Raw genomic sequence first — 53,730 nt, 5'->3', positions numbered from 1 at the left:
TGGGGCCAACACCGTCAACGTGCTCCTCGTGGACATCCGGGCCTGGGACACCTTCGGTGAGATCACCGTCCTGGCGCTCGCAGCGACGGGCATTGCCAGCCTGATCTTCATCCGCGGGCGCAGCGACACTCGGAACCGGGCCGTCGACGTCGAGGACGGCTCGGTCGACAGCGCACAGGAGTCCCTGGACGCGGGGGGCCGCGCCGAGGCCGCGCGCCGGCTCGCCGCCCGGTTCGCCGACGTCGCACGCGATCCGTGGCTCGTCGCCGGGCGGACCCTCGCCCCCGAGCGGCGATCGATCGTCTTCGAGGTCATCACGCGCCTGCTGTTCCACACCGTGATCCTGCTGTCCATCTATCTCCTCTTCGCCGGCCACAATCTGCCCGGTGGCGGCTTCGCGGGGGGACTCCTGGCGGGAATCGGCCTGGCCATCCGGTACCTGGCCGGCGGCCGGTTCGAACTCGCCGAAGCAACTCCGGTCAGCGCGGGTGCGCTGCTCGGTACGGGTCTGGCGGTAGCGGCACTGACCGCGATGGCACCCCTGGTCTTCGGAGGCGCCGTCCTCGAGAGCTACATCCTGGAATTCCGGCTGCCCCTGGCCGGCGACGTGAAGTTCGTGACGTCCACCTTCTTCGACATCGGTGTCTACCTCATCGTCGTCGGACTCGTCCTGGACGTGCTGCGGAGCCTGGGCTCCGAGATCGACGCCCGGACGGAAGCCGGGACGCCCGCCCACGACGAGTCCGTCCAGGACACCGCCGTGCCATCGACGACCGAGGAGGCGCGCCCGTGACCGTCAACATCACGCTGATCACCCTCATGGCCGCATTCTTCGCGGCAGGGCTCTACCTCCTGCTCGAACGCAGCCTCACGCGCGTGCTGTTCGGCCTGATCCTGATGGGTAACGGCGTGAACATCCTGATCCTGGCCATGAGCGGAGGAAGTGGCACGGCGCCGCTCCACATGGCAGGGACGCCCGCAGAGGAGTACGCGGACAGCCTGCCGCAGGCCCTCATCCTCACGGCGATCGTGATCACCTTCGCGGTGACGTCCTTCATGCTCGGCATGATCTACCGGTCCTGGGTGCTGCGACGGAAGGACGAGGTGCAGGACGACCCGGAGGCCCTGCGCGCCGACGATCAGGACGACTACGGCCATGGCGACACCGACAGCTCGGAGGACGCCTCCGAGTTCTCGGACGCCGGGGAGGCCCGCCCGCTCCGGCGCAGGAAGGCCGAGCCCGCGGCGGGTACCGGGCGGACGGCAGGGGAAGCGCCGTGATCGCCGCCGATCTCGCGCCGCTCGCCGTCGCCCTGCCCCTGCTCGGGGCCGCCATCACCTTCATCCTCCTCCGGTACCCGAGCGCCCAGCGCTTCGTCAGCATCTCGACGCTGGTCATCACCCTGGGCCTGGAGGTGGTGATGCTCCTCGCCGCACCCTCCACCGGCACGCACGCGGTACGTCTGGGCGGCTGGGAGCCCCCCTTCGGCATCGTGCTCGTGGTGGACCAGTTCTCGGCGCTCATGCTCGTGATCTCCTCGGTGGTCAGCCTCACGGTCCTGGTCTACGCAGCGGGCCAGGGGACCGCCGACGGTGACGAGGAAGGGCCGGTGTCGATCTTCCACCCCACTTACCTGATCCTCGTGGCCGGGGTCTCGAACGCTTTCCTGACCGGGGATCTCTTCAATCTGTACGTGGGCTTCGAGATCCTGCTGACCGCCAGTTACGTCCTGATGACCCTCGGCGGTACGGCGCCGCGCATCCGCGCGGGTGTAACCTACGTCGTCGTGAGCGTGGTGTCCTCGATGCTGTTCCTCATCGCGATCGGCATGATCTACGGGGCCACGGGCACGGTGAACATGGCCGATCTCGCGGTGAAGCTCGAGGACGTGGACCCGGCGACACAGCTGGTGCTGCACCTGATGCTGCTCGTGGCCTTCGGCATCAAGGCGGCCGTCTTCCCGCTCTCGTTCTGGTTGCCGGACTCGTATCCCACGGCGCCGGCTCCCGTGACCGCGGTGTTCGCCGGACTGCTGACCAAGGTGGGGGTGTACGCGATGGTGCGCGTGGAGACCCTCCTGTTCCCGGGGGACCGCATCAACTCGTTCCTGATGGTGATCGCCCTGCTGACCATGATCGTGGGCATCCTCGGTGCCCTGGCACAATCCGATCTCAAGCGGCTCCTGTCCTTCACGCTGGTGAGCCACATCGGCTACATGGTCTTCGGCCTGGCGCTCTCCTCCCGGCTCGGGCTGGCGGCCACCGTCTACTACGTGGTGCACCACATCACCATCCAGACGAGTCTCTTCCTCGTCACCGGCCTGGTGGAGCGCCGCGGCGGCACGGCGGACGTGGACCGCCTCGGCGGCCTCGCGAGGCTGTCACCGCTGCTGGGCATCCTCTTCTTCGTCCCGGCCATGAATCTCGCCGGCATACCGCCCTTCTCGGGGTTCCTCGGCAAGCTCGGCCTGCTCGAGGCCGGCGTCGAGCTCGGGACCCCGCTGGCCTTCGTCCTCGTGGCCGGAGCCGTGACCACGAGCCTGCTCACCCTGCTGGTCATGGCCCGCGTGTGGAACCGGGCCTTCTGGCGCAGCCCCGAGGACGTCGAGGACCCGGATCCCATCCTGCTCGCCGCGACCGCCGACGGTTCACGCGTGACGGCGTCGCTCCAGGTGACGGGCGAGGACACCGGGAGATTCGCCGGGAAGAACTCCGTGACACTGCTCCCCGCGACCATGACGGGTCCCACCATCGGACTCGTGGCCCTCGGACTCGGCCTGACCATCCTCGCCGGACCGCTGTTCACGCTCACCGACAATGCAGCGGCCGAGATGCTGGACCGCGCTCCCTACATCGAGGCCGTGCTCGGCGCGGGAGCAGGCCGATGAGCCGGCAGAAGTTCTCCCTCGTCACGGATGTGCCACTCATCCTCTGGCTCACCTTCGTGTGGGGTGCCCTCTGGCAGGATTTCGGAGCAGGGACGCTGATCTTCGGCCTGGTCATCGCCTTCGTGGTGGTCAACTTCTTCTATCTGCCGCCGGTGGGGTTGAGCGGGCGGTTCAATATTCTTGCGTTCCTCTCCTTCAGCGCCGGTTTCCTCGTGGACCTGGTCACCGCCAGCGTCGAGGTCTTCTGGCTGGCGGTGACCCGGGGACCGGCACTGCGCAACGCCGTCGTCGCGGTCCGGCTGCGCAGCCACTCGGACCTGATCGTCACGGCGACCGGCCACGCGACCTCGCTCATCCCCGGATCACTCGTGGTGGAGGTGGACCGGGCAACCTCGACGCTCTACCTCCACTGCCTGAATGTCAGCACCGAGGAGGACGCAGAGGCCATGCGAGCTACCGTGCGGAAGTCGGAGGCGGCTTTCATCCGCATCATGGGTACCAAGGAGGAACTCGCGGAGTTGCGGGCGGAGGGATCCGTATCATGACCGGCGTCATCTATGTCGTGCAGGGGATACTCGCCGTGGCCGTGCTCCTCGCCCTGTACCGGGCGGTGCTCGGCCCCTCGCTCCTCGACAGGGTCCTGGCGCTCGACGTCGTCCTCGCGATCATCGGGGCAGCCCTGGTCCTCACCATGATCGTCAATCACCACACGGACCACCTGATCCTGCTCGTCGTCATCTCGCTGATCGGCTTCATCGGCTCGGTCGCGGTGGCCCGCTTCATCACGGAGAGGGGATAGCACCGTGCTCAGCGACGTCGTCGTGTCGATCCTGCTGATCGGTGGGGCCCTCATGTCCCTCGCAGCCGGGATCGGGCTGGTCCGCTTCCCGGATCTGCTCTCCCGGATGCACGCCGCCACCAAACCGCAGGTCCTCGGGCTTCTGCTGTTCCTCCTGGCGCTCGCCCTCGAGACCGGGAGCTGGCCGCTGATCCCGCTGCTGGTGCTGTGCTGGTTATTCCAGTTGCTCACGACCCCGGTCTCCGCGCACATGGTGGGCCGCGCCGGGTATCGCACGAGGCACCTCCGGCGGGACCTGCTCACGATCGACGAGCTGGACGACGTCGTCGCCTGCGCCGTGGTCGAGGTGGACAGGCAGGCTCCGCCTCACGAGGCCGACCCAGTGGAGGGGCGGGAGGATCACGATCGTCGCGGCGGCGTGGACCACTGACGGAGCGCCGTTCCTCAGTCGTCCATCGTCCGGACGGCCCCCGGGCCGCATGTGGTCGCCATCGCCGTTCGGAAGGGGCCGACCATCGCGTCCGGCGAGGCGGCCGCCGCGACGAACCCGTCGGGCCTGACGAGGTAGGCCGTGCCGGGCCGGAGCGGGGTGGAGCCGAGTGTGCCGAATGTGTGGAAGGGGAGTCCCAGCTGTCTGCCGCCTGTGGCGGCCCGACGCCCGGTCTCCTCGTCCGCGGCGTACAGGTGTACCTGCCACCCGGCGGAGCGCAGCACGTCGAAGTTCCCTCCGGTCCAGGGCAACCGGCGGCCCAGGACGGGATCGCGCCGCTGCGGGTGCCGCCTCCCACCGGTCGGGCGTCGTGATCCTCCCGTCGGCGCGCCGGCTGCCTCCACGGGGTAGCGGATCCGGATCTGGCCCAGGTAGCCCGCGAGCCGGCGACCCAGCGGGACATGCGGCAGGATCGCGACGGCGACCGGCAGGACGACGCGCGGCACGTACCGGCGCACCAGGAGCGCACGCGTCGAGCCCGAGGTGATGCCGCGGAACAGTCGATCGGTGGTAGCCAGGAGCCGCAGCGCGACGGGACGGCGTTCCGCCTCGTACCGGTCGAGGACGGCGTGGTCCGCTCCCGGCCGGAGGGCGTCGGCGAGGGCGAAGGCCAGATTGTGGGCGTCCTGCAGCCCCGTGTTCATGCCCTGCGCGCCCACCGGGGAGTGGACGTGCGCGGCGTCGCCGGCCAGGAGAACCGGGCCGTCACGGAAGTGCCCGGCGATCCTGTGGTGGACCCGATACGTGGAGAACCACCGGTGGTCCGCGTAGGTGACGCCGAAAGCGTCCCGCAGCCGTTCGCGCGCACGCTCCTCCGTGATGGCGGATCCGTCATCGCCGGAGGCGATGCCGATCAGGCGCTGGCCGGTGCGTCCGGCGGCATCGGGGTGCATGGGGAAAGCCAGGAGGAACTCGTCCACGCCCTGGCGGATGTTCACGGAGGCGGGGGCGAGACCGTCCACTCCCACGGCGTCCACGAGGTAGAACGTCTGGCGGCTGGTCGTGCCCTCGAAGGCGATGCCGCGGAGGGCACGGACCGTCGAGGACGCGCCGTCGCACCCGACCACGAAGCGTGCGTGGATGGTGCCCGGACCGCCCGGCCCCTCGATTTTCGCCGTGACGCCCTCGGACGTCTCCAGCCGGACCAGGCGGTGCCGCCAGCGCACCGTGCCCCCGAGGCTCTGCAGATGATCGGCGAGAATCCGCTCGTTGGCACTCTGTTCGAGGATGTACAGGCCGGGGTAGGGGGTGATGCCCCGGCCGAGTGCGGTGAGCGGAACGGGAGCGAAGGCTTTGCGGCCGAAGCCCTGCCGCATCGACTCGGCCCTGACGGCCTCGTCCAGCACGCGGTCGATCACGCCGAGCTGGTCGTAGATCTCCATGGAGCGCGACTGCACCCCGAGTGCGCGGGATTCGACGGTGGGACCGTCCTTGCCGTCGATGAGCACCACGCGGACACCGAGTCGCACCAGCCAGTTGGCCAGCATCAGGCCGGTGGGTCCGGCGCCGACGACGAGGACGTCCACCCGCTCCTCTTCGCACCGCTCCATGGTGTGCCGACGCCGTCAGCGCTCGAGGATGGTGCAGACGCAGGCACGGTTGCCCTCCGCGTCCGCAAGGACGGTGAAGGAGGGGGCCTCGAAGTCCTCGACGATCCGGCCCCCGGCTGCGACGGCGGCGTCGATGCGCGCGTTCGCGACGTCGTGCGGCACCCACACGTCGAGGTGGAACCGCTGGCGCGGGGTCTCGTGCCGATCGGTGTGCTGGAACCACAGGAGCGGAACACGCCCGGTCGGGTCCACGACGTCGTCGCCGTCCACCGCGTGCGCGTCCCCGGTGAGCAGGGCTGCCCAGAACGGGCCGATGGACGCCGCGTCGGCGGTGTCGAGGGCCAGCTCCACGACGGTCGGGGCCGCAGGATCGGCGCCGATGCCCCGTTCGGCGGCCAGGAGGCTGATTTTCCGGGCCAGCTCCACATCGCGGGTCGTGACGCCGCCCGCATCATGGCTGAGGAGCTTGACGTCCACGTGTGGGTAGGTCAGTACGAGGTCGGGGTGGTGATCGGTGTCCTCCGCCAGATCGCCGATGGCTGCGACCAGGGCGAGACCGGTGGCGAAGTCCCGGGTCAGGAAACGGGCATGGAGCGCCTGCGCCAGCTTCCGCCAGTCCGCCAGACCGGCGTCGAGGACCTGGTGTGTGGCGAGGATGCTCATGCCGCCAGTATCGTCGCGCTCCTGCGGGAAGGAAAGAGCCGCTGTGGGTCCTACGGCAGCGAAGCCGCCTTCGCCCCACTGACAGGGGTGACCTGGTTACGCCGGGGTTGTCCGGTTGAGGGCTTCGACGAACTGCTCGGCTTCGGTCCTCTCGGGGCTGGAGGTTGTCGACGCGGGAACGGTGGTCATGTCGACGGACACACCGACGCCGTAGTCGCTGATCAACCATGTGTCGTTTCCGTCGGGGACCACGGTGTAGGACATGTTCCCGTAGGACATTTGCGGGAAGGGTAGGGCAGCACCGTCCAGGAGGACGTCGGCGGTGTAGACGACGGCGACGACGAAGGTGAGATTCTGTCCTGGTCCTGCCCACACCTGCTGGGTCTTGATGTTGCGGTCCTGTACTCGTGGTTCGTTCTCCCCGTACAGATACCGATAGGTCGGGGAGTCCTTCTGCCATGGCTCCATCTCCACAACGGGTGACTCTCCGGAGAGGTTCAGCTCGATCGTGTCACGTTGATCCGGGGCAAACAGGGCGCTGTGTTCGCTCCACCAGGTGTCGCGGAGCGCCGCGAGGTCCTGTGGGGGGAGCGCTGCGGAGTTGTTGAGGACCGAGTTCACGCCCTCGGAGGCGATGAAGTCACTCACGGTCCTCTGGGCGGAGGCGACTTGTTCAGGTGTGAAGACATCGGTCGGGAAGATCCGGCCGAGATCAGGCGTCGAAACGAAGCTGGGACCAGCGACGTCGTACGCCTTGTCGTCCTCGGGTAGCGGGACCTGCAGGAACGGCCCGTACGGGTGGTCGATTCGCACTCCCTCCACGGACGGAGCGGGCGGGACTGACGACGGCGCGGGCTCAGGAGTGGGCGCCGCCGTCGATGTGCTTGCCGATAGGGAAGGGGAAGGCGTCACCGTCGGAGTGGAGGTCGGAGAAACTGATGGTGTCGTCGATGCCGTGGGTCCCCCGGGGTCACTGCTGCTGGTCGTAGCGGGCTCCGTTGCTGGTTCCGCGCTACTCGTACACGCGGTGGCGGAAACTCCCAGAGTGAGGGCAAGCAGCCCGGTGGCCGTGTAGGTCTTCGTCTTCATCCGCATGGGTACCTTCTCACTGACGTGTGGTTGTTGCTGGACTGTCCGGCTTGCGGGTAGGCCGGCTGCCGTTGAGGCCTCACGGTGGTTCTGGCGGGACCCGAAGAGCGTGCCGCGGCTAGCCCGCTATGGGCTTCACCGGGTCTGTGACAGTGCTCGGGCTCAGTTGTCGCGGCTGTAGGTTCCGTCTGGATAAACCTGCCATACTTCGACGGTCCCTGACCCGCCGCCGGCGCTGAGGCTGATCGACTGGACTATCACCTCGAAGCCCGGATCGCCCAAGGGATCAGGGCCGGCGACGTACTGCAGATCGGGGTTGTACCCGTCCTCTGCCCGGATCAGCTCAATGACCTGTTCAGGGGTCCTGACGGTCGGCGTCATTGAGGGGGTCGCCGTGGTGGCCAGTGGATCGTTAGGTCGCACGAGTCCCCCTTCGCCTGACGCTCATCAGTTACCTTTTCAAACTATCTGATGGTGCACTGAGATGCACGATCGCTCTGAACGAAAAGAAGATCACCCGATTCCAACCGCTCGACAGCCATAGAAGCGTCGGGGAGCCGGCACCAGAGATATCGCCTGTGCAGGGCCGGATCAAGCGTCTCGTCGAGACGAAGGACTCAGTGCGCCAGTCTGCGGTCCGGTGCGATACTGCGAGGATGCCTCCCCTGAAGATGCCCCGCCCGGCCGCCCTTGCCGAACGCCTCGACGGCGGGCTCAAGGGTCGATTGCGAGCTGTGGTGACCAACCCCCAAATCCTCCTGGGCATCAAGGCCGCGCTCGCTGCGGCCATCGCGTGGCTCATCGCCATCTCCCTGCCGGGCACGCCATCCGAATACCCCTACTACGCGCCGCTCGGTGCGCTGCTGGCCATGTATCCGACGGTGGCGGGAACCCTGACGCAGGGCCTGCAGACGGTGGCGGGTCTGACCATCGGCATCGTCCTGGCCTATCTCGCCGTTTGGGCCGGTGACCCAAACTGGCTGACGATCGCATTCGTCGTCGGCGCGGGTGTGCTGCTCGGAGGGAAGCTCAAGCGCACTGCAGGAGGGGGAACAGGCATCGCCTCCGCGGGACTGTTCGTCCTCGTGATCGGCAATGAGAATCTGGGGTACTCGCTGGGTTATCTGGTGCAGACGGTCATCGGTGTGGGCGTGGGCCTCGCCGTCAGTGTGCTCATCTTCCCACCGCTGAACTTCAACGACGCCGTCGGCCAGATGAGTACGCTCCGCAGGATGGCGGCCCAGGATCTCAAGGAGCTGGGGCAGGCCCTGGAGGAGGACTGGGCCGAGGACGATCCTCGCTGGGCCAAGCGCAGGGACGATCTGATGCGGTCGGCCCGTAATGCGCGCGACGCCCTGCAGTACGCCGACGAGAGCCGCAAGGGCAACGTCCGCTGGCGGTTCCATCCACGGGATGTCGACCGGGACTTCTACCACGTGGAGGTCCTCGAGGTAGTGGCCTCGCACACGCTGAACATCACCAACATGCTCCAGGACGCGCTCCACGGCACGGTCCGTGAGAGCCCCATGCCGAACGAGGTGCGGCCCGTGCTGCAGGCTGCCTTCACCGCCGTGGGAGAGGTGCTCGATCTCTGGACGGTGGAGGAGTCGGACGGCGGCGTGTTTCAGGCTGCCGAGCAGAGCCTTCGCGCCCTTGAGCGGGCAGCCTACGAGACCGTGTCACTGGACATCCCGTTCGGTGCGGCGGCGGCCATCGGCATGAGCCTGCACCGCATCCTCCAGTCGGTCGTGCCGGATCTGCGGATCGAGTCGCCGGAGGACTGACGGTTCGATGTTTCGTCCGGTCCACCCGCTGGAGCCGGTGGACCGGACTGCGCACGGAGAGCCGGTCAGCGACGGACTACAGGCTGCTGCAGCTCGGTGACCCAATCCTGCTGATCCTCCGACTCGGCCCGGACGTACAGCTCACGGCTCGGACCGTCGTACTCATAGCCGTTGTCGATCAGCCAACGATGCAGTGCCTGCCAGGACTCCGAGATCGATCTCATCGGTCCAAGATGCACCCCGCAGACAGCCGTCGCGGGGGGAAGGTCGATGACCTCGAGGCCCGGCAGCGCGTGGCCGTCGTAGGCGTAGCCCACTGCCACCTCCATGCCGGCTTCCACCTCGGAGTACGTTGCCAGCGCGGTGGCAAGGCTGCCGTGCACCTTTCCGAGCTCCGACTGCACGAGGTCGAACATGGGTCCGACCCGCTGGCCGAGTGTCGCTGGATCCAGGGTGTCGGTCAGAGCAGCCAGCCGCACCGACGGAATTCGCTTCACCACATAGTCTGCGGACACGTCGTTCTCCTTCTCGATCATCCGGAGCCTCGATTCGACGGCCGCCAGCCGGATGCCGGCAGCCGTACCGATACCTGCCTGAGCCGGGCGAAGTCTCCGATCAACATGGCAACGAGTCTCCTGCCTGACACTGCATCGGGGTCAACAGCTCCGAATCTCTCGCTTCTCCGACACGTCAGCCACAGCAGAAAGGGGCGCCCTTCCGGACACCCCTTTTCCACGGGGCGCAGGCTCAGGTCAGGTCGCGGGACTTCGCGAAGCGCTGGATCGCACGCTGGGTGGTGCGGTTGGTCAGCACCTGGATCGTGGTGCTCACGGCACCGGAGACGATGGCGAACACGAGTGCGGAGCGCAGCGTGTTCTCCAGGCCGTCCTTGTTCTTCGGAGTCGATTCGCCGGTGACCTTCTGCCAGATGACATCGACGAGCTTGGTACCGATGTAACCGGCGACAACGCTCAGGCCTGCTCCGAGCAGCTTGAATACAACGTTCATGGTTTCTCCTTCAGATCCGACGGTTCTGCGTCAAGCCTAGTTGCACAACTCGACGCGGGCGCGCCCATGGGGCCTCGGTGTAGGCTCGGTGACGTTCGAACAACTTACGACAGGGGAGCGTAGATCCGCAGCGGTACCGCGGATCAGGCGCTGAGAGTGCGGCAGAGCCGCAGACCCTCGAACCTGCTCCGGTTAGTACCGGCGAAGGGAGTCGAGTTCTCGGAGTGCACGGCCTCCGCACGCGCGGTGTCCCGGCACTCCCCCCTCCTGTATCCCAGGAGGAAGATCACCATGGCATCATCACCAGCAGTGCAATCCACGGCCCGGGGCACGGGCCAGTGGCGCGTCGTCGACATCGTGGTGGCCTCGGTCATCGCGGTAGCGGTCGGCGTCGTCTTCGTCGGATGGAATGTCGGCTACTCGGGCATCAGCGTGATCACGGCGGGATTCCCGCCCCTGGCCGGCCTGTACACCGGGGGCTGGCTCATCGCCGGAGTGCTCGGCGGCCTGATCATCCGGAAACCCGGAGCCGCGATCTACTGCGAGGTCCTCGCTGCAGCCGTGTCCGCCCTCATCGGCTCGCAGTTCGGCGTGAGCGTGCTGCTCTCCGGCGCAATCCAGGGCGCCGGTGCGGAACTCGTCTTCCTGCTGTTCCTCTACCGCAGATGGAATCTGCCGGTCGCACTCCTCGCAGGACTCGGCGCGGGCCTGGCCCTGGCGATCAGCGAGAACATCCTCTACAACGCCCTGTGGACCTTCGAGTTCAAGCTCATGTACGCGGTGCTCGCGGCCGTCTCGGGCATCGTCATCGCCGGGCTGGTGTCCTGGCTTGCCATGCGGGGCCTGGCGAGGACGGGTGTGCTGTCCTCCTTCGCCGCAGGCCGGACGGCCGATCTATGACACCTGGTCTTGTTCCCCCGCAGGGCGCCGTGCACGTCAGCGCCCGGGGGTGGGGCTGGCGCCACGCGGGGCGGAAAGCCTTCGCGGCGCGTCACCTCGAGCTGGAGATCACACCGGGGGAGCGTGTGCTGCTCCTCGGTGCGTCGGGTGCGGGGAAGTCGACGGTGCTGCATGGCCTTGCCGGTGTACTCGGCACGCAGGACGAGGGCGAGCAGGAGGGGGAACTGCTGCTCGACGGCGCCCACCCGGCCTCGGTCCGGGGCAGGGCCGGGCTGGTGCTGCAGGATCCCGAGACGCAGGTGGTCCTCGCCCGTGTGGGCGACGAGGTCGCCTTCGCCGCGGAGAATCTCTCGGTACCGCGGGAGGAGATCTGGCAGCGGGTGGGCCGGGCGCTCGACGACGTCGGCCTGGCCCTGCCGCTCGACCACCCCACCACCGCGCTCTCCGGCGGGCAGAAGCAGCGCCTCGCGCTCGCCTCGGTCCTCGCGATGGAGCCGGGACTGCTCCTGCTCGACGAACCCACCGCGAATCTCGACCCGGACGGCGTGCTCGAGGTGCGCGACGCCGTGGTCCGGGTCCTCGAGCGCACCGGCGCGACCCTCGTGGTCGTCGAGCACCGCGTGGCCGTGTGGGCCGACGTCGTGGACCGCGTGATCGTGCTCGACGCCGGTGGCGGGATCCTGGCCGACGGTCCACCCGGCACGGTGCTCGTGCAGGAGGCCACGCGCGCCAGACTCGCCGACGCCGGCGTGTGGATCCCGGGGTGGCGGCCGCCCGTCGGCGGCACCCTGCCGTCCTCCGGTTCAGGGCCGGCTCTCCTGTCGGCCCGCGAGCTCGCGGTAGCGCGGACCAGGCGCGGGCCCGCCGCTGTCGAGGACCTCGCGATCGAGATACGGGCGGGGGAGGCCCTCGGCATCACGGGGCCGAACGGTGCAGGGAAGTCGACCGCGGCCCTGACTCTCGGTGGCCTGCTCCGCCCGCGCGCCGGGACGCTGGTGGCGCACCCGGGCCTCGCCGGGACGGCCGGCAGCACGCCCCACCGTTGGCGCTCGCCGCAGCTCGTGCAGCGTATCGGGACCGTGTTCCAGGAACCCGAGCACCAATTCCTGACGGCGAGCGTCGAGGAAGAGCTGACGTTCGGGCCGCGTAGGATCAGCGACACCGTCGACACCGCACGCATCGCGGAGCTGGCCGAACGGCTGCGGCTGACCCATCTGCTGCGGGCCAATCCCTTCACGCTCTCGGGCGGGGAGAAGCGGAGACTGTCCGTGGCGACCATGCTCGCCACCGCACCGCGCCTGCTGATCCTCGACGAACCGACCTTCGGGCAGGACGCCCTGACCTGGGCCGAGCTCGTGACGCTGCTGCGGGAACTGGTCGACGACGGCGTCGCCGTGCTGTCCGTGACGCACGACGCCGACTTCAGCGACGCCCTGGGCGGCGCCACTCTGCATATCTCCGGTGGGGCGGGACGGCTGGTGTCCCGATGAGCAGCTCGTACCTGACACCGGTCCTCACGGGCAGGACACTCCTGCGGGCCAACCCTGTCTCCAAGCTGTTCGCCGCCGTCGTGATCACCGTGGCGCTCATGTCGAGCATCGACTGGGTGAGTGCCACCGTGGTGCTCGGTTGCGAGCTCGCCCTCATGCCGCTGCTGGGCATCAGCGTGTGGGGACTCCTCCGGCGCATCTGGCCGCTGCTGATCGCCGCGGTTCTGGGTGCCTACGGGACGGCCCTGCTCGCCGAGAAGACCGGGGACGTACTGCTCGCCGTCGGGCCCGTCGTCTTCACCGAGGGGTCCGTGGCCGCGGGCATCGCCGTCGGCCTCCGGGCCCTGGCGCTCGCGCTGCCGGGCATCTTCATCCTCCTGACCACGGACCCGACGGATCTGGCCGACGCGCTCGCGCAGAAGCTGCACCTCCCGCACCGCTTCGTGCTCGGTGGGCTCGCCTCCCTGCGGCTCGTGGGACTGCTCGTGGAGCAGTGGGAGACGCTCGGGCTGGCCCGGCATGCGCGGGGGATCGGCTCCGACGGATCCGTCGTGGCGCGGACGCGGAATCTGCTGGGGCAGTCCTTCGGGCTGATCGTGCAGGCCATCCGCCGCGCCACCCGCCTGGCCACGGCGATGGAGGCGCGCGGCTTCGGCGGAGGAACACGTACCTGGGCTCGGGCTAGCACGTATTCGCCGCTCGACGCCGTGATCGCCGTCGTCGGGCTCGTCGTCGCCGTCGGTGCGGTGACGACGGCGGTCCTCGCCGGGACCTGGAACTTCATCCTGACCTGAGTCGCGTCGCCGGCGGCGGTGTTGGCCGGAGGTATTGATCTGGGGACCACGCCCGACGCCGGAAGGCCCCGCAACCAGGCCCGCGAACGGCTAGAGCACGTCCGAGAGGAACGAGCGCAGGCGCGGCGTCTGCGGATCGTCGAACAGTGCCGCGGGCGGACCGGTCTCCACGACGACGCCGCCGTCCATGAAGGTGACGGTGTCGGAGACGTTGCGGCAGAACCCCATCTCGTGGGTCACCACCACCATGGTCATGCCAGCCGTGGCGAGATCAGCCATGAGGGCCAGGACGCCCTTGACCAGTTCCGGGTCGAGGGCCGAGGTGGCCTCGTCGAAGAACATCACCTCCGGGCCCATCGCCAGGGCCCTGGCGATCGCCACGCGCTGCTGCTGCCCACCGGAGAGATCCCCCGGGCGGGCTTCGGCCTTGTGCTTCAGCCCCACGAGATCGAGCTGGGAGAGCGCCGATTCCCGGGCCTCCCCGGCGGGCATCCCCCGGAGTTTGCGCAGCGCCAGCGAGACGTTCTCCACCACGGTCTTGTGCGGGAAGAGGTTGAACTGCTGGAACACCATGCCGATCCGCCGACGCAGTTCGTCCGGATTGTCCTTGAGCACCGACCGGCCGTCGAGCAGGATGTCACCGCGGTCCGGTTCGATGAGTCGGTTCAGCACCCGCAGGAGCGTCGACTTGCCGGACCCGGACGGGCCGATGACGGACGCCGTCGTGCCACGCTCCACGTGCAGGTCGATGCCGCGCAGCACGCGGTTGGCGCCGAAGGACAGATGCAGGTCCCTGCCGGTCAGGGATCCCGACTCGATGGTGGCGGTCATGTTCTGGCTCCTTGCCCGACCGGCGCGGCCAGGTTGTCCGGTTCGGGCTTCTGCCTGGCCCCCACGCGCAGTCTGGTGTCGATGAAGTTCACCAGGTGCGTCAGCGGGATGGTGAGGCAGAGATAGAAGACGCCCGCGGCGATCAGGGGGGACAGGTTGCCGGTGTTGCTCGCCGCGTCGTTACCCACCCGGAAGAGCTCACGCTCACTGGCGATGAGACCGATGAAGTAGACCAGCGAGGATTCCTTGACGAGGGAGATGAACTGGTTCACCAGCGCCGGCAGCACGCGCCGCACGCCCTGGGGGATCACCACGAGCTGCATGGACGAGCTGTAGCTGAAGCCCAGCGCTCGTGAGGCCTCGAGCTGCCCCTTCTCCACGCTCTGGATACCCGAGCGGAAGATCTCGCCGATGTACGCCGAGGCGATCAGCGACAGGGCGAGGATGCCAAGGGGGTACGGGCTGGTGCTGCCCGTCAGCTCGCGGAGGACCGGGCCCAGTCCCAGGCCGATGAGCAGGATGATCACGACGGCGGGCAGCCCGCGGAAGATGTCCGTGTAGGTGCGCGCAGTCCACCGCAGTGCCCGGTTGCGCGAGATCCCCATGATGGCCAGGATCATGCCGACCACGGTCCCGATGATGCCGGAGGCCAGGGCGAGCATGATGGTGTTCGGCAGCCCGACGGTCAGCAGGTCCGGCAGGACGGCCACCATCGCCTGCCAGTCGAAGAAGGTCTTGCCGAGTTGTTCGAGGGCGTCCATGCAGAGCGGCTACTTGACGTCCACGGCTTTGCTGCCGGGCTTCCAGTCGGTGGGCAGCTCGCGGTCCGGGTACCACTCCTCGGTCAGCTCGGTCCACGTGCCATCGGCGATGACCGCGTCGAGGCCCGCGTTGAGGGCATCGATGAGCGGCTGGTTGTCGCTGTTCACGGCGTATGCAGTGAAGTTCTCGGTGTTGATGATGGTCTCGGCGATCGTGGTGCCGTCGCCCTCCTTTACCTGACCCGTGGCCTGCTGCGACGGCGCCACCCAGGCGTCGATCTGGCCGTTCTTCACATTGGCGAAGACCGTGTTGTAGTCGGGGAAGCGCACGGGCTCCAGGCCCAGGGTGTTGGAGACGTAGTCGTCCTGGACCGTGCCCTGAACCACGCCGACGCGGGTGTCCTCGGACAGGGAGTCGAAGCCCGCCACGGAGGAGTCCTCCTTGGCGACCACAGCCATGTAGCCGAAGTCGTAGCCGTTGGTGAAGCCCACGTTCTCGCGGCGTTCCGCCGTGGTGGAGATGGAGGAGGAGCCGACGTCGAACTGCTGGTTCTGCACCTGCGCCAGGAGTGCCGAGAAGTCGGTGGAGGCGAATTCGACCTCGAGGCCGAGCTTGTCACCGATGGCGCGCAGCAGTTCGTTGTCGTAGCCCGTGAAGACGCCGTCCTCCAGGAAGATGTTGGGGGGCGCGTCCGAGAGGGTGCCGACGCGCAGCGTGCCGTCGGTGATGAGGTCGAGCTCCGCGGTGTCGATCTCGTCGAGAGGGGTGGTCTGCTCGGTGGTGTACTGATCGAGCGACTGCTGGTCGCTGCCGGCAAGGGCGTCGGTGTTCGAGGCTGGTTCGCTGTCGGAGCTTCCGCAGGACACCGTCAGGGCGAGGAGGGGGACGGCGAAAGCCGCGAGGAGGGTGCGGGACAAGGTCATGGAGTCCTTCTTCGAGGATGGCCCGCGTACGGGCATGCTGAGAGGTGGGGGGATTGCCGGATGACGGCAGGCAGAGGGGGACTGCTGGGCTGACACGCTCGCTGTTCTGGGCCGTGTGCGCCGACGGCCAGTGCACCCGTGATCTCGGGGCAGGACCGCACGACACCGTACTTGCCAACCGGGGGACTTGACCCGGCGGCCGAATCTTCACCTGGAGCACCCCACTACGGGAGAGGGTTGCTGTCCAGCCGGCCAGGGCCTATGGCTGGAACTCTTGATTACAGGAAAAACGCTAGGGCAGGACCAGCCCCGCGGTCAAAACAGGACGTTCCGACGGCGGACGCCGGACGTAACAGAAGGACTCGTAGGGTTCCGGGGCTAGACGAAACGATCCACGAGTTCGGTGAGTTCGGCCGTCAGCGTCGCCGAGGTACGCAGCTCCTGACCGTCGAGGGAGATCACGGGTGCGAGGAGCCGAATACTGGAGATCAACCAGACGGCGTCGGCCTCGTGGAGGTGGTGCGGTTCGAGCGGGCCGTAGCCCAGCTCCCACCCCTGCTCCTTCGCTGCTGCGAAGAGCGCGCTCTGCGAGGTGCCGGCGAGGATCCCGCTCTCGAGCTGCGGGGTCATGAGGGTCTTCTGCCCGTCGCGGTCGTGGGCGAGGAGCACGGTCGAGGTGGGGCCCTCGAGAACCTTGCCGTCGGAGGAGGTGAAGATGACGTCGTCGGCCCCGTGCGCCTTGGCGTGACGGACCGCCGCCATGTTGACGGCGTAGGAGAGGGTCTTGGCGCCCATCAGGAGCCAGGGCGCGCGCTGGGCCACGGTGCTGTCGTACCCGCGTTCGAGGAACAGGACGCGCAGGCCCGCCTCGCGTTGCGCCAGGGTGGCGGCGGGAACAGGATTCACCTGCACCCACGCCGTCGCCTGGTCGGCACCTTCGACGCCGCGCGTGGCCAGCAGTTTGACGACGGCGCTGCTCCGGTCCGGTTCCGCAGCCGTGAACTCGCGCAGGCCGGTGCTGATGGCGCGGCGCCAGGCACCGGCGTCGGGCACTGTCAGCTCCAGGGCCGCAGCCGACGCCGCGAGCCGCGAGAGGTGGGCCTCCAGCTTCCGCGGAGCGCCGTCGACGGCGAGGAGTGACTCGAAGAGGCCGTCGCCGCGGGTGGCTCCCAGATCGGTGGCCATGAGTTGCGGCTGGGACGCATCGACGATCCTGCCGTCGTCGTGGGCCGGATCGAGGAACACCAGTACAGTCATGGGCCACAGCGTAGCGGGTGGTTGCGACCGTCGCAGGAACGGCCTTCCCCTCGACGTCGCGGCGCGAACCCGGCGTCACTGCAGCCCACCGAACGGAGAGCCCGAATGCACAGGACCAGTCCACACGAGTATTTCCTCGACGCGAGCGGCGTCGAGCCGGCAGTGTTCGAGCTGCGGCCCGATTACCGCGCACTGCTCCTGGTGGCCGACGGACTGGACATGGCGCCCAGCAACCCGGTCAGTGACGACCTGGTCGACGCCGCTGAAGTGCACGCCCGTGCACTCCTCGGCGCGGGCCCCGTGGAGGACCTGCCGCACATCGCCGCATGGCGCGCGGCCTACAGAGCCTTCGGTGCGAAGCCGCAGCGCACCCGCAACAGTCTGCAGGCACTGACCCGCAGAGCCGCGGATCGGCTTCCACGCGTGAACGCGCTCACCGACATCTACAACGCCGTCTCCGTGCTGCACCAGGTGCCGATCGGCGGGGAGGACCTCGCGCTGTACCGGGGGCCGGCCCGCCTCGTGCGTGCGACCGGCGACGAACCATTCGAGGCCTTCGCGGACGGGGTTCCCACTGTGGAACACCCCTCCGCGGGGGAAGTGGTCTGGCGCGACGACCTCGGGGTGACCTGCCGCCGCTGGAACTGGCGGCAAGGTCCGCGCACCGCACTCTCGGAGCGCACCAGGACGGCCTTCTTCATCTTCGACGCACTCGACCCGATGACCGACGAGGCCCTGGGCGCCGCGGCCACCGCGCTGTCGTCCGCTCTCGACCGCATGAGCCCGGGCATCGACGTGTCGCGGCGACTGGTCTCCGCGGAATGACCGGGACCTCGCGGGAGCCGCTACCGCCCTGGACGCTGGCCGTTGCCGCGATGCTCCTGATCCAGCTCAGTTCATCACTCTCGGTGGGGCTGATCGAGCAGGTGGGAGCGGCCGGCACCGCATGGCTGCGCCTCGCGATGGGTGGGGTGATCTTCCTGCTGATCGCCCGTCCACCCCTACGGCGCATCCGGCGGCAGGACGTACTCCCCATCCTCGGACTGGGGGCGGCCAGCGCGCTGATGTCGGTCGCCTTCCTCTCGGCGATCGAGCACATCCCGCTCGGTACAGCCGTGGCCATCGAGTTCCTGGGACCGCTCACCGTCGCGGCACTCCGCAGCGGTAACGCCCGGATGCTCACCTGGCCCGGGTTGGCCCTGATCGGAGTGGTGCTGCTGACGGAGCCCTGGCGCGGGGAGGTGAATCTTCCCGGTATCGGCTTCGCCCTCCTTGCGGGTGTCGGGTGGGGCACCTACATTCTCCTCACCCAGCGCGTAGGGGACAGGTTCACCGGGATCAGCGCGCTGACGATGACTATTCCCATCGCGGCGGTGGTCGCCGCGTTCGTCGGCGTACCCCAGGTCGTCGCGGATTTCGACTGGCGGGTACTGGTCCTCGCTGCGGGCCTGGCCCTGCTCGCCCCCGTGGTGCCTTTCGGACTGGAGATGCTCGCCCTGCGGCGCATGACCCAGACCGCCTTCGGGACCCTGATGGCACTCGAACCGGCCTTCGGTCTGCTCCTCGGCCTCGTGGTGCTCCACCAGATTCCCTCGCTCGTGCAGGGAGTCGGCATCGTGCTGGTGGTGGTGGCCGGAGCGGCAGCTCAGCGCAGGGGCACCCGCCAGACCGGACTCGGGTCCCTCCCCGGTGCGTTGGAGCGGCCACTGTAGTCCGGCCGCCTACGTCACTTCGGTCTAGGTCGCCTCGGTGTAGCGGGCTCCGAGCGCTTCGGCCAGACCCGCGAGATCCAGGGACTGAGGGTCGTCCCCGCCGACGGCCACCTCGGAGTAGTCGACGACGAACCAGTTCCTGCCCTCCGCGAAGTACACGGAACCGTCCGACTCGGCGGCGGAGGCAAGGGTGTCGTAGGCCTCGTTCCGGGCTTCCTGCGAGTCGAAGTAGAAGATCTCGACGGCGGGCGTGCACTTCTCCGACTCCGTGGGGATCTGGCCGTTGTCGCCCATGACCCTCGTGGGCGACGGTGGATCGTCCTCGCACTCGAGCTGTTCGGTGACGGCCTCCCGGACGGCGTCGAACGAGTCGTACGACGGCAGCTCGTCGACGGCCGGTTCGCGCGCGCTGCAGGCCGGTGCTGCCAGGAGTGCCAGCGAACCGACAGCAAGCGCCATGCGGCAATGGAGCTTCATTGCGTCCCCCATCTCGTGATCCGCTCATCGTGGCACAGCCCGCGCCGCCGGTGAAGAGCGCCGACAGTATTTCTGGGGCGCCCACAGCCTGTCAGGCGGAGGTCAGCCGATACACCGACACATGACTGCGGGAGTCAGCCGTGAAGGCGCTGCGGTCCCAGTCGGCCCACCTGGATTCCAGCTCGAAGCCGGCCAGTCGGGCCATCAGATCGAGTTCGCTGGGCCAGACGTACCGGTGCGGTGTCCGGGCGATGTGCGCGTCCCGACCGTCCGACACCTCCGATCCGAAGCGGACGTGGTGCGAGACGACGTGCTGCTCGAGGACGTCGTAGGTGTCGACGAGGAGGTACCCCGGCTCACTGACCTCGACAGTCCCTGCGTGCCCCGGCGACAGCGAGCGCAGTTGCGGCACCCAGAGTTCGACGACGAAGCACCCGCGGGGCGCGAGGTGACGGGCCGCGTTCTCGAAGCAGCGAACCTGGTCGTCCAGCATCAGCAGATTGGCGATGGTGTTGAACACCAGGAACGCCAGCGAGAAGTCCTTGCCCGCCGTCGCCGTGGTCATGTCGCCGTGGACCACGTGCAACCGAGAGCTTCTTTCCTCGCTATTCGGACACGGCGCGGTGCCGGTGGGACAGTGCGCGACGACGAAACACGTGCGTACCCTCGTACGACGAGCGATCGGAGCATCATGCACACCAACACTTCCCGGTCCGGCCGGAGATTCGACCTTAGCGCGCTGGCGGTGCCCGTCGTCGCGGCACCGATGGCAGGAGGCCCGTCCACTCCAGCGCTCGCCGCCGCCGTGGGTATCGCCGGTGGTCTGGGTTTCCTCGCCGCCGGGTACAAGACCGCCGACGCCGTACGACGCGAGATCGAGACCATACGCGACCTCACGGGGGCGTCCTTCGGCGTGAACGTCTTCGTGCCGCAGCCCTCCATCGCAGATCCGGCGGATCTCGCGACCTACGCCCGGTCCCTGGAGGCCGACGCCGCTGCCCTGGGGACCGCGCTCGGCGCACCGCGCCATGACGACGACGACTGGTCGAACACGATCGATGTGCTCCTCGAGCTCGCCCCTGCCGTCGCATCCTTCACGTTCGACCTCCCTGAGCGGAATGCGCTCGCCGCCCTGCAGCACGCCGGGACCGCCGTCGTGCAGACCGTCACCTCACGCGCCGAGGCGGGTCGGGCCGTCGCGGCGGGCGTCGATGCACTGGTGGTGCAGGGGCCGGAGGCAGGCGGCCACCGCGGCACCTTCGACCCGCTGGCCGAACCCGGCACTGCATCGCTGCTCGAGCTCCTTGACGACCTCCGCGAGCTGGGAATCCCCCTCATCGCAGCGGGAGGGATCGTCTCGGGTGAGGACACACGTGAGGCCCTCGCCCGCGGTGCGGTCGCCGTGCAAGCCGGAACGGCCTTCCTCCGCGCCGACGAAGCAGGGACGAAACCCGCGCACCGGGCAGCCCTGGCAACGGACGACTTCGGGGAGACCGCGCTCACGAGAGCGTTCTCCGGGCGGTACGCGCGCGCACTGCTCAACGAGTTCATCCGCGACCACGATGCCGACGTGCCGCCGGCCTACCCCGAGGTGCACCACCTCACCGCACCGCTGCGGGCAGCAGCGGCCGCGGCGGATGACCCGCACCGGCTCAATCTGTGGGCCGGCGTCAACGCCCACCGGACGATCGCCGGGAGCGCGGCGGCCCTCGTGCGGTCGCTGCTGCCCTCGGGGTAGCGCGCTGCTACTGGAAGTCGGCGAGCCAGAGGTCGGGCCCGAACACCTCGTACTGGATGTCCTTTGCCGGGACGCCGCGGGCAATGAGTGAGCTGCGCACGGACTGCATGAAGACCAGCGGGCCGCACAGGTAGTACTCGGCGCCGTCCGGAAGCCCCACATCGGTGAGGTCCATGAACCCCACCAGCTCGTTCTCCACGGTCTGGGTGGGCTCGGAGGGCTCCACGAACCAGGTGTGCATGGACGCATCGGGCAGCTGGGCGAGATCGGAGCGGACCTGCTCGCGCAGCGCGAAGCTACTGGCGGAGTTGTCGGCGTGCAGCAGCATGGCCTTGCGCTGCGAGCCCGACTTCACCAGGTGCGAGAGCATACCGGCCATGGGGGTGATGCCGATGCCCGCGCTGGCGAAGACGACGGGGCGGTCGGTGTAGCTCATGACCACGTCTCCTGCGGGGACGGAGAGCGTCAGTTCGTCGCCGACGGAGACGGTGTCGTGCAGCAGATTGGAGACCTCGCCGTCGGGTGTGGGCAACCCGTGCACGCGCTTGACGGAGAACCGGCGGTGGTGGCCGTCGTCGGCCCGGGTGAGGCTGTACTGGCGCGGCTGGTGCACACCGTCGGGCATGAGCATCTGGAGGGTGACGTACTGGCCTGGCAGCGACGGCTTGACGTCGCGCTCGTCGGTGCGCTCCACGACGAACGTGACGACGTCGTCCGTCTCCTGGATCCTCTCGCTCACACGGTAGGTGCGCCAGATCGCGTCGGGCTCGAGGCTCAGCGCCCCGTACATGGCGCGTTCCTGATTGATGAGCACATTCGCCATGAGCCAGTAGACCTCGTCCCATGCGGCCGCGACCTCGGGAGTCACCGCGTCGCCGAGAACATTGCCGATCGCCCACATCAGATGGTCGTGGACTATCTGGTACTGGTCGGCGCGGAGCCCCAGCGAGACGTGCTTGTGGGAGATGCGGGCAAGGAGGTGGTCGGGCATCTCGTCGGGCTGATTGACGAGGAAGCCCGCGAAGGCCGCAACCGATCCGGCCAGTGCCTGCTGCTGCCGTCCGTCGGCCTGATTGCCCCGGTTGAACAGGCCGTCCATGAGCTCGGGCCGCTCGTCGAACATGTGCGCATAGAAGCGCTGGGCGATCTCCGTGATGTTCTCACCCACCACGGGCAGGGTGGCCTGGACGACGGGGCGGGATAGATCGGAGAGCATGGGCGGGCTCCTTCGCTGCTGGCGTCCGGCCCGGACGAACTCCTCGGGCGCTGGTGCCGTCAGACCCGGAACCGAAACTGGTATGCCTTCAGTCTAAACAGTTTCTACAGCGTGTAGAAATACGGCCATCAGTGAGGGCGCGACATCCGGTGGAGGAGATTGTCACGCACCATGGGCCACTCGTGCTCGAGGATCGAATAGACGGCGGTGTCACGGAGCGTGCCGTTCTTCGTGCGTGAATGGCTCCGCAGCACACCGTCCTGCTTCGCGCCCAGACGCAGGATGGCCTCGCGCGACTGGTGATTGAGCCAGTGCGTGCGGAACTCCACGGCCGGGCAGCCGAACAGCTCGAACGCATGGCGCAGCAGAAGGTACTTCGATTCCGTGTTGGTGCCCGAGCGCTGGGCCGAGGCCGCGTTCCACGTGGATCCGATCTCCACCCGTGGGGTGTCCTGGTCGATATTCATATATGTGGTCATGCCGATGATCGCCGCGGGCTCGCCCGTCTTCTGATCGATCCGGCGCGTGGTGAACGGGAGCATCGAGCCCCTGTCCTGCAGCGTGAGGCGCCGCTCGATCTCCTTCTCCATGCCGTCGGGCGTGGGAACCGAGGTGTACCAGAGGTTCCAGAGCTCACCGTCCTGGGCCGCCGCCACCAGTCCGTCGTGATGTCCGGCGGCGAGGGGTTCGAGCACCACTCGGGTGCCGCGGAGGGTGGTGGGCAGCAGATTCATGGATCGACACTAGCGGGGAACGAGGCTCCCAGCGCGGTCAGGACGCCGCGCGCCTTGACCCGCACCTCGTCCCATTCCTCTGCCGGATCGGAATCGGCGGTGATCGCCCCGCCCACGCCGAGACTGAGGCGGGTGCCGCCGTCGGCTGCCGTGTCGTCCTGCAGCACGAGGGTGCGGATCACGACGGCGAGATCGGCGGCGCCCGTGAGGCTGAAGTAGCCGGCGGCCCCCGAATAGGGACCTCTCGGGGCTCGCTCCAGGCGGTCGAGGATGGCCATGGTGCTGATCTTGGGGGCACCTGTCATGGACCCTGCCGGGAAGGCCGCGGCGAGCACTCCCGCCCGCGGGCGTCCGGGGCGGAGGCGTGCGTCGATGGTGCTGACCATCTGGTGCACCGTGGCATAGGTCTCCGTGGCGCACAGCCGGGACACGGTGACCGAGCCCGGGACGGCATGGTGGGAGAGGTCGTTGCGGAGCAGGTCCACGATCATGATGTTCTCCGCGCGATCCTTCGCCGAGGTCCGGAGGTCCTCGAGCAGGGCGGCGTCGGTGGCCGGGTCGGCCGAGCGGCCCCGGGTCCCCTTGATCGGCTCGGCGCGCAGGTGCCCATCGGCGTCAAGCTCCAGGAAGCGCTCGGGCGAGGTGCTGGCGACGGCGAATTCGGGGAACCGGAGGAAGTGGGCGAACGGCGCGGGGCTGGCCGCCCGCAGATGCCGATACACGGCCAGAGGGTCGAGCCGTTCCGTCTCGGCGGTCAGCGAGGTGGTCAGGCACACCTCGTAGGTGTTGCCTTCGGTGATCTCCGCCTGGGCGGCGCGGATCTTGTCGAGGTACTCCGCACGCGAGTCGCGCAGGGTGAAGTGTGGCACCGGGAGGGAACCCGGGGTCGACGGCGGCATACCCGCCGAGCTCAGTGCCGCGGCGGCGTCCACAGCGGCCCTGGCACGGCGGAGCCAAACGGTGCGATCCGCGTCGGGTCCGCCGTCGGTGAGCGTCAGCAGGAAGACGGCCCGCTCCGCGTGGTCCACGACGACGGCGCGTCCGGCGAAGAGCAGCGCGGCGTCGGGCAGCTCCGAACCGGAGCCGATGTCGGCGCCGCCGGTCTCGCGCTTGAGCTCGTACCCGAGATACCCGAGCCAGCCCAGGGCGAACTCGCAGGGGTACCCCTCCGGCGTCCGCACCGCATGCCGGCCCCAGACGTCGTCGAGCCAGCGGAAGAACGGCTCGCGGATGCGTGTGGTGACGGCTTCGGCGCTGATCTCCGTGACACCGCTACGGTGTCGTGCCTGCTGGCCGAAGGAGCCGCCGTCGTCGGCCATGATGCTGAATCTGCCGCGGGAATTTGATGCCGGGGTGGTGCCGGCGGCGTCGGAGCTGTCGAGCCAGACGGCAGCGGCACTGGCGCCGTACAGCCCGGAGAACAGTGCTGACGTGTCCGGTACGGCGTCGAAGCGCTCGCACTGCACGGTGAGGCCGCGCCGACCCGCCCGCTCCGGCGCCAGCAGCACCGCGCAGGACGGCAGCGTGGACAGGGCACGGCGGACGGCGGCAGGCGACGGCGTGCTGCTGTGGCCCTGGATGACGACGTCGGCCGCGGCAGCGGGATCATCGCCGGCCAACCAGCGGTCCTCCTGGTCGGCCCACCGCTGCCAGAAGGGGGCATAGGTATTACCGTCGCGCTCGATGGCTGTGCGTCTCCGGACCTGCGCATCGGCCTCGATCCAGATCACGGCGTCGAGCAGTGGGCGTGCCAGGGCCGCCGCGGCACCCACGCCCTCCAGCAGCACGATCTCCGCCGCCGGCGTCGTCCGTTGTTCGCCGTCGGTGCCCCGCTCCCAGTCCCACGCGGTCCAGGCCGCGTGCTGCCCGGTCCGCAGCGGCTCCAGGACGCGCTCCACATAGCGCACCACGCCGTCGTCGAGCCCGTCCCACCCCGGATAGATGTCCTCGAGATGGAACACGGTGACGGTGTGGTGCTCGCGCAGGAGAGCGGCGAGCTCAAGGGTGAGCGTCGTCTTCCCTGCACCCGAGCGGCCGTCCACCGCGATTAGGAGTGGTGTGTCGGCGGGCACGGGCTCAGGCCACGGCGAGGACGGCGCCGACACCCACGAAGAGCGCGCCGAAGGTGCGGTTCAGGATGCGCTGGCCGCTCTCGTGGCGCGTGAAACGTCGGAAGGAGCGCGCCGCACCGGCGTAGAAGAACCACATGACGAGCACGTCGATGACCACCACCGTCACCGCCAGCACGGCGTACTGGCTCAGCAGGGGATGCCCCGGCCTGATGAACTGCGGGATCAGGGCCAGAAAGAACACGATGGCCTTCGGGTTCAGCAGATTCACCCAGACACCGCGGCGGAACATCGACAGGGCGCCCTCGCCCCCGCGCAGCGCCCGGATGTCGTCGTGATCCGGTTTCTGCAGGAATTTCCGTACACCGAGATACACGAGGTACGCGGCGCCCGTGTAGCGGATCAGATTGAAGGCGAGCGGGGAATTGCTCACGAGGATCCCGACGCCCGCCGCGGCGACGCCGATGTGGAACAGCAGCGCCGTCTGCTGGCCGAGGATCCCCCAGATGGAGCGGCGGAAGCCCACGGTCAGGGCATTGCTCATCGTGTTCACGGCGCCGGCACCGGGCATGAGGCTGATGATCGTTCCGGCGCCGAGAAGCGCCAGCCAGAGGGAGGGGTTCACCCGTTCATGGTAAGCGTGACGGCTCGGGCGTCACGACACGTCGGCGTCCGGTACGTCGGCGTCGAGCTCGTGGCGCACGTAGCTCACAATCCCGCCCACCGCGCCGTCCACCATCCGGTAGGTGGCATCGAAGTCGCTGGCATCGCCGTACCAGGGGTCGTAGATGCCGAGGTCCTCGAGATCGGTGTCGGTGGTTGCCGGGTCGAACTCGCGGAGGAGATGGATCCTGTCACGGGCGTCGTCATCGGGCGCGTTCTCCCGGAGCTCGCGGTAGTGATCGAGATCGAGGGCGAGGATCAGCTCACGCTCGCGATACCACTCGGACTCGAAGCGGCGGGCACGGTGTCCGTCGCTGTCGATGCCGACCTCGGCCAGTTTCGCGGCAGCACGCGGGTCGATGGGGTTGCCCGCCTCCCACCCGGTGGTCCCGGCGGAGTCCACGACGACGTCGTTCTCGAGACCCGCCTTCGAGAACGCGTCGGTGAGCATGAGCTCGGCCATGGGGGAGCGGCAGATGTTTCCGGTGCAGACGGTGATGATGCGGTACATCCCGCCAGCCTAGCCGGGCAGCTTGGAGCGACTGTCAGACTGCCGCTCTTTCGCGCTTCGATACCCCAGGGGGTATTCTTCTTCCTAGTAGTCACCAGAACCGATGAAGGAGTATCGAATGTGCCAGGCAGTCACGTGCAGGACCTGTGGGAAGACGACGTGGGCCGGCTGCGGTCAGCATGTGGATCAGGTCTTGCGCCAGGTACCGAAGGGGCAGCGCTGCCAGGGCCACAAAGCCGACCCGCCGGCTCCCGGGTTCTTCCAGCGTCTGCTGGGGCGTCGATGACGTCCTCCCAGGACGTCTCGGCCGAGGGCGAGCCGAGGGGCCTGGTTCTTCATGTCCTCAGCCAGGAGCCCGGAGCCGAGGAGCGCGCGCTGCGGGGCGCCTTCCGCAGCGCGGTGAACGCGCAGGCCGACCTGCCCTCCGGGACGCAGCTCGAGATCGTTGTCCAGGGAGCGGCCGTCGTCGCCCTCGCAGCGGGGTCCTCTCTTGCCGGGGACGTGGCAGGGCTGGAGCAGGCCGGCGTCCGGATCCTTGCATGCAGCAACAGCCTGGCCTCGGCCGGACTGGATGCTGCACGCCTCATGGAGAGCATTGCCGTCGCGTCCTCCGCTGTCGGGCAGGTGACCCGGCGGCAGTGGCTCGGATGGGCGTACGTGCGCTTCTAGGCTCTGAAGCGTCTACCGATCGACCCGGCCCAGTGCGCTGTCAGTGGCGGAGATTCGTGACCGGATGACGGCCGTGACGGCGAGGATGAGTACTGCGGCGACTGCGGCCGCGGTGGCCACGATGATCGACGCGGGCTCGTCCGAGATACGGGCCACCGTGATCCAGGCCAGCCCCCATGATGCTGCGGCGGCTACGGCCCAGCGTCCGCCGACGCGGAACTGGAGGAGCGTCAGGGACCCGGCGAGAAGAAGGACGAGGGCGGCTACGGCCCACTCCGAACCGGTACCCGTCGTCGCCACACCGGATGATGCGAGTGCGGCGGCGATATTGGCCGCCGTCGCCACGCTGACCCACCCCAGGTACAGCCCGAACGTGCCATCCACGATCAGCGCTTCAGCAAATCCCTGCCGTGCCGGTACGCGGGTGAGGCGGACGACCAGGGCGACGAGAACGGCCAGCAGCCCGATGATGACGCCCACGCTGAGCCAGATCAAGCCCTCCTGGGTCACGACGAGCCAGAGGGCGTTCAGGAGCATGGACGCCGCGACGAGCCAGCCGGTGGCCCGGGCCCGGGCGTCGACGGTCCGCGAGGGCAGCCACTGCCAGATGGTGTAAACGAACAGCCCGAGATAGATGACCGACCAGATCGAGAAGGCGGGGCCACCGGGGGCTACCAGGGTGGCGTTGGACGCGAGATCGCCACCGGAGGTGTTGCTCACGTCGGAGCCGATGAGTCCGAAGCCGATCAGGGGGCCGAGAAGACTGATGACCTCACTCACGGACACGACGATCTGACGTACGCGGTCCGCCACCGTCGCGTGAGCGGGAGGGCCGGTGGTCTGTGCAGCGCGAGTGCGTGATGGGGTAGCCATGAGTCAAGTATCTCCATCATGGAGACATTTAGGCAACCCGCGTCGATGCCCGCGCGCTCTGTCCGTCAGGAGGCCGCGGCGTTTCCGGCCGTCTCGTTCTTCGCTGCGACGGTCGCGTCCGTCACTCCCTGCAGCATGTCGCGCAGCAGGGCCAGCTGTTCCTCGGAGTACTCGTCGAAGACGCCGTTGATGTGGCGTGCGAGCGGTGCGAACAGCGCGGCTCCCGTGGCGCGGGCCCGGTCCGTCATCTCGAGGTGGACCTGCCGACGGTCCACGTCGCTCCGCCGCCGGGTCACATGACCCGCGGAGTCGAGACGGTCCACCAGGGCGGTGGTGGCCGGCGAGCTGAGATTCAGTTCCTCGCGCAGCAGGCCGGGCGTGACGGTCAGGCCCGCCTGGGCCGCGCCGATCATGATGCTGAGGGCGTGGAGATCGGTGCGATACAGGCTGTCGCGCTCGCTGGCCACGTCCACGTAGCGATCGGTCTCCGTGGTGAACTGGCGCAGGAGCCCCATGAGCTCGTCCTTCACCGTCATGGTCCCTCGCATTCTTCCGGTCCCAGCTTAGGTGTCTTTCAGTATCTCCATCATAGATATAGTTCTCAGTAGAGATAACTCGAGGGAAGCTGGGAGATTCATGAGAAGCAGATGGTTGAGGGTGCTCCTACCCGTCGTCGTCGTCCTGATCTGGCTGGTCGGCGCAGCAGTCGGTGGCCCCACCTTCGGGCGGCTCGACGAGGTCTCGAGCAACGATCAGGCGTCCTTCCTCCCGGCGAGCGCAGAATCGACGGAGGCCGGGGAACTGCAGCAGCAGTTCAGTGACTCGGACGCACTTCCCGCGGTCATTGTCGCCGAGTCGGAGACGGAGATCGACCCGCGCGATCTCGGTTCCTACGAGGAGCTAGGTGCCACACTCGGTGCCGTGGACGGTCTCGAGGCGCCTGCAGAGAGAGCCCCCGCCCTCGCCGGTCCCATCCCGTCGGAGGACGGCCTCGCCGTGCAGTACATCGCCTTCATCTCTCCCGACGCCGAGCTCGGTGAGGTCGTCACTGACCTCCGCTCGGTGCTGACGGACGAGCTGCCCGACGGCGTCACCGGGTACGTGACCGGCCCGGCAGGCTTCACGAACGATCTCGTCGACGCTTTCGGAGGTATCGACGGGATCCTGCTCGGAGTGGCCCTCGGCGCGGTCTTCGTGATCCTCCTCGCCGTCTACCGGTCCATCGTGCTGCCCTTCCTGGTACTCCTGACCGCGGTGTTCGCGCTCGCCACGTCGATCCTGCTGATCTTCGGTTTCGCCAAGCTGGACTGGATCCAGCTCAGCGGACAGAGCCAGGGCATCCTCTCCATCCTCGTGATCGGCGCGGCCACCGACTACGCCCTGCTGCTCGTGGCCCGGTACCGCGAGGCGCTCGCCGAGAACGAGTCGAGGTGGCAGGCCATGCGGGTGGCCTATCGTGGCGCCGTGGAACCGATCCTGGCTTCCGGCGCCACCGTGATCCTGGGGCTGCTGTGCCTGCTGTTCTCCGATCTGAACTCGAACAAGAGCCTCGGGCCCATCGCCGCCATCGGTATCGCCTTCTCCCTCGCCTCCGCCCTGACCTTCCTCCCGGCGGTCCTGCTCCTGTTCGGCCGCGCCGCCTTCTGGCCGCTGCGCCCGCGCTACGATCCGGCGGCACTCACCGCCGTCGCGCCGCATCACGGCAAGCACCTCGCGCCCACCGAGGGCGGGTCCGAGACCGGGCTCGAGCGGCTCCAGGGACTGTGGAAGCGCGTGGCCTACCTCGTGGGGCGCCGTCCCCGCGCCGTCTGGGCAGCTTCACTGCTGGTCCTCGTGGCCGGCGCCCTGGGACTCACCCAGCTGCAGGCCAGCGGAGTGCCGCAATCGGCGTTGATCCTCGCGCCGTCCAACGCCGTGGACGGGCAGGACGCCCTGGGCCGCCACTTCGACGCCGGCTCCGGCAGCCCCGTGTACGTGGTTGCCCCGGAGGACGATCAGGATGCCGCACTCGACGTCGTCACGTCGGAGGACGGCATCTCCGACGCGGCGCTGACCACCGATCCGGGCGGCGCCGTGATCGTCGAGGACGGCCGCGTGCTCATCAGCGCCACCCTCCAGGACCCTGCGGACTCGGATACAGCCGAGAATGTGGTGCGGGATCTGCGGACAGCGCTCGACGACGCCAGTCCGGACGCGCTGGTGGGCGGCGTGACCGCCGTGGCCATCGACACGAACGACACCGCGCTCGCCGACCTCGTGAAGATCATCCCGATCGTGCTCGCGGTGATCCTCGTGGTGCTGATCATCCTGCTGCGCTCGGTGCTCGCCCCGGTACTGCTCGTGGCCAGCGTTGCGCTCTCGAACGCTACGGCGCTCGGCGTCTCCGCTCTGGTGTTCAACAACATCTTCGGGTTCGAGGGAGCCGATGCCTCCGTGCCGCTGTTCGCCTTCGTGTTCCTCGTGGCGCTCGGGGTGGACTACAACATCTTCCTCATGACCCGGGTGCGTGAGGAGTCGTTGCGGATCGGGACCAGGCCCGGCATCCTGCGCGGACTCGGCGTCACCGGCGGGGTGATCACCTCGGCCGGCGTGGTCCTGGCAGCGACCTTCGCGGCGCTCGGCGTGATCCCGATCCTGTTCCTCGCACAGATCGCGTTCATCGTGGCCTTCGGCGTGCTGCTCGATACGGTGCTGGTGCGCTCGCTGCTGATCCCTGCGCTGGCCTACGACATCGGACCGAAGATCTGGTGGCCCTCGAAGCTCGGCAGGGAACCGTCACCGCGATAGGCCCTGCTCCCATAGGGAGGCCCTACGGGAGGATCTCCGCGCGCACCAGGAACTCGAGCAGACCGTCGCTGAGCGGCATGAGGGTCATTTCCTGGTGAGTGAACCACCCGGCGTCGGCCGCGTCGTCGCCTGCCAGAAGGATGCCCCCGACAGGGCTCGCCAGGAAGTCGTGGACCTCGAAGACCACTCCCGTGCCATGCGGTATCTCCAGCGACCCGAGCAGGCGATCGATCCTGATGTGGAGGCCGGTCTCCTCGAGGGTCTCCCGCACGGCTGCGTCCTCCAGTGATTCATCGGCTTCCACCCGACCGCCCGGGAAGGACCAGCGCCCGGCGCTGGGGGCATTGGCCCGCAGGACCAGGAGAAACCTGCCGTCGGCGTCCCGGACGACGGTCGCGGCTGCCGGGGTCCTTCTCACGCGGACGCTCTCCAGGCCCGGACGACTGCGGATGCTGACTGGTCGGGCATCGTCCGACCCTACTGCGTCCTGAAGGACTCGAGGGAGGCTCCCTTCCTCGTATGCTCTCTGCATGGGGAACGAGATCAGCTGGGATGCCGCGCGCTCGACCAATCTGGACAACTGGGAAGACCGGGTGCCCCTGCATGAGGCGGCATATTCACTCGGCGCCTTCGACGACCCCGACTATCTGAGTTCGGTGGTGCGGGCGGATCTGGCAGCCATGGCGCCGTTCCTTCCCGACGGCGTCATGGACGGTTTGGACGTCTGTCACCTGCAGTGCCACATCGGTACCGATACCCTGTCGCTCGCGCGGGCGGGAGCACGCGTCACCGGCGTCGACTTCTCCCCGACGATGCGTCCACGTATGCGGGAGGCGGCACGGTGGTCCACGCGCGGACTTACGAGTGGGCGCATCCCCTCTCCGAGATCCTCATGTCGCTGATCACCGCCGGCCTGCAGATCCTGCACGTCGACGAGGGCATTACGCTGCCGTGGCGGTTCTCACCACGCATGGTCGAGGTGCCCGACGGATTCGCGTGGTCGGAGGCCGAGCGCTCGCTCGTGCCCTGCACGTACACGATCATCGCCCGGAAACCATGAGCATCGATCAGAGGCTGCCGTGATTTTCCTGCAAAGATCACCGTGATGCGGCTCGCGCGGCTCGAGGATCTCGCGGCCCTGTCGGACGTCGAGCGCGCCGCTGGTGCCGCTTTCCGCGAGCTCGGGATGGCGGCCGTCGCCGACGACGAACCTGCGACAGTTGAAGCCATGCTCACCTATCAGCGCGACGGACGGGCGTGGGTGGATGCCGATGTGCCGGATCAGCTGCCCGCTGGACTGCGCCGGATCCGTGAGCATGAAGCAGAGCTAGGGCTCGATACGTGGCCCCGTGTTGCGATGCGGCGTGCACTTACCGACTGACTCCTGCTTCGTCAGGGCCCCGAGGCGGCGAGCGATCTCAGATACTCCGCGTTGCCGTACAGCGCCGTCGAGCCCCGCTGCCATGGCTCGCTCATAGAAACCGGCTGCCGTCGCCTCCTCTCCGGCGGTGTCGTAGGCCCCGCCCACTTCGTAGAGGACTCGCGGATCCTCGGGGTGCTCCTGGTGGAGGCGTAGCAGGGCGGCAATCGTCGGGGCCATGTTGTCCCGCTCGCGGGCCGCCAGGATGCGGTCAAGCTCGATATGGGGTGTTGCGCTCATAGGTGAATATCTCCCATTCCTGTGCGGTCCTGAGCCGGTTCGTCTGTTGCCCTACAACGCCGGAAACGCCCGAGATACCGCGTGTCCATATCGTTACGCAAGCTTTGCGCAGGAACATGCGGACACCGAAATGCTCTCAGCCGGTATCGCTACCCTAATGAGGTGCCCAGCCAATCGACTCCGCCGTCCGAACCCCATGAGGACGCGGCAGCAGCAACGGATCACGACGACGTCGTGCACGGTCCCGCCACCGCCGGACCGGCCGTCGTCGACCCCGGCGTGCTGCGCGCCATGGAGGACGATTTCACGGACAGGACGGTGGTTGCCCAGTTCGCCCACGATTTCTGCGACTCACTCGACGGGAAGATCCATCGCGTGGATCGCCTTCTCGACTCGGGTGACGTGGCGGGGGCAGCAGATGCTCTGCACAGCGTGACCACGTCCTCCATGATGGTGGGCGCCCTGCAGCTGACCGAGGTGGCACTCGGCGTGCAGTACCTCATTACCGGTGACACCCTGGAGGTTGCCCGACGCGCCCTCGCCGACCTCCATGTCAGCGCCGCGATCACCACCAGGGAGCTGCTCGCCAACTACCCCGGGCGGTCCAATACCCCCTAGCAGGACTCGTCGCTCTGCTCCATCATCCGGAAGCCCACCCCGCGCACCGTGGCGATCAGAGTGGACTCGTCGTGTCCGCGGGCGAGCTTCTGGCGGAGATTGGCGATGTGCACCTCGATGGCCCGCTCATCGGTGCGGCTCACGAAGTTGTAACCGCGATAGTCGCGTCCGCGGGCCACCCGGACCAGTTCGTTCTTGGTCCGGACCGCGCCGTTGCTCCGGGCCAGGTCGTGCAGCAGATTGAATTCCGTCTTGGTGAGCTGCAGTTCGACGCCGGAACACGTGGCCGTGCGGGCGTCGCCGTCGATCACGAGGCTGCCTACGCGCAGCAGGGACGCGGCGTCAGGCGTCAGGTCCGCCTGGGTGGCCCGGGGCGGTGAAGGAGGTGGAGGTAGGGCCGATTGCCTCCGCGGTCTGCGGAGCATCGCGTCGATGCGGGCCCGCAACTCACGTGGGCGGAAGGGTTTGAGGACGTAGTCGTCGGCGCCGGCCTGCAGGGCGGTGAGGATGTCCATCTCGTCCGCGCGTCCACTCAGCACCACCACGTAGCAGTCGGAGTCGGAGCGCAGGCGCCGCAGCACCTCGTATCCATCGATGTCGGGAAGCCCGATGTCCAGGGTCACCACTGTGGGCAACTTCTCCCGGACCACCTTGACACCTTCGCGTCCGCTGGCTGCAGAGCTGACCTGGAAGCCGCCCTGCTCCAGCACGGCGCAGACGAGGTTGCGGATCTCGAGATCGTCCTCGATGACGACGGCGGTCCGGCCGTCTCCGGGAGAGGCGCTACTCATGGACCGTAGCTCCGCTGCGATCCGCGCGGGGAGCCGGAGGAGGCCAGACGATGCCGGCCGGTTCGGAAACCAGTGGGACGTGGGATGTCCGAATCATGCTTCGTGAACCTGTTCTCTTCGGCGGCCCGGCTGACCTCTTGGGTCCCGTGGCTTTGCGTCCCCGATTTGCATCGGGTTTGCCTTTGTCGGCGAGCTGCTGCTCGCCCGATGATCCTAGCAACGGCTCGGAGCTTTGGTATACCTTTTTCGGCGGCTGGCATCGCCAGGGAGACCAAATCGTTGCAATCGATCGGGCCATTCACAGGGTTGAGCGGAGGTGGCTCAACTCGATTTGTCCCGCCGGGCACGCGCGACTATAGTTGAGTGCAGAACGCTCAATCTACGCGCCCGGCGGATGAGCGCCTCGCAATCCCGGGCAGTCGAAAGGAACTTGCATGTCACGTGCAGTAGGTATTGACCTCGGAACCACCAACTCGGTCGTCTCGGTCCTCGAAGGTGGCGAGCCCACCGTCATCGCGAACGCCGAGGGCGCGCGCACCACGCCGTCCATCGTCGCGTTCGCCAAGTCCGGCGAGGTCCTCGTCGGCGAGATCGCCAAGCGTCAGGCCGTCAACAACATCGACCGCACCATCGCCTCGGTCAAGCGCCACATGGGTACCGACTGGAGCGTCGGCATCGATGACAAGAAGTACACCGCGCAGGAGATCTCCGCGCGTACCCTCCAGAAGCTGAAGACCGACGCGGAGAGCTACCTCGGCGAGAAGGTCACCGACGCGGTCATCACGGTTCCGGCGTACTTCAACGACGCCGAGCGCCAGGCCACCAAGGAGGCCGGCGAGATCGCCGGACTGAAGGTGCTGCGTATCGTCAACGAGCCCACCGCGGCTGCCCTGGCCTACGGCCTCGACAAGGGCAAGGAGGACGAGCTCATTCTCGTCTTCGACCTCGGCGGCGGAACATTCGATGTGTCGCTCCTCGAAGTGGGCAAGGACGAGGACGCCTTCTCCACCATCCAGGTGCGCTCCACCTCCGGTGACAACCGCCTCGGCGGCGACGACTGGGATCAGCGCGTTGTGGACTACCTGCTCTCGCAGGCCAAGGCCAAGGGCGCTGACCTGTCCAAGGACAAGATCGCCCTCCAGCGTCTGAAGGAAGCCGCGGAGCAGGCCAAGAAGGAGCTCTCCTCGGCCACCTCCACCAACATCTCTCTGCAGTACCTCTCCGTCACGGCGGACGGGCCCGTCCACCTCGACGAGCACCTTTCGCGTGCCAAGTTCCAGGACCTCACCAAGGACCTGCTGGACCGCACCAAGAAGCCGTTCAACGATGTCATCGCCGAGGCCGGTATCAAGGTCTCCGAGATCGACCACATCGTGCTCGTCGGTGGCTCCACGCGTATGCCCGCTGTCAGCGAGCTCGTGAAGGAGCTCGCAGGGGGCAAGGAGCCGAACAAGGGCGTCAACCCTGACGAGGTCGTGGCCGTCGGTGCCGCACTCCAGGCCGGTGTCCTCAAGGGCGAGCGCAAGGACGTCCTCTTGATCGACGTCACCCCGCTGTCCCTGGGTATCGAGACCAAGGGTGGCATGATGACCAAGCTCATCGAGCGCAACACGGCCATCCCCACCAAGCGCAGCGAGACCTTCACGACCGCCGACGACAACCAGCCGTCGGTCGCCATCCAGGTCTTCCAGGGCGAGCGTGAGTTCACCCGTGACAACAAGCCGCTGGGCACGTTCGAGCTGACCGGCATCGCTCCGGCTCCCCGTGGTGTCCCGCAGGTCGAGGTCACCTTCGACATCGACGCCAACGGCATCGTCCACGTCTCGGCCAAGGACAAGGGCACCGGCACCGAGCAGTCGATGACCATCACCGGCGGTTCCTCGCTCTCCAAGGAGGACATCGACCGCATGGTGCGCGAGGCGGAGGAGCACGCCGCCGAGGACAAGACGCGCCGCGAGGCCGCTGACACCCGCAACGGCGCCGAGCAGCTCGCCTACTCCGTGGACAAGCTGATTGCCGACAATGCGGACAAGCTGCCCGAGGACGTCAGGACAGAGGTTCAGACCGACGTCGACGACCTCAAGAAGGCGCTCGAGTCGCAGGACAACGACGACGAGGTGAAGGCGGCGTTCGAGAAGCTGCAGGCCTCCCAGTCGAAGCTCGGCGAAGCGATCTACGCCTCCGCCCAGCAGGATGCGGAGCAGCCCGGCGGTACGCCGTCGGACGATCAGCCGACCGGTGAGGGCAGTGACGAGGACATCGTCGACGCCGAAGTGGTCGACGAAGACACCAGCGAGAAGAAGTAGCCATGCCGCACCACGGAAACGAAGAAGAGCACGAGTCGGAGCCGGTGAGTTTTCGCGACAATCGGAAGATCGACCCTGAAACGGGCAACGTCCGTGGGCAGCAGAGCGACGCCGAAACACCGGTCTCGGAGAGTTCCGGGACCGGTGGGCAGGCAACGCCTGCGGAGTCGGGCTCGGACCAGGATGCCCTCGCCCAGGCGGAGGCCATCCTGAACGAGGCCGGCGCCGACGGCGAGGCGAGCGCCGCGGTCGACGTCGTCGGCGAACTGCGCGATGATCTACTCCGCCTGCAGGCGGAGTACGTGAACTACCGCCGTCGGGTGGAACGTGATCGGGATGTGGCTCGCGAGCAGGCGGTGATCGGCGTACTCAACTCGCTGATGCCCGTCCTCGACGACATCGACGCCGGTCGCCAGCACGGGGACCTGGTGGAAGGGCCGTTCGCGGCGATTGCCGGGAAGCTGGAGGGCATCCTGGCCACGTACGGGCTAGCCCGTATCGACGAGGTCGGCGTAGCCTTCGACCCGAACATCCATGAGGCGCTCATCCAGCAGCCCAGCGCGGACGTCCAGTCGGACAGCGTCAGCCAGATCCTCCGCGTGGGGTATCGCAAGGACCAGCGTGTCCTGCGTGCCGCACAGGTGATCGTGGCCGTGCCGGAATAAGCGGCACCTTGTATGCCGGGCCGGTACCCGATCGGCGGCAACGAAATTCCGGCGGGCCCTGGCGGCCCTTGGAATATTAAAGCCGCCTTCCTCGGGAACCGGCCCGGCATACTCCTCACTTCGGCATCCCGGGGCAGGCGCTAACTGCCTTCCACGGTAACCGGCCCGGCGCACCCACCGCTCATCTCGCTCAGAATTCGAAGTACTTAGGAAGGAGACACCAGTTGGCCAGTCAGGATTGGGTCGATAAGGATTTCTACAAGATCCTCGGTGTCTCCAAGGACGCGAGTGACGCCGATATCAAGAAGGCGTACCGCAAGCTCGCCCGGAAGCACCACCCGGACCAGAACCAGGGCGACACCGGGTCCGAAAAGATGTTCAAGGACATCTCCGAGGCCTATTCGGTCCTCTCCGACGCTGAGGAGCGCCAGCAGTACGACGCCATCCGTGCCATGGGCGGCGGTGCCCGCTTCTCCGCCGGTGGTGCAGGCGGCGGAGCAGGCGGGAGCGCAGGCTTCGAGGATGTCTTCGGCAATCTGTTCAACCAGGGAGCCGGGTCGCGTCAGCGCACCGGGTTCTCGAACGGAAACCTGCCCCCGGAGTTCGCCGATCTCTTCGGCGGCGGGTCCTCCGGCATGGGGGGAATGGGCGGCAGGGGATTCCCGGGGGGTTTCCAGACTTCCCGGCCCCAGAAAGGCGCCGATCGCACAGCGAGCACCTCCATCTCCTTCGCGGGTTCCATCAAGGGGACCACGATCGGACTGCGTGAACCGTCGGGCGAACAGGTCGATGTGCGCGTGCCGGCCGGCATCCGCGACGGTCAGAAGGTCCGCGTCAAGGGCAAGGGGCAGCCGGGCCAGGCCGGGCCGGGTGATCTGATGGTCACGGTCAACGTGAAGGAGCACCCACTCTTCAAACGCGAAGGTGACAACATCCGCGTCCAGGTGCCGGTGAGCTTCGACGAATCGGTGCTCGGAGCCCAGATCGAGGTACCCACCCTCACCGGCGAGATGGTGAAGATGCGGATCCCCGCCGGAACGCCGTCGGGCCGAACGTTACGGCTGAAGGGCCGGGGCGTGAAGACCTCGAAGGCCAGCGGTGACCTGCTGGTGACGGTGGAGGTTGTGGTCCCGCAGAATCTGTCGAAGGAGGCCCAGTCGGCGGTCGAGGCGTTCCGCGACGCCACGAAGGATGCCGATCCCCGCGCAGGCCTCGCCGCGAAGGCCGGTCTGTGACGATGACCGATCCGTAATCCCAGAGTCGAGTACGCCGGTCATGCCGGTGACGGAAGGAGATCAGCAGTGGATCCCACAGTGCCCGTCTACGTGATCTCCGCGGCCGCAGAGCTCGCCGACATGCACCCGCAGACCCTACGTCAGTACGATCGCCTGGGCTTGGTGACCCCGAGTCGCGCAGCCGGCCGTGCACGGCGCTACTCGCAGAAGGACGTCAGTACCCTGCGCGAGATCCAGCGCCTGTCCCAGGCGGGTGTGTCCCTGGAGGGCATCCGGCGCATCCTCGACCTCGAGAACCAGGTGTCGGCTCTGCAGTCGCGCATCCTCGAACTGGCTGCCGAGCTTGCGGCACGGCCCGGCTCCGCCAACTCGAGCCGTGTCTTCGCGGCCGGGCTGGCCGGGGACGTCGTCACCTTGGCGCGCGGACAACGACCCCGTCCCCGCAGCCAGGCGCTCGTGGTGTGGCGCCCCGGCAGGTCCTCGCACTAGACCTCGGGGTACCGGTTGTCCTGCACCGAGCGCTGTGGTGCGTTGGCCTCAGCCGTCGAAGTGCGTAAGGGCGGGTTCGGCCGACACCGAGGCGATGACCGTCGCCGCCAGGTCCCGGACCTTGAGATTACGGGCGCTGCTGGCGGCCTTGAGGATGGTCATGGCGCTGTCCTGACTGCACCGGTTCTGCGCCATGATGATGCCGGCTGCCAGATCGATGACCGTCCGGGAGGTCATCGCAGCTTCGAGCTGCTCCGCCCTGTCGCTGGTACCCGCTAACCGGACCGCGATCGCCAACGTCGTCGTCACGGTGCGGGCAATATCCAGCGCCTCGTCGATATCGGCTGCCGAGAACGCGTGGGGATTGTCGGCGTACAGGTTGATCGCGCAGCCGGTGGCTTTGTCGGCGTGGGCGCTGCGGTCAGCCTCGACCTCGTTGTCGGTGTCCGCGGCAGGCAGAGCAATCGGCACCGCCAAAATGGAGCGGAGTCCGTGGTGGGCAATTTCCGCCCGGTACTCGGGCCACCGCTGACCTTCGTCGAGCACATCCGGCACATGATTGGTGGTCCGATGGCGTGCAGCGTCCAGACAGGGTCCGTCCCCGAACGAGTACTGGATTTCATCCATGACCTGTGCCCGTTCACTGCTGCTCGCAACCGTCACGGCAGAGCGGGGCCGGATCAGCGTGATACCGCACAGAACGGTCCTGTCGACGGTGGTGAGACGCTGGGCTATCAGATGGGCGAGCCGATCCATGAAGTCGCGTACGGCCGTGCTGTCGAGTACCAGTGTCTGCAGCGTGGCTGCAAGATCCGGGGCCGGTCGGGGTGGGCTTGCGCTGGTCAGAGGATTATTCATCAGGGAGGTCCTCACGGTTGATGGTGTGTTCCACCCGCGGGCTGTGTCCCGAACGGCGCAGTGGAGTACACCTGCACCGCCCGCTACTGAACGATGGCCCCACTGTACAGGCCGCGCGCTCCCGGGGAACCGGCTCGCCTCCGTCCCGGATGCGGGCTGATCCGGATCCTCCCGACAGGTCTGGCCGGGCCTGTCTGGTCAGCACGCGCCTCGGACGGGATACTGGGCTGCAGAGGACGGGGGTATGCCATGGGAGAACATCGTGACCAGCGGTACGGGACCGGCACCGTGTCCACGGAGAGCGCAGCAGCGGTCGTGGACGCGGATCGAGGATGCGACGTGCGGGCAGGCGATCGGGATGCGCTGGCGAAGCGACTGGGTGAGCTCGCGCGGTCCCTGCAGCACGAGGACTCCTCGGACCGGATCCTGGCCACCATGGTCGCGGCCGCCGTCGAGCTCATCCCGGGCGTCGACCAGGGATCCATCAGTGTGGTCCACGCGCGGCGGCGCATCGGCTCGCGAGCCCCGACCGGCCCGCTGGCCGCGCGTGTGGACACCCTCCAGAACGAGGCAGGGCAGGGCCCGTGCCTGGACGCGATGTACGAGCACGAGACTGTGCACGTGCCGGACATGAGCTGCGAGACCCGGTGGCCGGACTTCGCCCACCGTGCGGCGGAGGCAGGGGTCGGAAGCATGCTCTGCTTCCAGCTGTACGTCGAGGGGGACAACCTGGGCGCACTCAATCTCTACTCGACCCGGCGGAACGCCTTCACCGAAGAATCCCGGCAGGTGGGACTGCTGGTGGCCGCGCATGCGGCCGTGGCGTTCGCCGAAGCGCTCAAGGTGGAGCAGCTCGGCGAGGCACTGGCCACCAGGGACCTGATCGGGCAGGCCAAGGGGATCCTGATCGAGCGGTACAAGATCACGGGTGAGCAGGCGTTCGTGATCCTGGACCGCGCCAGCTCGCGGGCGAACCGAAAGTTACGGTCCATCGCCGAGCACCTCGTGGAGACCGGGGAGATCGTGCAGGGCTGATCCCCCCGGAGCCGGCAGAAACCTTTACCAGAAGCCGCGCGTCCTGTCAGGCGTAATGGACCACTCCGGCGGCACGTCCCGGTAGTAAGCTTGCTGAGCAATAGGCGGGAATGCGTGTTCCCGGGACATCGACCAGGTTTCGTCGGAATGATTCGTCGGCGCCCGCACGGAGGCTTTCGAATGGACCAGCAGGGGCATGCCAGGCGTATCCGGGATGCCCTGTCCGCGTCGGGCGTGACGATCGACGAGGTGTGGATAGGCTACTACTCGATCGGTGGGCGGGTGTCCCAGTTCGAGCTCGAAGCCTTCGTCGGGGGAGTGCTGCAGCTGTCGAGGACGGAGTGCGAGCTGCTGGGCGAAGCTGCCAATCATCTCCTGGCGGAGTCGACGGCTGACACCGCTGTACTGATCCCGCCGTGTCCGCCCGACCGCCCCGACCAACCGCAGGAATCACCCACCGACTCGCGACGGGGCCTGGGCGTAGCCGGGGCCTTCCTGTTCACCGAGGAGGAACAGGAGGTGGAACGCCTCGACTCGGTGGCGCGGACGGAGTTGCTGGACACCGCCGGTGAGGAACGCTTCGATCGCATCACGCGGGAGGCGAAGGACTTCTTCCGGTGCAGTACGGCCACGATCGCGCTGATCGACGATCGCCGCCAGTTCCTCAAGTCCGTCCTCGGGCCACTCCAGCAGGACATGCCGCGGGCAACCTCGTTCTGTAACGCGACGATCCGCAGTGCCGGGCCGCTGATCATCCGCGATGCACGTGAGGATGTCCGTTTCCGTACCAGCCCCCTGGTGGTGGGCGCCCCCTACATCCGTTTCTACGCCGGCTATCCCGTGCGCGGGCCCGGGGGATGGACGGTGGGTACGCTCTGCGTGATGGACCAGGAGCCGCGGGCCTACTCGTCCCGGGATGGGAAGAAGCTCCGGTCCCTTGCCCGCGAGGTCGAAGCCGAGATCAACGGCCGGCTGGAGATCCCCGGGGGCGCCTGACAGGAAGGCCTTCAAAACGCCGGAGCTTCGTCGGTCTGTTCTCTGGCGACGGGCCGTGGCTCAGACAGTCGGCGCCGCGGTGCTGGCGCGCACCACGAGCGCCGTCCGCGCCGGGTGGTTGACCGACCGCAGCGTCGACGGATCCTGGAGGACCTGCAGGAGGCGCTCGACGGCCCGCCGGCCCTGCTCCTGGGGGAACTGCGCAACCGTGGTCAGCCCAAGCGCCTCGCCCAGCTCGTGTCCGTCGATCCCGATGATCGAGACGTCGTCGGGCACGCGCAGACCGAGCTCGCGAGCCGCGAGGAGGGCGCCGATGGCCATCTCGTCCGAGGTGCAGAAGACCGCCGTCGGCCTGTCGTGCGGGTGGCCCAGGAGTTGCCGCGCCTCGGCCATGCCGGACTGGATCGTGAAGTCCGCGGCAACCTGCCAGGACCTCCGCGCTTCCAGGCCGGCCCCCGCCAGCGCCGCTTCGTAGCCGTGCCGACGCGTCCCGGCGATCCGGAAGTCCTTCTCCGCGAGCTCGAAGCCGCCGATGTGGGCAATGCGGCGATGGCCGAGTCGGATGAGGTGCTCCGTCGCGAGAGCGGCGATCTCGTGGTCGTCCACGCTGTAGGTCTCGGCGCCCGGCAGGGGGCCCCCGATCCCCACCACGGGCTTCCCCACCGACAGGAGCTGGTCCAGCTCGTCCCTGCCCAGTTCGAGCGAGACCGGGATGACGCCGTCGCAGCGCTGGCGCAGGAGGAACTCGGACAGGACGCTCTCACGGAGCGCGGCGTCGTCGTTCAGGTTGTAGAGCGTGAGGTCGTACCCCGCCTGGAGCAGCGCGGCGGCCACACTGTCCACGATCTGGGAGTAGTACCAGCGGGCCACCGAGGGCACCACCACGCCGATGTTGCGGTGCCGTCCGGAGGCGAGGGACGACGCCGTGGAACTCGCCACGAAGCCGAGCTCGCTCGCGGCCTCCAGCACCCGGGTACGGGTGCCGACCGAGACGCGGCCGTTGCCGCTGAGGGCGCGGGACACCGTGGCCGTGGAGACGCCCGCCCGGTGGGCGACGTCCCTGATGCCGACCATCCCCTACTCCCGGCCCGCCCCGGTCAGGAGCCAGACGCACGCATTCGGGGCGAGCAGCCCGTCGACGACGGCGTCGGGCATGCTCGCGGCGACGACGGCCCCCTCCGGCACGGGGGCGGCGAACTCGCCCATGTTCAGGAGCACGATCACGTCCTCGTTCCTGAAGGCGACGACGTCGGTCTGCTCGAACTCGCGGGACCAGCTGAGGGATCCGGCGCCCAGGCGCAGGTCCCGTCGGAGCCGCAGAGCCGCGCGGTAGAGCGAGAGCGTGGAGTCCGAGTCTTCCGCCTGGAGATCCCGTGCGTAGCCGGCCCACCCCTCCGGCTGGGGCAGCCAGGGCGTGCCCGCGGCATCGACGAAGCCGGCCGCAGGCGCCTGGGCGCGCCAGGGCAGGGGCACGCGGCACCCGTCACGGCCGAGGCGGTCGCCGCCCGTGCGTGCGAAGGTCGGGTCCTGCCGGGCGTCGTGGGGCATCGCGGTGTGATCGGGGAGACCGAGTTCCTCGCCCTGGTAGACGTAGATGCCGCCCGGGAGGGCGAACATGGCCAGGGACGCCGCGCGGGCGCGCGCCAGTCCGATCGCCGTGTCCGGCTGAGGGTCCGCGGCCCCGATGCCGTCCCCGCCGCGGGGAGCGCCGTAGGTGAGGCCGAAGCGGCTCGTGTGCCGGACGACGTCATGGTTGCTCAGCACCCACGTGGTGGGGGCGCCCACAGTGTCGAACGCCGCGAGTGAGGACGAGACCACGCTGCGCAGGCCGTGCGCGTCCCAGGGGTTGTGCAGATAGGCGAAGTTGAACGCCTGGTGCATCTCGTCGGCACGGACCCAGTCCGCGAGTCGCGGCAGGGGATCGATCGAGGCCTCCGCGCAGAGGATGCGCTCGCCGTCGTACTCCGCGAGGATGCTCCGCCACCTGCGGTAGATCGCGTGGATCCCGTCCTGGCCGAACATGGGCGCCGCCGAGCCGGGGAAGCCCTCCATGGACCCGCCGTCCGCGCGTCCGCCCCAGTCGGGCAGGCCCTGGGCCTTGATGAGCGCGTGGGCCACATCCACCCGGAAGCCGCCGACACCGCGATCGAGCCAGAAGCGGAGGATCCGCTCGAACTCGGCGTGGACCGCGGGGTTGTCCCAGTCGAAGTCCGGCTGGGAGGAGTCGAACAGGTGCAGGTACCACTGGCCGGGCGTGCCGTCCGAGTTTGCGATCCTCGTCCAGGCCGGTCCGCCGAAGTGCGACTGCCAGTTGTTGGGAGGCTCATTGCCGTCGGTGCCCCGGCCGTCGCGGAAGATGAACATCGCCCGTGCTGCAGAACCCGCCGGAGCCGCCAGGGCGGCCCGGAAGAGCGCGTGGTCGCTGGAGCAGTGGTTCGGGACGAGATCGACGATGACGCGGATCCCGAGCTGGTCCGCGCGTGCCACGAGCACATCGAAGTCGGCGAGGGTGCCGAAGAGGGGGTCCACGTCGCAGTAGTCGGCGACGTCGTAGCCGCCGTCGCGCTGGGGCGAGGTGTAGAAGGGGGAGAGCCAGACGGCGTCGATGCTGAGCTCCGCCAGTCGCTGCAGTTCGGAGGTGATCCCGGGAAGATCCCCGACGCCGTCGCCGTTCGAGTCGCGGAACGAGCGCGGATACACCTGGTAGATGACGGACGAACGCCACCACTGGTCGTCCGCGGACGCGGGGTGGAGGGGCTCGTGGAAGGCAGCTGATGCGGCTGCGTGCCGTTCGTGCAGGACGGGGATGATCTCGGACATGCGCTCCAGCGTAATAACGGAGGACGATGTTGTGGAAACGCTTGCATCGAGGATTTCTGCTTTCTTGCGGTATTCCTGGCAATATTTCGTCTGTGTTGCCGCCCTGTTCCGGTGCAGATGTGCAAGCGTTTACACTCGTGCTGCAAGAGCGCTGCGCCGACGCTGCCGGGCCGGTGGGTCCGGGCTGGCCCGAGCGCTGGAATTTGCCGGGTGACCCGGGCACACTTGGGGCATGGATCTCCACTCCGAGTTACCCCGTGTTTGAGCTCTTCGTCGAGGCCCTGGCCATCGGCGCCGGGGTGGTCGCTGCCCTCGGGGCGGGTACGGGGGTGGCCGGTTGGCTCGTGGTCCGGAGGATCAGGCGCACGCGGATCATCGAGCGCACCAGGGACCGGGGCATGCTCGCCGCCCGCGCCTACGCCCCCGATCGCCTGACCAGGGAGCCGGCCCGACTCATCGTCGAGTTGCAGAGGTCCTCGCGTGCCACCCACGGGGCGCTGGCCGAGGCTGCGGCGCAGGGACGACCGATCGGGGACCTGCCGCGGGCTGCTGCGGAGATCGACCGTGCGGCCGCCTCCCTGGAGAGTCTGCTCCGCACAGCGGACCGTGAGCCGAATCGAGCACTCAAGCAGGAGTGGACCAGCGATCTCGGTGCACAGGCCCGCGCGCTCGATGAGCTCTCCGCCGACCTGCGCCGATGCCTCCTGCAGACCTCCCGGTCCATCGACACGTGGCAGCTCGAGCAGGCCACCGGTCGCTTGCGCACCGAGATCTCGGCCATGGCCACCTGGCGGGACTCCTACGGGAACCGTCAGGAAGGGTGACAGGTCCCCGCCAGCCGTCCATCATCCACCACCCCGGGAGACAGGCAGTGACGATCAGACGCCGCATCACGCGCATCGTGCGGGCCAACCGTGCCACGAGTGCGGAGTCCGGGCAGGATCCGCGGACCCAGGCGCAGAACGCGCAGCAGGCGCAGCGTTCCCTGCTCGAGCAGGCGCGCCGTGGAGCGGCCGACGTCGCCGCGCATCACCACCGCGTGGGCCTCGCCGCGAATGAGGCGGCCGCCTATCTCAACCGCGTCGAACTGGCGGTGGCAGCCGCCGTGCAGCGCGGGGACGACGACGCCGCACGGGGCGCGATCCGTGAGTCGATGACCGCTCGCCGCCGCCTCGAGACGCTGACGGCGCAACTCGGTGAGGCCGAACAGCAAGCCCGGCGGCTCCATGAGGATGTGCGTCGACTCGAACAGCGTGTCGAGCAGAACGCGATGGACTACGACGCCATGCTCGCGCGGCGCGCAGCGGCCCGGGCAGCGCTCGGCGTCCACGATGCCCTCGCGTCCTCGTCCCGGGAGGCCGCAGCGATCGAGGCCGCGCGCCGTACTGCCGAACTCGAGGTGCGTCGCTTCGAGGCCCAGGTGCAGGCCCGCGAGGAGCTGTCCTGGACCGATCCGTCGTCCAGGCGGTTGCAGCAGGCCTTCGAGGAGCTCGAGGCGGACGCGGCAGCCCAGCAGGAACTCGACGAGCTCAAGCGGAGGAGCTCCCGAAACCACCCTCCCGCGCCGTAGGCGGATTGCTAGACTCGGCCCATGACTGAGCTCAAGGATTCCCACGTCCTCGTCGTCGGTGCCACGGGGGTCCTGGGCTCCGCGGTGTGCCGCAGGCTCGCGGCGCAGGGCGCACGGCTGACGCTGTCCGGCCGTTCCACGGAGAAACTCGCGACGCTCGCCGATGAGCTCGGCGGCGCCGTCGTCGGGCAGGCCACGGCGGACCTCGGCAAGCCCACCGGTCCGCAGGAGATCGTCGCAGCCGTCGAGGGCAACCGTGTGGACGGAGTGGTCTTCGCTGCCGGTGTGGTGGCCTTCGGTCCGGCCGTCGAGGTCGACGACGACACCCTCGACGAGCTCCTGCTCGTCAATCTGCTCGGGTACATGCGACTCATGCGGGAGGTTGCACCCATGCTCCCTAAAGGCTCGTTCGTGGCCCAGATCAGCGCCGTCGTCGCCGAGTCGCCCACCGCCGGCATGGCGGCCTACTCGGCGACCAAGGCCGGGCTCAGTGCCTATGGGAAGGCGTTGACCCTGGAGCTGCGGAGACAGGGCGTGACGGTTCTCGATGCCAGGCCGCCGCACACCGAGACCGGCCTGGCCTCCCGTCCGATCGCGGGACAGGCCCCGAAACTGCCGCAGGGCAAGGATCCCGAGGCGGTGGCCGAGCGCATCGTCACCGCGATCCGCGACGGCGAACGGGACCTGCCGTCGTCGGCGTTCTGAGCAGCGGGCATCCCTCTCGGGCCGGCGGAATCGCACTCCGGATCCGTCGGGATCACATCCCTGGCCGCGTAGGTCGTCCGGTCAGTGTCCGGAACGCCTGCACGAGGGACCACGCCAGCAGCACCACGCCTGAGCCGACGCCGGACACCACGGACACCAGGACGGCGTCGTGCACGGAGAACGCGAGTGCCAGGCCGAGTACGCCCAGAGCGGTCATGATGCCGGCGATCCACAGCAATTGCGTGCGACCCTCCGGCCACAGCCGGGCGAGCGGAAGGAAGTGCACTCCCACGACGAGGGCGATCCAACCCAGTGCTGCGGCCGGTTCGATCGGGCGCAGGAGGGCGAGGCCACCGAACAGGGCGATCGCCTCGAGTGCAACCACCATCCAGTAGAACCGGGTGAAACCCACGGGCGCCGGCTGCGCGGCCGACCGCAGCTCGCGGGAAGTGCGGAGGAAGCCGAGGAGCACCACGGTGAAGGCGACGACGGCCAGGATCCGCAGCAGGATCGCGACGCCCGTCGGTAGTCCGGAGGCATTGACGAGGACGAACACCGTGCCGAACGAGGCGCCGATGAGATGGCCGATGAACGTGGGGGCGCGTTGACTCATGCGAAATCCTGCACTTTCTTCCAGATCGGATCGAGCGTGTGCCGGACCCTCGCGCCGCGGGTCCGCCGGGCTGCGCCGTGCAGGACAGCCCGGGCTTTCGGGTCCTCGGAATCGGAGTAGACATGGAGCGTGCGCACTCCGCCCGACGTCTCCGCAGCGACGAGCATGCCGCGCGCCCCCAGTTCCTCGACGAGGGCATCCTCGAGCCTCCGCAGTGTGTTCTCTGCAGTGGCGCAAGGGAGCCCCCGGTCATCGGCGTCGAACGGCACTGTCAGCGCGGTGTGGAGATCGGAGCGGGGATTCTCGATCCAGCGCAGCGGCCGCCGCACCCGCACCCGGACGGGGCGACCGTTGCCGAACGTGCCCTCCAGGAGTAGCCAGTCCGATGGTCGCTGACCGGCCGCGAACTCCGCGACCCTGGCCGGCAGCTCGAGCGCCGGGATGCTGTCCACGACGTCGTGCACTATGCAGTCCGTGCGCCGCACCCAGCGGTGCACGTCGTCCTCGCCGAGCAACCATTCGAGCAACAGGACGCACAGGCCGTACTCGTCGTCCCACCTCCCGGTGAAGCCCGGGTTGAAGACGGAGACGATGAAGCCGTCACCCGCCCGCCGGACGGCCGCGTGCACCCGGGTGCGGGTGAGGTCGAAGGTCCTGCCACGGTAGGTGATGGTGGCCTCCAGCATCTCCGGCTTCGCACTGCGGGCGGGCGCGAAGTCCCAGCGCCTGCCCGGTGGCGGTGACGCGCGGAACCAGCGCTCGGCGACCGCGCGCAGCGAGGCGTCCGACCCGCCGGAGACGTAGAGCGTGTGTTCGGCGTCCGCGCCCGGACGGGTCTCCCACTCCAGTCCCCGCGCCATTGCGGTGACACGCCTGGTCATCACCTTCGCGTAGGCGTCGAGGTCGCCCGCGCGGGTCGCGGCGGTGAGCAGCTCCTCGCCGTCGTCCGTCCACCACCGCCAGAAGGCGCCCACGGGATCCCTGCCGGTTCCGCGTGGCCGGACCCACCGGCGCCTGACACGTCCCATGATCCCCGCGATCTTCTGCTGGTGGCCCGGATGCTCCGACCCCAGAGAATCTACACCGTAGGGACCCGGGGCCTGCGGATCCATCGGCACGCTCCTCCTGGACCTCGACACCCAGCAGGCGTGGAAGGGTGCCATCGTCGACAACGCCCTGGGCGCCTCCTGCGCGCACCGGCCATCGTCCAGGCTCGCGGGGGCTCGTGCCACCTGGGCGTTCCACTGCCGGCCTCAGCCCCGAGCCCACGCCGGGAATTTTCGGTCCGGGGCAGGGTTGGGTCTGAGTATGAAAGCAATCGTGTACCGCGCGACCGGTGATTCCTCTGTTCTCGAGCTTGCTGACCGCGGGGCCCGCGACCCGGGGCCCGGGGAAGTGCGCGTGAGGATCGTGGTCTCCGCCGTGAACCCGACCGACTGGAAGTCGCGCCGCGGCACCGCACCGGGTGAGGCCCTGCCATTTCCGGAGGTTGTCCCGAACCAGGACGGTGCCGGAGTGGTGGACGCTGTCGGCCCCGGCGTCGAGGGTCTTCACATCGGTGACCGGGTCTGGGTGGTCCTGGCTGCGTACCAACGCGCCGACGGCGGTACGGCGCAGGAATTCACCGTGCTGCCGGCAGAGCAGGTCTTTTCGCTTCCGGAGAGTGCCGGGTTCGATCTCGGCGCGAGCCTGGGCGTTCCAGCCGTCACGGCGCATCGGGCTCTCACCATCGCCGAGGACGGCCCGCGTCGACTGCACCCGGGGGCGCTGGCCGACACCGTGGTCCTCGTCGCCGGCGGTGCTGGTGCTGTCGGTCATGCAGCGATCCAACTTGCGAAGTGGGCCGGGGCCGTCGTGATCACGACGGTGAGCGGACCTGCGAAGGCCGCGCTGGCCACAGCCGCCGGAGCTGACCATGTCATCGATTATCGGGCGGGCGATCCGGCCGCGGAGATCCGCCGGATCGCTCCCCAGGGTGTCGACCAGATCGTGGAAGTGGCGCCCGCGCAGAACGCCGATCTCGATCTGGCAGTGATCCGCAACCGCGGCTCCATCGCTGTCTACGCCAACAACGGCGGCGATCAGGTGAGCCTGGACGTGCGCAAGCATTTCAGCCTCAACGTCCGCTACCAGTTCGTACTGCTCTACACGGTCGGCATGCCCGACGTGCACGCCGCGGCCGAGGACATCAACGCGGCCATCGTCGACGGCGCCCTTCCCGTGGGAGAGACCGCCGGCCTACCGCTACACCGCTTCGTCCTGGCTGATACGGCTGCGGCACATGCCGCGGTGGAAGAGGGGATCACGGGCAAAGTGCTGATCGACGTGTCGGCGGGTTGACGGCAGGTTCCCGGGGCGTCTAATGATGGTGCATATGGTGACTTTTCCCGGGAGGCTCCGTGCCTGAGTGGGTACTTGCCGGCGGTGCCGGGCTCGCCGCGGGCGCGGCGCTGCTGGTCGGCAGCGCCATCGCGTGGTTCGTCCAGGTACCGGCCCGCGTCGTGGCGGCGGTGATGGCCTTCGGGTCGGGTGTGCTGATCTCGGCGCTGACCTTCGAGCTGGTCGCGGAAGCCTCCGACCAGGGCGGCCTGGTCCCCACAGCGCTCGGGTTCCTCACGGGCGCGGTGGTCTACGTGGGGTCGAACCTGGTCCTGGCCCGGTACGGAGCACGTCACCGCAAGCGGTCCGGCACCCAGCAGTCCTCGGAGCAGGACCAGTCGGGCAGCGGGGGCGCCATCGCCATCGGGGCCCTGCTGGACGGCGTCCCCGAGTCCATGGTCCTGGGACTGGGTTTCCTGGCCGGCAGCGGCGTGAGCGTCCCCATGTTCGCGGCCGTCTTCATCTCCAATGTTCCCGAGGGCCTCTCCAGTAGCGCCGGGTGGAAGCGGGCCGGGAGGGGCGCCGGATATGTGTTCGGGATCTGGGGCGCCATCGCCCTCGCCTCGGGACTTGCTGCCCTGGCCGGCTACCTGCTGCTCGATGGCGCGGCCCCCGAGACCCTCGCATTCGTCAACGCCCTCGCGGCAGGGGCTATCCTGGCGATGATCACCGACACCATGATCCCGGAGGCCTTCGAATCCGACTCCCTGTACTCGGGCCTCATCGCCACACTGGGGTTCCTCGCCGCTTTCACGGTGCACTCCGCATGAGGTCAGCCCCCATTGCGGTGACCCGGTCACGGGCGCCGATCCCCACGCCCGCAGAGGAGATGGGCCCATGGATGCCCTCCTGACCCTCGTGGGGCTCGTCCTCGTGATCCTGGGGCTGCGGGACATCTATCACAGCCTGATCCATCCCAGCGGCAAGGGAGCGCTGAGTCACGGCCTGATGTACTCGCTGTGGCGGATCTCCTACGCCACGGGCCACCGACTGGGGCCGGTGGGGCCGGGAGCGATGGCGGCAGCCGGCTACGCGGCCGACCTCCCGCAGCTCGATCCCGCTGCGGCCGGTCGCACGCTGGAGTCCGTCGCGGACGACGTGGGTCAGCTGAGGATCGGCTTCACGCAGCACACGGAGACGTACTACTTCCGGGAGGACGATCCCGAGCTGGCGCTGGCGTGCCAACTGCCCTACGCCCTGACGCTCCGGGACAGCGCAGCAGCGAGTGAGAATCCGCAGCTGCGCGCCGGCGCCCGGGTGCTCTTGGCTGCCCTGGACCAGCTGGCCGCGAAGCTCGACCACGATTTCCTGCACACCGACGGGACGCCGGAGGAGGTGGCGGCTGCGTATGCCCGGGATCATGCCGGGTCCGGACGACGGAGCGGCTAGGTGTTCCGTGTCATGAGCTAGGCGGTGCCCTGCACGGGTCGGCTTCCCGGAGCCCGGCGGAGGGCCGCGACGGCGAGGAGCCCTGACAGCAGTGCGAGGGCGCCGGCGAACCCGGCGACGCCCGGCCAGTCGAACCGTGCGAAGAACAGGCCACCGAGCCACCCGAGAACACTGGATCCGGCGTAGTACGCGAAGTTGTACAGCCCCGACGCCTGCGCCCGCCCCGTGGTCGCGAGTGCCGGCGTCCAGCCCGAGGCGACGGAGTGTGCGGCGAAGAAGCCGCCGGTGAAGACCAGCAGGCCGACGACGATGAGGGGGATCGAGTCGGCGAGCGTCACCGCGAGACCGAGGAGGATCACCGGGATCGCGGCGAGCAGGACCGGCAGGCGTCCCACCCGTACGCTGAGGCTGCCTGCGAGGCGTGAGGTGACGGTCCCGGAGAGATACGCGAGGAACAAGAGGCTCACGAGGGAGGCCGGCAGGAGGAACGGCGGTGCCTCGAGATGGAAGCCGAGATAGTTGTAGACGGCCACGAATCCCCCCATGAGCAGGAATCCCTGCCCGTAGAGGGCCACCAGGCGCAGCGATCGCAGATTGACTGCAACCCGGTGCACCAGTGACGGTCCGCTGCCCCGCATGCTCGGGGTGAAGCCGCGGGAGCGGGGCGCGAGGAGGAAGAAGGCGACGGCGGCACCACCGGCCAGGACGCTGACGGCCAGCACTCCGGTCCGCCAGCCGAACAGGTCCCCGAGTGGCCCGGCCACGAGGCGCCCGGTGAGACCACCGAGCGTGGTCCCGGCGATGTAGGTCCCCGCAGCGACGGCCGCGTGCAGCCGCTGCACCTCCTCGTGCAGATACACCAGGGCGGTCGCGGGAACCCCGCCGAGCGCTACGCCCTCGAGGAAGCGCAGCAGGATCAGCAACTCGAAGGTGGGTGCCACCGCGGCGAGCAGACCGAGGACGACAGCGGCGCCGATGGCCCAACTCATGGTGCGCCGGCGCCCGGCGCGGTCGGCGACGGCCGACCACGGGATCACCGCGAGGGCGAGCCCGAGGGTCGCGGCGGAAACAGCCAGAGCCGCGTCCGCCGGGGAGACCGCGAACTCCGAGGCGACGCCGGTGAGAACACCCTGCAGCGAGTACAGCTGCGCGAACGTCGCCAGGCCGGCGAAGAGCAGGGCGAGCAGGAGGCGGCGGTAGGGAGCGGAATCCCTCGCGTGGCCCTGCCACGGCACCGCGGTCATCGACCGGCTGCGGGCAGCATCATCGGAGGAACTGCGGGTGCCATCGCTTCAGCGGCGGCGGTAGGCGAGGTCGAAGACCATCCGCCCCGCGGTCAGGGCCTTGTTCTCGAAGCTCGTGGGGATCCGGCCGTCGAAGCGCGGGGCCCAGCCTCCGAGGGTGTCGATCCCCTCGTTGATCCCCGTGTTGCCCGTGCTGACCGGGTCCTTGCCCTCCCGGACGGGTGCGCCTCCCACCACGGTCTCCACACCGCTCTCCCACACCTGGGTCAGCGGGCTCCGAGCACCGGAGCGTTCGCCGTCGTGCAGATTCTCGAAGTGTCCGCTCGCATCGAGGACGGCGCGCATCTGCACCGCGTAGCTGGACCAGTCGGTGGCGAGCCGGAACACGCCACCGGGCTGCAGGACCCGTGCCACCAGCTCCACGTAGTCCTCCTTGACGAGTCTGCGCTTGTGGTGGCGGGTCTTGTGCCACGGGTCCGGGAAGAAGGTCCACACCTCCACCGCAGAGGACTCCGGGATCATGCCGGCGAATGCCTCGGCCGCATTGACCTGGCTGGTCCGCACGTTGGTGAGCTCCTCCTGGCTGATCCGCAGCATGGTCTGGGCCAGACCCGGACGGTAGACCTCCAGCGCCAGGTAGTTCCGGTCCGGATCGAGTGTCGCGGCGGACGCCACCGCCTCACCGAGGCCCGAACCGACCTCGATGATCAGGGGCGCGGATCGACTGAAGGCGGCGTCGATGTCGAGGACGAAACCCGGCGCCACCGAGGTGTCGGCGCCGTGGACGCGCGGCACGTCGAGGAGGAAGTCCTCGGCCAGTTCCTCCCAGGCTTCCCGGCGCCGGCCCTGGAGTCGGGAGCCTCGCCGCACGAAGGACACGGGCTGCGTGCGGAACGGCTGGTCGGGGATCTGGGTCGGTGGTTCCATCACGGTCAAGGCTACCGGCAGGTCCTGGTGCCCCCGTATGGGGACCACCGGCCGGGCGCGGACAGCAGAGGCCCAGGAAGGACCAGGCGCCGATGCGGGCTGCGGGCAGGCCTGCTGCTAGGATTGAACCACTTGCCTGCGCACGGTGGACATCTCCACCAGCTCCTCGCGCAGCCTGCGTCGATGAACGCATTCTTTTGTCCCGTACCCGGCTCTCCGAGCAGGCGCGGTGGACACTGTCTGACTTTTCTTCGGCGAACCCCGGTCCCAACCGGTGCCGGGGAAGATGAGAAGAAAGCCCATAGCTTTTTATGACTACTTTTGCTGCCCTCGGTGTGCCCAAGACGCTGGTCGAGAATCTCGCCGCTCAGGGGATCACCGAACCATTCCCCATCCAGGTCAAGTCCCTGACGGACTCCATGGCCGGCAAGGACGTCCTCGGACGCGGCCGCACCGGCTCGGGCAAGACCCTGGCCTTCGCCCTGCCGATGGTGACCCGCCTGTCCGAGCAGGAGGCTGCGTACCGCCGCAAGCCCGGACGCCCCCTGGCTCTCATCCTGGCGCCGACCCGCGAGCTCGCCACCCAGATCAACGCGACCGTGGAGCCGCTCGCCAACGAGCTGGGGCTGAAGACCACGGTGATCTACGGCGGTGTTTCGCAGCAGCGCCAGGAGAAGGCACTGCGCGCCGGCGTCGACATCGTGATCGCCTGCCCCGGCCGCCTCGAGGACCTGATGCGCCAGAAGCTCATCA

Annotated in this window: 61 protein-coding genes and 3 riboswitches (2 of these 64 cut by a window edge); of the genes, 32 read left to right on the top strand and 29 right to left on the bottom strand. The window is 68.4% G+C overall.

The window, feature by feature from the left end; genetic code table 11:
• The 6 genes in view from FQ377_RS02385 to mnhG are tightly spaced (at most 4 nt apart) and all read left to right on the top strand, a layout consistent with a single transcriptional unit that may run on beyond the window.
• On the top strand, nucleotides 1–793 hold the final stretch of the coding sequence (locus FQ377_RS02385; protein WP_148599630.1) for a Na+/H+ antiporter subunit A. The gene continues 2,204 nt to the left of window position 1, outside the view; 793 of the gene's 2,997 nt are visible here — the last part of the coding sequence; its start codon lies beyond the left edge, outside the window; the stop codon is at nucleotides 791–793.
• On the top strand, nucleotides 790–1,281 hold the full coding sequence (locus FQ377_RS02380; protein ID WP_148599629.1) for a Na(+)/H(+) antiporter subunit C: 492 nt from the start codon (nucleotides 790–792) through the stop codon (nucleotides 1,279–1,281). Before FQ377_RS02385 ends, FQ377_RS02380 begins: the two co-directional genes overlap by 4 nt.
• The gene (locus tag FQ377_RS02375) at nucleotides 1,278–2,888 is read left to right on the top strand and encodes a Na+/H+ antiporter subunit D (protein ID WP_148599628.1); all 1,611 of its coding nucleotides are present in this window, start codon (nucleotides 1,278–1,280) and stop codon (nucleotides 2,886–2,888) included. The genes FQ377_RS02380 and FQ377_RS02375 overlap by 4 nt, the downstream gene beginning before the upstream one ends.
• Nucleotides 2,885–3,433, top strand: coding sequence for a Na+/H+ antiporter subunit E (locus tag FQ377_RS02370; RefSeq protein WP_148599627.1), 549 nt, complete (start codon nucleotides 2,885–2,887; stop codon nucleotides 3,431–3,433). Before FQ377_RS02375 ends, FQ377_RS02370 begins: the two co-directional genes overlap by 4 nt.
• Nucleotides 3,427–3,687, top strand: a complete 261-nt coding sequence (locus tag FQ377_RS02365; RefSeq protein ID WP_395858461.1) for an MrpF/PhaF family protein — start codon at nucleotides 3,427–3,429, stop codon at nucleotides 3,685–3,687. Before FQ377_RS02370 ends, FQ377_RS02365 begins: the two co-directional genes overlap by 7 nt.
• A 4-nt stretch (nucleotides 3,688–3,691) precedes the next feature.
• Nucleotides 3,692–4,117, top strand: coding sequence for a monovalent cation/H(+) antiporter subunit G (gene mnhG / locus FQ377_RS02360; protein ID WP_262364220.1), 426 nt, complete (start codon nucleotides 3,692–3,694; stop codon nucleotides 4,115–4,117).
• Nucleotides 4,118–4,131: 14 nt separating this feature from the next.
• Here the strand turns inward: mnhG and FQ377_RS02355 are convergent, their stop codons facing one another.
• The 4 genes from FQ377_RS02355 to FQ377_RS02340 all read right to left on the bottom strand — a co-directional run bounded on the left by FQ377_RS02355 (nucleotide 4,132) and on the right by FQ377_RS02340 (nucleotide 7,860).
• Entirely contained in the window at nucleotides 4,132–5,727 is a 1,596-nt protein-coding gene (locus FQ377_RS02355; protein WP_148599625.1) for an FAD-dependent monooxygenase, read from the bottom strand.
• Nucleotides 5,728–5,742: 15 nt separating this feature from the next.
• On the bottom strand, nucleotides 5,743–6,390 hold the full coding sequence (locus FQ377_RS02350; protein ID WP_148599624.1) for a 4a-hydroxytetrahydrobiopterin dehydratase: 648 nt from the start codon (nucleotides 6,388–6,390) through the stop codon (nucleotides 5,743–5,745).
• Between the two features lie 96 nt (nucleotides 6,391–6,486).
• On the bottom strand, nucleotides 6,487–7,212 hold the full coding sequence (locus FQ377_RS02345; RefSeq protein ID WP_148599623.1) for a hypothetical protein: 726 nt from the start codon (nucleotides 7,210–7,212) through the stop codon (nucleotides 6,487–6,489).
• 429 nt (nucleotides 7,213–7,641) lie between these two features.
• Nucleotides 7,642–7,860 (bottom strand): hypothetical protein, encoded by a 219-nt coding sequence (locus tag FQ377_RS02340; RefSeq protein WP_148599622.1) that lies wholly within the window; start codon nucleotides 7,858–7,860, stop codon nucleotides 7,642–7,644.
• A 275-nt stretch (nucleotides 7,861–8,135) separates the two neighbouring features.
• On the opposite strand from FQ377_RS02340, the gene FQ377_RS02335 reads away from it, so the two are divergent.
• Nucleotides 8,136–9,263: an FUSC family protein gene (locus FQ377_RS02335; RefSeq protein ID WP_148599621.1), complete on the top strand. Its 1,128-nt coding sequence runs from the start codon at nucleotides 8,136–8,138 to the stop codon at nucleotides 9,261–9,263.
• 65 nt (nucleotides 9,264–9,328) lie between these two features.
• On the opposite strand, the gene FQ377_RS02330 is transcribed toward FQ377_RS02335, so the two are convergent.
• Both FQ377_RS02330 and FQ377_RS02325 read right to left on the bottom strand, forming a co-directional pair.
• Nucleotides 9,329–9,778 carry a GyrI-like domain-containing protein gene (locus FQ377_RS02330; protein WP_187393230.1) on the bottom strand — a complete coding sequence of 150 codons (450 nt, stop codon included), beginning with the start codon at nucleotides 9,776–9,778 and terminating at the stop codon, nucleotides 9,329–9,331.
• Between the two features lie 232 nt (nucleotides 9,779–10,010).
• Nucleotides 10,011–10,271, bottom strand: a complete 261-nt coding sequence (locus FQ377_RS02325; protein WP_148599619.1) for a DUF4235 domain-containing protein — start codon at nucleotides 10,269–10,271, stop codon at nucleotides 10,011–10,013.
• A gap of 101 nt (nucleotides 10,272–10,372) precedes the next feature.
• A riboswitch (TPP riboswitch) is annotated at nucleotides 10,373–10,498 on the top strand.
• Between the two features lie 64 nt (nucleotides 10,499–10,562).
• Between FQ377_RS02325 and FQ377_RS02320 the strand changes: the two genes are divergently transcribed.
• The 3 genes from FQ377_RS02320 to FQ377_RS02310 are packed head-to-tail and all read left to right on the top strand — an operon-like array spanning nucleotide 10,563 to nucleotide 13,455.
• Nucleotides 10,563–11,171, top strand: coding sequence for an ECF transporter S component (locus FQ377_RS02320; protein ID WP_148599618.1), 609 nt, complete (start codon nucleotides 10,563–10,565; stop codon nucleotides 11,169–11,171).
• The gene (locus FQ377_RS02315; protein ID WP_148599617.1) at nucleotides 11,168–12,661 is read left to right on the top strand and encodes an ABC transporter ATP-binding protein; all 1,494 of its coding nucleotides are present in this window, start codon (nucleotides 11,168–11,170) and stop codon (nucleotides 12,659–12,661) included. Before FQ377_RS02320 ends, FQ377_RS02315 begins: the two co-directional genes overlap by 4 nt.
• On the top strand, nucleotides 12,658–13,455 hold the full coding sequence (locus tag FQ377_RS02310) for an energy-coupling factor transporter transmembrane component T family protein (RefSeq protein WP_148599616.1): 798 nt from the start codon (nucleotides 12,658–12,660) through the stop codon (nucleotides 13,453–13,455). The genes FQ377_RS02315 and FQ377_RS02310 overlap by 4 nt, the downstream gene beginning before the upstream one ends.
• Nucleotides 13,456–13,545: 90 nt before the next feature.
• Here the strand turns inward: FQ377_RS02310 and FQ377_RS02305 are convergent, their stop codons facing one another.
• The 4 genes from FQ377_RS02305 to FQ377_RS02290 form a co-directional block, all read right to left on the bottom strand.
• Nucleotides 13,546–14,286, bottom strand: coding sequence for an amino acid ABC transporter ATP-binding protein (locus FQ377_RS02305; RefSeq protein WP_148599615.1), 741 nt, complete (start codon nucleotides 14,284–14,286; stop codon nucleotides 13,546–13,548).
• The gene (locus FQ377_RS02300) at nucleotides 14,283–15,047 is read right to left on the bottom strand and encodes an amino acid ABC transporter permease (protein ID WP_148599614.1); all 765 of its coding nucleotides are present in this window, start codon (nucleotides 15,045–15,047) and stop codon (nucleotides 14,283–14,285) included. Before FQ377_RS02300 ends, FQ377_RS02305 begins: the two co-directional genes overlap by 4 nt.
• 9 nt (nucleotides 15,048–15,056) lie before the next feature.
• Entirely contained in the window at nucleotides 15,057–15,971 is a 915-nt protein-coding gene (locus tag FQ377_RS02295; RefSeq protein ID WP_148599613.1) for an ABC transporter substrate-binding protein, read from the bottom strand.
• A gap of 162 nt (nucleotides 15,972–16,133) precedes the next feature.
• A riboswitch (SAM riboswitch) is annotated at nucleotides 16,134–16,251 on the bottom strand.
• Between the two features lie 98 nt (nucleotides 16,252–16,349).
• On the bottom strand, nucleotides 16,350–17,228 hold the full coding sequence (locus FQ377_RS02290; protein ID WP_148599612.1) for an aminodeoxychorismate lyase: 879 nt from the start codon (nucleotides 17,226–17,228) through the stop codon (nucleotides 16,350–16,352).
• A gap of 105 nt (nucleotides 17,229–17,333) precedes the next feature.
• Here FQ377_RS02290 and FQ377_RS02285 point away from each other — a divergent pair, with 105 nt between their 5' ends.
• Both FQ377_RS02285 and FQ377_RS02280 read left to right on the top strand, forming a co-directional pair.
• Nucleotides 17,334–18,053 carry a B3/B4 domain-containing protein gene (locus FQ377_RS02285; protein WP_148599611.1) on the top strand — a complete coding sequence of 240 codons (720 nt, stop codon included), beginning with the start codon at nucleotides 17,334–17,336 and terminating at the stop codon, nucleotides 18,051–18,053.
• Nucleotides 18,050–18,940: an EamA family transporter gene (locus FQ377_RS02280; RefSeq protein ID WP_148599610.1), complete on the top strand. Its 891-nt coding sequence runs from the start codon at nucleotides 18,050–18,052 to the stop codon at nucleotides 18,938–18,940. Before FQ377_RS02285 ends, FQ377_RS02280 begins: the two co-directional genes overlap by 4 nt.
• A 24-nt stretch (nucleotides 18,941–18,964) precedes the next feature.
• On the opposite strand, the gene FQ377_RS02275 is transcribed toward FQ377_RS02280, so the two are convergent.
• The gene (locus FQ377_RS02275) at nucleotides 18,965–19,399 is read right to left on the bottom strand and encodes a hypothetical protein (RefSeq protein ID WP_148599609.1); all 435 of its coding nucleotides are present in this window, start codon (nucleotides 19,397–19,399) and stop codon (nucleotides 18,965–18,967) included.
• 109 nt (nucleotides 19,400–19,508) lie between these two features.
• Nucleotides 19,509–20,003, bottom strand: coding sequence for a hypothetical protein (locus FQ377_RS02270; RefSeq protein WP_262364219.1), 495 nt, complete (start codon nucleotides 20,001–20,003; stop codon nucleotides 19,509–19,511).
• 105 nt (nucleotides 20,004–20,108) lie between these two features.
• On the opposite strand from FQ377_RS02270, the gene FQ377_RS02265 reads away from it, so the two are divergent.
• A complete protein-coding gene (locus FQ377_RS02265) occupies nucleotides 20,109–21,155 on the top strand; it encodes a nitronate monooxygenase (RefSeq protein WP_148599608.1) in 1,047 nt (348 codons plus the stop codon).
• 7 nt (nucleotides 21,156–21,162) lie between these two features.
• Here FQ377_RS02265 and FQ377_RS02260 read toward each other — a convergent pair whose 3' ends face one another.
• From FQ377_RS02260 to FQ377_RS02240, 5 genes are all read right to left on the bottom strand, one after another.
• On the bottom strand, nucleotides 21,163–22,371 hold the full coding sequence (locus FQ377_RS02260) for a globin domain-containing protein (protein ID WP_148599607.1): 1,209 nt from the start codon (nucleotides 22,369–22,371) through the stop codon (nucleotides 21,163–21,165).
• Nucleotides 22,372–22,499: 128 nt separating this feature from the next.
• A complete protein-coding gene (locus FQ377_RS02255; protein ID WP_148599606.1) occupies nucleotides 22,500–23,105 on the bottom strand; it encodes a GNAT family N-acetyltransferase in 606 nt (201 codons plus the stop codon).
• Nucleotides 23,102–25,177 carry an aminodeoxychorismate synthase component I gene (gene pabB, locus FQ377_RS02250; protein ID WP_148599605.1) on the bottom strand — a complete coding sequence of 692 codons (2,076 nt, stop codon included), beginning with the start codon at nucleotides 25,175–25,177 and terminating at the stop codon, nucleotides 23,102–23,104. The genes FQ377_RS02255 and pabB overlap by 4 nt, the downstream gene beginning before the upstream one ends.
• A gap of 4 nt (nucleotides 25,178–25,181) precedes the next feature.
• A complete protein-coding gene (locus tag FQ377_RS02245) occupies nucleotides 25,182–25,799 on the bottom strand; it encodes a LysE family transporter (RefSeq protein ID WP_148599604.1) in 618 nt (205 codons plus the stop codon).
• Between the two features lie 30 nt (nucleotides 25,800–25,829).
• Nucleotides 25,830–26,348, bottom strand: coding sequence for a low molecular weight protein-tyrosine-phosphatase (locus FQ377_RS02240; RefSeq protein WP_148599603.1), 519 nt, complete (start codon nucleotides 26,346–26,348; stop codon nucleotides 25,830–25,832).
• Between the two features lie 282 nt (nucleotides 26,349–26,630).
• Between FQ377_RS02240 and FQ377_RS02235 the strand changes: the two genes are divergently transcribed.
• On the top strand, nucleotides 26,631–27,017 hold the full coding sequence (locus FQ377_RS02235) for a DsrE family protein (RefSeq protein WP_148599602.1): 387 nt from the start codon (nucleotides 26,631–26,633) through the stop codon (nucleotides 27,015–27,017).
• Between the two features lie 12 nt (nucleotides 27,018–27,029).
• On the opposite strand, the gene FQ377_RS02230 is transcribed toward FQ377_RS02235, so the two are convergent.
• Both FQ377_RS02230 and FQ377_RS02225 read right to left on the bottom strand, forming a co-directional pair.
• Nucleotides 27,030–27,890 (bottom strand): tryptophan-rich sensory protein, encoded by an 861-nt coding sequence (locus FQ377_RS02230; RefSeq protein ID WP_262364218.1) that lies wholly within the window; start codon nucleotides 27,888–27,890, stop codon nucleotides 27,030–27,032.
• Nucleotides 27,891–27,955: 65 nt separating this feature from the next.
• Nucleotides 27,956–28,426, bottom strand: coding sequence for a MarR family winged helix-turn-helix transcriptional regulator (locus tag FQ377_RS02225; protein WP_148599601.1), 471 nt, complete (start codon nucleotides 28,424–28,426; stop codon nucleotides 27,956–27,958).
• A gap of 100 nt (nucleotides 28,427–28,526) precedes the next feature.
• On the opposite strand from FQ377_RS02225, the gene FQ377_RS02220 reads away from it, so the two are divergent.
• Entirely contained in the window at nucleotides 28,527–30,677 is a 2,151-nt protein-coding gene (locus tag FQ377_RS02220) for an MMPL family transporter (protein WP_148599600.1), read from the top strand.
• 22 nt (nucleotides 30,678–30,699) lie between these two features.
• Here FQ377_RS02220 and FQ377_RS02215 read toward each other — a convergent pair whose 3' ends face one another.
• Complete coding sequence (locus FQ377_RS02215; RefSeq protein WP_262364217.1) at nucleotides 30,700–31,095, bottom strand: NUDIX hydrolase; 396 nt, start codon at nucleotides 31,093–31,095, stop codon at nucleotides 30,700–30,702.
• Nucleotides 31,096–31,207: 112 nt separating this feature from the next.
• Between FQ377_RS02215 and FQ377_RS02210 the strand changes: the two genes are divergently transcribed.
• Genes FQ377_RS02210 through FQ377_RS02205 form a run of 3 tightly spaced genes read left to right on the top strand, consistent with a single transcriptional unit; the run spans nucleotide 31,208 to nucleotide 32,058 of the window.
• Entirely contained in the window at nucleotides 31,208–31,579 is a 372-nt protein-coding gene (locus tag FQ377_RS02210) for a class I SAM-dependent methyltransferase (protein WP_262364216.1), read from the top strand.
• Nucleotides 31,570–31,737: a hypothetical protein gene (locus FQ377_RS15085; protein WP_262364215.1), complete on the top strand. Its 168-nt coding sequence runs from the start codon at nucleotides 31,570–31,572 to the stop codon at nucleotides 31,735–31,737. Before FQ377_RS02210 ends, FQ377_RS15085 begins: the two co-directional genes overlap by 10 nt.
• A gap of 42 nt (nucleotides 31,738–31,779) precedes the next feature.
• The gene (locus tag FQ377_RS02205; RefSeq protein WP_187393229.1) at nucleotides 31,780–32,058 is read left to right on the top strand and encodes a hypothetical protein; all 279 of its coding nucleotides are present in this window, start codon (nucleotides 31,780–31,782) and stop codon (nucleotides 32,056–32,058) included.
• On the opposite strand, the gene FQ377_RS02200 is transcribed toward FQ377_RS02205, so the two are convergent.
• On the bottom strand, nucleotides 32,005–32,337 hold the full coding sequence (locus FQ377_RS02200) for a tetratricopeptide repeat protein (RefSeq protein ID WP_148599598.1): 333 nt from the start codon (nucleotides 32,335–32,337) through the stop codon (nucleotides 32,005–32,007). The two genes, FQ377_RS02205 and FQ377_RS02200, sit on opposite strands and share 54 nt — an antisense overlap.
• Before the next feature lie 162 nt (nucleotides 32,338–32,499).
• Here FQ377_RS02200 and FQ377_RS02195 point away from each other — a divergent pair, with 162 nt between their 5' ends.
• Nucleotides 32,500–32,955, top strand: coding sequence for an Hpt domain-containing protein (locus tag FQ377_RS02195; RefSeq protein ID WP_148599597.1), 456 nt, complete (start codon nucleotides 32,500–32,502; stop codon nucleotides 32,953–32,955).
• On the opposite strand, the gene FQ377_RS02190 is transcribed toward FQ377_RS02195, so the two are convergent.
• Entirely contained in the window at nucleotides 32,952–33,746 is a 795-nt protein-coding gene (locus tag FQ377_RS02190; RefSeq protein WP_148599596.1) for a response regulator transcription factor, read from the bottom strand. The two genes, FQ377_RS02195 and FQ377_RS02190, sit on opposite strands and share 4 nt — an antisense overlap.
• Nucleotides 33,747–33,862: 116 nt before the next feature.
• A riboswitch (cyclic di-GMP riboswitch) is annotated at nucleotides 33,863–33,937 on the bottom strand.
• Nucleotides 33,938–34,180: 243 nt separating this feature from the next.
• On the opposite strand from FQ377_RS02190, the gene dnaK reads away from it, so the two are divergent.
• The 4 genes from dnaK (at nucleotide 34,181) to FQ377_RS02170 (ending at nucleotide 38,441) form a co-directional block, all read left to right on the top strand.
• Nucleotides 34,181–36,052, top strand: coding sequence for a molecular chaperone DnaK (gene dnaK / locus FQ377_RS02185; RefSeq protein WP_148599595.1), 1,872 nt, complete (start codon nucleotides 34,181–34,183; stop codon nucleotides 36,050–36,052).
• A 2-nt stretch (nucleotides 36,053–36,054) separates the two neighbouring features.
• Entirely contained in the window at nucleotides 36,055–36,717 is a 663-nt protein-coding gene (locus FQ377_RS02180; protein ID WP_148599594.1) for a nucleotide exchange factor GrpE, read from the top strand.
• A 224-nt stretch (nucleotides 36,718–36,941) separates the two neighbouring features.
• A complete protein-coding gene (locus FQ377_RS02175) occupies nucleotides 36,942–37,952 on the top strand; it encodes a DnaJ C-terminal domain-containing protein (protein ID WP_148599593.1) in 1,011 nt (336 codons plus the stop codon).
• Between the two features lie 66 nt (nucleotides 37,953–38,018).
• Entirely contained in the window at nucleotides 38,019–38,441 is a 423-nt protein-coding gene (locus tag FQ377_RS02170; protein ID WP_262364214.1) for a heat shock protein transcriptional repressor HspR, read from the top strand.
• A gap of 48 nt (nucleotides 38,442–38,489) precedes the next feature.
• Here FQ377_RS02170 and FQ377_RS02165 read toward each other — a convergent pair whose 3' ends face one another.
• Nucleotides 38,490–39,299 (bottom strand): GAF and ANTAR domain-containing protein, encoded by an 810-nt coding sequence (locus FQ377_RS02165; RefSeq protein ID WP_148599592.1) that lies wholly within the window; start codon nucleotides 39,297–39,299, stop codon nucleotides 38,490–38,492.
• Nucleotides 39,300–39,548: 249 nt separating this feature from the next.
• Here FQ377_RS02165 and FQ377_RS02160 point away from each other — a divergent pair, with 249 nt between their 5' ends.
• Entirely contained in the window at nucleotides 39,549–40,334 is a 786-nt protein-coding gene (locus FQ377_RS02160) for a GAF and ANTAR domain-containing protein (protein WP_262364213.1), read from the top strand.
• Nucleotides 40,335–40,514: 180 nt separating this feature from the next.
• Nucleotides 40,515–41,330 carry a GAF domain-containing protein gene (locus FQ377_RS02155; protein ID WP_187393228.1) on the top strand — a complete coding sequence of 272 codons (816 nt, stop codon included), beginning with the start codon at nucleotides 40,515–40,517 and terminating at the stop codon, nucleotides 41,328–41,330.
• A gap of 60 nt (nucleotides 41,331–41,390) precedes the next feature.
• On the opposite strand, the gene FQ377_RS02150 is transcribed toward FQ377_RS02155, so the two are convergent.
• A complete protein-coding gene (locus FQ377_RS02150) occupies nucleotides 41,391–42,404 on the bottom strand; it encodes a LacI family DNA-binding transcriptional regulator (protein WP_148599590.1) in 1,014 nt (337 codons plus the stop codon).
• Nucleotides 42,405–42,407: 3 nt separating this feature from the next.
• Nucleotides 42,408–44,150 carry a glycoside hydrolase family 13 protein gene (locus FQ377_RS02145; RefSeq protein ID WP_148599589.1) on the bottom strand — a complete coding sequence of 581 codons (1,743 nt, stop codon included), beginning with the start codon at nucleotides 44,148–44,150 and terminating at the stop codon, nucleotides 42,408–42,410.
• Between the two features lie 257 nt (nucleotides 44,151–44,407).
• Here FQ377_RS02145 and FQ377_RS14790 point away from each other — a divergent pair, with 257 nt between their 5' ends.
• From FQ377_RS14790 to FQ377_RS02135, 3 genes are read left to right on the top strand one after another with little or no spacing between them, the layout of a single operon-like run.
• Entirely contained in the window at nucleotides 44,408–44,974 is a 567-nt protein-coding gene (locus FQ377_RS14790; RefSeq protein ID WP_187393227.1) for a hypothetical protein, read from the top strand.
• A 47-nt stretch (nucleotides 44,975–45,021) separates the two neighbouring features.
• Entirely contained in the window at nucleotides 45,022–45,720 is a 699-nt protein-coding gene (locus FQ377_RS02140; RefSeq protein ID WP_187393226.1) for a PspA/IM30 family protein, read from the top strand.
• Nucleotides 45,721–45,741: 21 nt separating this feature from the next.
• Nucleotides 45,742–46,425, top strand: a complete 684-nt coding sequence (locus FQ377_RS02135) for an SDR family NAD(P)-dependent oxidoreductase (protein ID WP_148599587.1) — start codon at nucleotides 45,742–45,744, stop codon at nucleotides 46,423–46,425.
• Between the two features lie 52 nt (nucleotides 46,426–46,477).
• Here the strand turns inward: FQ377_RS02135 and FQ377_RS02130 are convergent, their stop codons facing one another.
• A complete protein-coding gene (locus FQ377_RS02130) occupies nucleotides 46,478–47,038 on the bottom strand; it encodes a hypothetical protein (protein ID WP_148599586.1) in 561 nt (186 codons plus the stop codon).
• Nucleotides 47,035–48,150, bottom strand: a complete 1,116-nt coding sequence (locus tag FQ377_RS02125; RefSeq protein WP_187393225.1) for a DUF695 domain-containing protein — start codon at nucleotides 48,148–48,150, stop codon at nucleotides 47,035–47,037. Before FQ377_RS02125 ends, FQ377_RS02130 begins: the two co-directional genes overlap by 4 nt.
• Nucleotides 48,151–48,346: 196 nt before the next feature.
• Between FQ377_RS02125 and FQ377_RS02120 the strand changes: the two genes are divergently transcribed.
• From FQ377_RS02120 to FQ377_RS02110, 3 genes are all read left to right on the top strand, one after another.
• Nucleotides 48,347–49,378 (top strand): NADPH:quinone reductase, encoded by a 1,032-nt coding sequence (locus tag FQ377_RS02120; protein WP_148599584.1) that lies wholly within the window; start codon nucleotides 48,347–48,349, stop codon nucleotides 49,376–49,378.
• A 59-nt stretch (nucleotides 49,379–49,437) separates the two neighbouring features.
• Nucleotides 49,438–50,187, top strand: coding sequence for a ZIP family metal transporter (locus FQ377_RS02115; RefSeq protein ID WP_148599583.1), 750 nt, complete (start codon nucleotides 49,438–49,440; stop codon nucleotides 50,185–50,187).
• A gap of 67 nt (nucleotides 50,188–50,254) precedes the next feature.
• Nucleotides 50,255–50,806 (top strand): hypothetical protein, encoded by a 552-nt coding sequence (locus tag FQ377_RS02110; RefSeq protein WP_148599582.1) that lies wholly within the window; start codon nucleotides 50,255–50,257, stop codon nucleotides 50,804–50,806.
• A 17-nt stretch (nucleotides 50,807–50,823) separates the two neighbouring features.
• On the opposite strand, the gene FQ377_RS02105 is transcribed toward FQ377_RS02110, so the two are convergent.
• Both FQ377_RS02105 and trmB read right to left on the bottom strand, forming a co-directional pair.
• Nucleotides 50,824–52,050, bottom strand: coding sequence for an MFS transporter (locus tag FQ377_RS02105; RefSeq protein ID WP_148599581.1), 1,227 nt, complete (start codon nucleotides 52,048–52,050; stop codon nucleotides 50,824–50,826).
• Nucleotides 52,051–52,098: 48 nt separating this feature from the next.
• Nucleotides 52,099–52,977, bottom strand: a complete 879-nt coding sequence (gene trmB / locus FQ377_RS02100) for a tRNA (guanosine(46)-N7)-methyltransferase TrmB (protein ID WP_148599580.1) — start codon at nucleotides 52,975–52,977, stop codon at nucleotides 52,099–52,101.
• Between the two features lie 311 nt (nucleotides 52,978–53,288).
• Between trmB and FQ377_RS02095 the strand changes: the two genes are divergently transcribed.
• Nucleotides 53,289–53,730 carry the 5' portion of a DEAD/DEAH box helicase gene (locus FQ377_RS02095; RefSeq protein WP_148599579.1) on the top strand. 1,229 nt of this gene lie beyond the right edge of the window, so the window shows 442 of its 1,671 coding nt (coding positions 1–442); it begins with the start codon at nucleotides 53,289–53,291; its stop codon lies beyond the right edge, outside the window.

This window comes from Arthrobacter echini, from assembly GCF_008107445.1.
GTDB classification, from domain to species: domain Bacteria; phylum Actinomycetota; class Actinomycetes; order Actinomycetales; family Micrococcaceae; genus Arthrobacter_D; species Arthrobacter_D echini_A.
The sequence above is the reverse complement of the archived record's forward strand: the minus strand, read 5'-3'. Positions and strand labels throughout refer to the sequence as shown.

Coding starts and splice junctions, on each gene's coding strand:
- trmB (WP_148599580.1), bottom strand. CDS start 52,977: ATGGAACCACCGACCCAGATCCCCGACCAGCCGTTCCGCACGCAGCCC.
- FQ377_RS15085 (WP_262364215.1), top strand. CDS start 31,570: ATGTCGCTGATCACCGCCGGCCTGCAGATCCTGCACGTCGACGAGGGC.
- FQ377_RS02350 (WP_148599624.1), bottom strand. CDS start 6,390: ATGAGCATCCTCGCCACACACCAGGTCCTCGACGCCGGTCTGGCGGAC.
- FQ377_RS02150 (WP_148599590.1), bottom strand. CDS start 42,404: ATGGTCGGCATCAGGGACGTCGCCCACCGGGCGGGCGTCTCCACGGCC.
- FQ377_RS02320 (WP_148599618.1), top strand. CDS start 10,563: ATGGCATCATCACCAGCAGTGCAATCCACGGCCCGGGGCACGGGCCAG.
- FQ377_RS02240 (WP_148599603.1), bottom strand. CDS start 26,348: ATGTACCGCATCATCACCGTCTGCACCGGAAACATCTGCCGCTCCCCC.
- FQ377_RS02335 (WP_148599621.1), top strand. CDS start 8,136: ATGCCTCCCCTGAAGATGCCCCGCCCGGCCGCCCTTGCCGAACGCCTC.
- FQ377_RS02125 (WP_187393225.1), bottom strand. CDS start 48,150: ATGGATCCGCAGGCCCCGGGTCCCTACGGTGTAGATTCTCTGGGGTCG.
- FQ377_RS02290 (WP_148599612.1), bottom strand. CDS start 17,228: ATGACTGTACTGGTGTTCCTCGATCCGGCCCACGACGACGGCAGGATC.
- dnaK (WP_148599595.1), top strand. CDS start 34,181: ATGTCACGTGCAGTAGGTATTGACCTCGGAACCACCAACTCGGTCGTC.
- FQ377_RS02265 (WP_148599608.1), top strand. CDS start 20,109: ATGCACACCAACACTTCCCGGTCCGGCCGGAGATTCGACCTTAGCGCG.
- FQ377_RS02200 (WP_148599598.1), bottom strand. CDS start 32,337: ATGAGCGCAACACCCCATATCGAGCTTGACCGCATCCTGGCGGCCCGC.
- FQ377_RS02135 (WP_148599587.1), top strand. CDS start 45,742: ATGACTGAGCTCAAGGATTCCCACGTCCTCGTCGTCGGTGCCACGGGG.
- FQ377_RS02190 (WP_148599596.1), bottom strand. CDS start 33,746: ATGAGTAGCGCCTCTCCCGGAGACGGCCGGACCGCCGTCGTCATCGAG.
- FQ377_RS02255 (WP_148599606.1), bottom strand. CDS start 23,105: ATGAATCTGCTGCCCACCACCCTCCGCGGCACCCGAGTGGTGCTCGAA.
- FQ377_RS02145 (WP_148599589.1), bottom strand. CDS start 44,150: ATGTCCGAGATCATCCCCGTCCTGCACGAACGGCACGCAGCCGCATCA.
- FQ377_RS02130 (WP_148599586.1), bottom strand. CDS start 47,038: ATGAGTCAACGCGCCCCCACGTTCATCGGCCATCTCATCGGCGCCTCG.
- FQ377_RS02355 (WP_148599625.1), bottom strand. CDS start 5,727: ATGGAGCGGTGCGAAGAGGAGCGGGTGGACGTCCTCGTCGTCGGCGCC.
- FQ377_RS02310 (WP_148599616.1), top strand. CDS start 12,658: ATGAGCAGCTCGTACCTGACACCGGTCCTCACGGGCAGGACACTCCTG.
- FQ377_RS02280 (WP_148599610.1), top strand. CDS start 18,050: ATGACCGGGACCTCGCGGGAGCCGCTACCGCCCTGGACGCTGGCCGTT.
- FQ377_RS02220 (WP_148599600.1), top strand. CDS start 28,527: ATGAGAAGCAGATGGTTGAGGGTGCTCCTACCCGTCGTCGTCGTCCTG.
- FQ377_RS02230 (WP_262364218.1), bottom strand. CDS start 27,890: ATGGCTACCCCATCACGCACTCGCGCTGCACAGACCACCGGCCCTCCC.
- FQ377_RS02210 (WP_262364216.1), top strand. CDS start 31,208: ATGGGGAACGAGATCAGCTGGGATGCCGCGCGCTCGACCAATCTGGAC.
- FQ377_RS02285 (WP_148599611.1), top strand. CDS start 17,334: ATGCACAGGACCAGTCCACACGAGTATTTCCTCGACGCGAGCGGCGTC.
- FQ377_RS02370 (WP_148599627.1), top strand. CDS start 2,885: ATGAGCCGGCAGAAGTTCTCCCTCGTCACGGATGTGCCACTCATCCTC.
- FQ377_RS02180 (WP_148599594.1), top strand. CDS start 36,055: ATGCCGCACCACGGAAACGAAGAAGAGCACGAGTCGGAGCCGGTGAGT.
- FQ377_RS02295 (WP_148599613.1), bottom strand. CDS start 15,971: ATGACCTTGTCCCGCACCCTCCTCGCGGCTTTCGCCGTCCCCCTCCTC.
- FQ377_RS02165 (WP_148599592.1), bottom strand. CDS start 39,299: ATGAATAATCCTCTGACCAGCGCAAGCCCACCCCGACCGGCCCCGGAT.
- FQ377_RS02105 (WP_148599581.1), bottom strand. CDS start 52,050: ATGACCGCGGTGCCGTGGCAGGGCCACGCGAGGGATTCCGCTCCCTAC.
- FQ377_RS02155 (WP_187393228.1), top strand. CDS start 40,515: ATGGACCAGCAGGGGCATGCCAGGCGTATCCGGGATGCCCTGTCCGCG.
- FQ377_RS02315 (WP_148599617.1), top strand. CDS start 11,168: ATGACACCTGGTCTTGTTCCCCCGCAGGGCGCCGTGCACGTCAGCGCC.
- FQ377_RS02340 (WP_148599622.1), bottom strand. CDS start 7,860: ATGACGCCGACCGTCAGGACCCCTGAACAGGTCATTGAGCTGATCCGG.
- FQ377_RS02300 (WP_148599614.1), bottom strand. CDS start 15,047: ATGGACGCCCTCGAACAACTCGGCAAGACCTTCTTCGACTGGCAGGCG.
- FQ377_RS02305 (WP_148599615.1), bottom strand. CDS start 14,286: ATGACCGCCACCATCGAGTCGGGATCCCTGACCGGCAGGGACCTGCAT.
- FQ377_RS02160 (WP_262364213.1), top strand. CDS start 39,549: ATGGGAGAACATCGTGACCAGCGGTACGGGACCGGCACCGTGTCCACG.
- FQ377_RS02275 (WP_148599609.1), bottom strand. CDS start 19,399: ATGGCGCTTGCTGTCGGTTCGCTGGCACTCCTGGCAGCACCGGCCTGC.
- FQ377_RS02235 (WP_148599602.1), top strand. CDS start 26,631: ATGACGTCCTCCCAGGACGTCTCGGCCGAGGGCGAGCCGAGGGGCCTG.
- FQ377_RS02260 (WP_148599607.1), bottom strand. CDS start 22,371: ATGCTCTCCGATCTATCCCGCCCCGTCGTCCAGGCCACCCTGCCCGTG.
- FQ377_RS02110 (WP_148599582.1), top strand. CDS start 50,255: ATGGATGCCCTCCTGACCCTCGTGGGGCTCGTCCTCGTGATCCTGGGG.
- FQ377_RS02120 (WP_148599584.1), top strand. CDS start 48,347: ATGAAAGCAATCGTGTACCGCGCGACCGGTGATTCCTCTGTTCTCGAG.
- FQ377_RS02325 (WP_148599619.1), bottom strand. CDS start 10,271: ATGAACGTTGTATTCAAGCTGCTCGGAGCAGGCCTGAGCGTTGTCGCC.
- FQ377_RS02225 (WP_148599601.1), bottom strand. CDS start 28,426: ATGACGGTGAAGGACGAGCTCATGGGGCTCCTGCGCCAGTTCACCACG.